This window comes from Vibrio genomosp. F6 (genome assembly GCF_005146325.1).
GTDB lineage: Bacteria > Pseudomonadota > Gammaproteobacteria > Enterobacterales > Vibrionaceae > Vibrio > Vibrio cortegadensis.
In genome coordinates this window covers 1-46,515 of the sequence record NZ_SYUT01000054.1, presented here as the reverse complement: position 1 = coordinate 46,515, position 46,515 = coordinate 1, and the positions used below count along the sequence as shown (strand labels likewise).

Genomic DNA, 46,515 nt, shown 5'->3' with positions numbered 1-46,515 from the left:
ATTACTGTCAGGTCAGGCCAGGCCCCATCAATATAATGGAGGGCTGACACCCAACGAGTCAGAACGATTGTTCTGGTTAAACTCTAAGAGCGTGGCCAATATCAGTTGACCACTACACACAGATTAGTCGCCGAACGTGAGTTTTAATAGGTGAGCAAAACTAGTCATTATTTTGGTAGGTTATGTGATGACTTTTCCATACCCTGTAGTTATTCATGATTTGCTAATGCTCGATTTTCCGAAACTGATTTTTGTCCAGAAATTATTTTCAAACCTTGCAGGTTGATTGTGATCACCAAGCGATTCTGTCGTTGATAACAGAAAAAAATAAGACCATCCAGAGAGGCGAATTAAGCGCCTCTCTTTCTTTTATTCGTTTATCGCGATCTCTCCTAAAGGCACATAACGTGCTTTGTTTTCTGTTCGGTAAAAGCTGATTTTCTTTATCTTCCAGCCGTAACGCAGATACTTGGTATCGGTTAGGTAGTAGCCTTCTCCCATGGCAAAGCGTTCACGGTGTTCAACGCTTTTCTCGGGGTCATTAAGAAAAGCTGTTTCAGGGTGATTCAAACAAGCTTTGCGCAGCTCAGGGAATAGGTTTCGAGAGTGTTTCGACCAAGCGAGAATGATGGTCTTTAATGTTTTAGTATGAAACTCTCCTGCATACGGCTCACTGCTTTCTGCGTCATAGTCGGTGAGTGTGGCAACAATCACACCTTTTGCCCATTGCGGGATTTCTAAGGTCTCTTGAAACGCCTCCTCCGCTTGTTGGTGCTCACGGTATGCCTTTGCTGACGCTTGTTCTTTGGCCTCTTCTTTCGCGGCTTCTTCGGCTTTAGCTTGCTCCTCGACCTGTTTAACCTGCATACGTCCTAGGTCTACGAATGAGTGGTCCAACTCATAAGTGTTAATGAGTTCGATTAACTGCTGGTGGTGTTTGTCATAAAGCCAAGGCTTATCGACATATCCTTTATGCTGGCGGTAATAACGAGCCATGCTTAAACAGTGCTCAGCAAAGCCTTGATCATTACCACCACAGCCTAAATCTAAGCGGCATTCGTGCTGATGTTCATTATCAAAGGTCACGGTAACTTTTGTTTTATCGTAACCGCCTAAAGGGTTGCGTTTGGCAACCTCCAGAGCTTTCTTTTCGAATTTATTAAAGTCATAGAGTGTCTCTTCAGCGAACTCCCGAGACTCAGACCAGTGGACAAGTACCGTGAGTGGTTTGATTTTTTTTGCCTCTGGCATAAATGATGAGTCTGATTTGTTTGTTGATGGCATGAGTGTTTCCTTTTTACGAATAAAATAAAAAAGACCACCTTGATAACAAGGTGGCCTCTAGAATGGTGGGTAAACGTGTTTTTAGGGTCGTTAAGCTGGTGGGTAATGGTGCTTAAGGTGTATTAGATAGAATGCTTCTTTACAGCGTGATAGGGCGGCTCTGAGCCATTTATCCAGCACTTGCCTTGGTAACCATTGATGAGCTGTTGAAATAGCCACATCTCAAAAGCAGACTTGGCTTTTATTGCGACATCAAAGCCATCGTCATCAAATCGTTGCCGTTCTTTCCAAGTTACATCTAAATCACTTAGCTGCGTTTTTAACTCATCTAATTGGGTTTGTTTCGAGGTATCTAATGGTGCTTTAAGTCATACCTCTAGGGTGTGACAATACGGCATCACTCCATAGTCTTTAGCGTGATTCAGTGTGTTACGTAATGCACGTATCCAACCTTCTGCTTTGGTGTCTCGACCATTGAGTTTGACATCTTCTGATTCAGCGGCTGCTGAGCAATCACAACCATATTTCACGAGTAGTTGGTTGAATGTCTTTACACCACAGAACTGCCAGCTACGTGCTCGTTTGTTTGTCTCCGTGTCAAAGAGATTGCTAGAGCCAATGAGCATGTGGAGCATGAGTAGGTCATCTTCACGTAGCCTAAGTCTGTAACGTTCATGCAGGGCTTGTTTGAGTTCGTTTGGGCTTTGGGTGTCTGTGTGGTTGAGGCGTTCTCTGAAGAAGGTACAGGCTTGCTGAGCGACATCTTCTTTTGGTACACGCAGTGCTAGTTGTTCATAGACAATGTCATAGGACATAAGGCGTTTCTCCTGTGAAAAAGTAAGGTTGTAAAATCATGGTGATAGCTAGAAGTGAGGGGTCGGTAGAGAGGTGGTGGTTATCAACTATTCTCAGGTATTAGCGGCTACGCAGCTCGACTTGGTTGTAGACTCCCTTGGCTAAGTTAGCGATAAATTTGGATTCCCATAGTGTATATAGCTTGTCGATATTGGGTGCAGTCATACTCTTTAGGCCGGAGTATCGAGTGAAGACCGTGGCATGAGTGAAATCGAACTCAATGTCTCGCTCAAGTGTCGGGTAAGGGTATCCATTGAAGCTAAAATCTGTGATGCAAAGGATTGAATAGAGGTTGTTAACGCCTTTCGCCAGTGCAATCTCAACAGGGTGGTAGCCTCCATGTTCAGCGGAGTAGTGCTTGTTACTGAAATGGATGGTGTGATGACCCTCTACGAGTCCTGTGTGTTTGTTTAGAACGTTGTTTAATGTATCTAGAAGAGCCAGAGAGATAGGCAAAGCTGTCTTGTTGAATGAAGTTGCGGGTAAGGGATTTCTATGCATAAGCAGCTCCTTTTTCTATCGGTGGGGTTATGCATAGTGATGAAATATATTTGAAAAGATTTGGATTCGAATGGATGGCAGGGGAGAAGGGCGTGATGCTGAATAGTGAGTCATTTAGGCTAAAACAAAAAGTTACATATGAAACCGGAGTGCTGAAAGTTTGGTTTTGCGCATTGTTGATTCTTCAATTCTCCCGTATTCTCCGTGTTTCAAAATGGATAAAGAATTCGCGAGTGTACAACTCGGTGGTTGCTGAAATAGTCGCGATTAAAAAATCAGCGACATAGTTAAAGTCAGCTTAGAAAAACACTTAGAGACTTGCCTTTAAAGATCGGCTCCCATCGGTTTCAAAGTCGGTGGTTTTTTGGCGTTTAGAGTGAAGCTCTTGAAGCCTAGATACCAGAGCAAGAAGATCAGGTTTAACTGAGTCCCTAAACACAATATGACGAACATGTGCCGACTGTTTTCACGATGTCGGTCAATAGTTGAAATGAATTGAGTGAAATATGAATAAGCAACAATTAGCGGCAAAAATCTGGGAATCAGCGAACCAGATGCGTTCAAAGATCGAAGCAAACGAATACAAAGACTACATCTTAGGTTTCATCTTTTATAAGTACCTCAGCGATCAACAGGTGCAGTTTGTCACCAAAGAAGGGATGACGTCTGATGAAGTCAAAGCGCTAACAGAAGAAGACGCTGAAACAGTCAAATACATTCAAGATAACCTTGGCTATTTTATTGCTTACGAAAATCTGTTTTCAACGTGGGTTGATCCAACGTCCGACTTTGATGAATCTAACGTACGTGATGCACTTTCTGCTTTTAGCCGTTTGATTTCGCCTACTTACAAAAAGTTGTTTGAAGGCATCTTTACTACTCTAGAAACAGGGTTAAGCAAACTCGGAGAAAGCGCGGGTAAGCGAACTAAAGCTATTAGCGACTTACTGCACTTAATCAAAAGTATCCCTATGAACGGTCAGCAAGGCTATGACGTTCTGGGTTACATCTACGAGTACCTGATTGAAAAGTTTGCGGCTAATGCGGGTAAAAAAGCTGGAGAGTTTTATACGCCTCATGAGGTCTCGGTTCTCATGTCGCACATCATCGCTCATGAACTAAAAAATAAAGACACCATTGAGATTTATGATCCAACGTCCGGCTCTGGCTCACTCCTTATCAATATTGGTGAGGCCGTTGAAAAATACGCTAAAAACAAAGACAGCATTACCTATTATGCGCAAGAGTTAAAAGCGAATACTTATAACCTTACCCGTATGAATCTGATCATGCGTGGTATTAAAGCCAGCAACATTAAAACCCGCAATGGAGATACTCTAGAAGACGATTGGCCATACTTCGATGAGAATGACCCACAAGGCACTTATGATGCATTATACGTGGACGCTGTTGTCTCTAACCCGCCGTATTCACAACAATGGGACCCTAGCTATAAAGATAGTGATCCTCGCTATTCGCGTTTTGGTCTAGCCCCAAAAACTAAAGCCGATTTTGCCTTCCTATTGCACGATCTCTACCACCTAAAGCCTGATGGTATTATGACCATTGTATTACCTCATGGTGTATTGTTCCGTGGTGGTGAAGAGGGGGAGATCCGCAAGCAGCTTATTGAGCAGAACCACATTGATGCCATTATTGGTTTGCCGGGTAATATCTTCTTTGGTACGGGTATTCCAACTGTGATCTTGGTACTAAAGCAAAAGCGCCAGAATACCGATGTATTGGTTGTTGATGCCTCTAAGCACTTTACTAAAGAAGGCAAAAACAACAAGCTGCAAGCGAGTGATATTAAGCGCACTGTTGATGCTGTGATCAATCGAGAGAGTATCGATAAATTCTCACAAGTCGTGAGCAAAGAAACCTTACGCAATAATGGTTATAACTTAAACATACCACGTTATGTGGACTCTTCAGCTGCGACTGAACGCTGGGACTTACACGCCACCATGTTAGGCGGTATCCCTAACAGTGAGATTGATGAACTCAATTCATATTGGCTTGCTTTCCCACAACTTCGAAGCATCTTGTTTGCGACTAAATCTTCTGCGTACAGTGAGCTGGCTATTGCTAAAGACGCAGTCAATACAAGCATTAGCCGTCATCCACAGGTGGTAGAGTTTATAGCAGGTTACAAAGAAGCTTTTGCTGGGTTTGATGACGACTTAAACACCAAACTCATTAAAGGTTGGGAAAGGGTTAAACGCAATCAACAAGAAGCTTCATTAAGTGTTGAACTCTTTAACCGCCTAAGTCCTATTGCTTTAATCGACAAATATCAAGCCTATCAGTTTCTAAACAACCAATGGCAAATCATTACCGCCGATTTAGAAATGATGCAAACTGAAGGTTTTGACGCAACGAAGCAAGTTGAACCGAATATCGTTATCAAAAAGAAAAATGGTAAAGATACTGAGGTGCAAGATGGCTGGAAAGGTCACATATTTCCTTTTGGTTTAGTGCAAAAAACTCACTTAAGTGATGACCTAGCAGCACTAGCTAAACAAGAGAATCGTTTGGCAGAAATTGCCAGCATACTTGAAGAAATATTAGAGTCGCTAAGTGAAGAAGATAAAGAGTTAGATACCGTTAAAGAAAGCAAAGATGCCTTTGTCAATGCTGAAGTAGCAAAAGCAGCTAAGGCTTTCTTGAAAGAACAGAAAGACAGTAATGTTAAGTTTAATGAAGATAGCCTTGTGCTTGAAGAAAGCTATAAGGCCAAGATTATCCGTGCTAACAAACTTATCAATGAAGAAAAAGCACTGAAAAAAGCAGTGAAAGAAGCGGCAACTAAACTGCACCTTAAAACGAAAACTACCATTGAAGGCTTAAGCGATGAGCAAGTGAAGAACCTGCTGAATCTAAAATGGATCGCTCCATTAAGTTGCGAACTTGCCGCGATGCCAAGTAGCCTGATAGCCAAGCTTACCAAAAAGGTACAAGTCCTTGCGGATAAATACGCTGTAACCTATTCGCAAGTCGCGAGTGACATCAAAACCACCGAAGGTGAATTGGCGGAAATGATGGATGGGCTTACGGGTAATGAATTTGATATGCAGGGCTTAGCCGAACTGACTAGCTTATTGAAGGGCGAATAAGATGAGTGTGGAAAAGAAAGCTCCTGATATTCGTTTTAAAGGGTTTAGTGGGGAGTGGGAGCAACGCAACCTTGGCGAACTCATAGATATCCGTTCTGCCGCACGAGTTCATAAGGAACAATGGACTGAAACAGGGGTTCCATTTTTTAGAACTAGTGATGTCGTATCTATATACAAAGGGCAAGAAAACGCTAAGGCTTTTATTTCTTATGATGTGTATAAAGAGCTCACTGACAAGATTGGTAAGGTCTCCACTGATGACCTACTTGTTACTGGTGGTGGCTCGATTGGTATTCCCTTTTTAGTACCCAATGATGACCCTTTATATTTTAAGGATGCCGATTTACTCTGGTTTAAGAATGACAAAAGATTTGATGGTTGTTTTCTTTATACATTCCTATTTAGTGAAACTTTTAAAAAGTACATCAAGAGTATCTCGCATATAGGTACTATTGCTCATTATACCATTCAGCAGGCCAAAGCGACGCCAATAAAGCAATGTGAAAGGGCAGAACAAACCGCCATTGGCAACACCTTCCAAAAGCTCGACAGCCTAATCAAGCAACACCAACAAAAGCATGACAAGCTCAGTCACTTGAAAAAAGCCATGCTGGAAAAAATGTTTCCCAAGCAAGGTGAAACCGTTCCGGAAATCCGTTTTAAGGGGGGTAGTGGGGAGTGGAAAGAGAAACCCTTTGGAGCATGTTTTGCTAACTTACCAAACAATACTCTTTCTAGAGCCGAGCTAAACTACCAAGTTGGATTGGCAAAAAATATTCACTATGGAGACGTATTAATTAAATTTGGTGAAACTTTAGATGCAGACAGTGAACTGATACCGTTTATTACAAACAATGGTGTTGCTAATAAGCTGAAGCATACCGCTTTGCAGAGTGGTGACATAGTGATTGCTGATGCTGCCGAAGATAATACTGTTGGTAAGTGTACAGAATTACTCAATGTAGGTGAGCTGTTGGTTTTTTCTGGATTGCACACTATTGCAGTTAGGCCAACCCTGACTTTTGCTTCTAAGTATCTTGGTTACTACTTAAACTCAGCTTCATACCATGATCAGCTTTCATCATTGATGCAAGGAACAAAAGTACTATCAATATCAAAGACCGCAATACAGAACACTCTTGTAGTATTTCCAAAGAACGTTGAAGAGCAAACCGCTATTGGCAACTACTTTCAAAAACTTGATAGCTTAATCAATCAACACCAACAACAGATCACTAAACTCTCTAATATCAAGCAGGCTTGTTTGAGCAAAATGTTTGTTTAAGGAATGACCATGACCATTTTTAAAACTGAAGCAAAATTTGAGCAGGCTTTTATTGAGGTTCTCACCCAAAAAGGGTGGGAGCCTGAAATCCTCAAAAACAAAACTGAGGCCGAGTTACTGCAAAACTGGGCAAACATTTTGTTTGAAAACAATCGTCAACAAGATCGCTTAAACGATGTACCGCTGACTACAACTGAAATGCAGCAGATTATTGAGCAGATCAAAGAGTTGAAAACGCCGCTCAAACTCAACGGTTTAATTAATGGTAAAACGGTCGCGATTAAACGAGATAACTCTGATGACTCGCTGCACTATGGCAAAGAAGTCAGTTTGAAAATTTATGACCGCCAAGAGATCGCAGCAGGTCAAAGTCGTTACCAAATTGTGCAGCAACCCAAGTTCGAACGAGGTAGCCCGTTACGTAACGATCGTCGTGGTGATGTACTGTTGCTAATAAACGGTATGCCCGTTATTCATATTGAGTTAAAACGCAGCGGCGTTCCGGTAAGTCAAGCGGTCAACCAAATTGAAAAGTACTCTAAAGAAGGTATTTTTAGCGGCCTGTTTTCGCTTATCCAGGTCTTTGTCGCCATGGAGCCAGAAGAGGCTAAATACTTTGCTAATCCGGGGATGGATGGCAAATTTAACCCCGACTATCAATTTCATTGGGGCAATTATAATAACGAGCCTAAAAATCACTGGAAGGATATTGCATCTGATCTTCTGTCCATCCCGATGGCACATCAGTTGATAGGTTTTTACACCGTTGCTGATGATACCGATGGCATACTTAAAGTCATGCGCAGCTATCAGTATTACGCCGCTAATGCGATATCGGACCGAGTTGCAAAAACCAACTGGAAGCAGTTAGGTGGTATAAACAATAAAGACAGGCTTGGTGGTTATGTATGGCATACCACAGGCTCTGGTAAAACCATGACCAGCTTTAAGTCAGCGCAGTTGATTGCTCAATCAAAAGACGCCGATAAAGTAATTTTCTTAATGGACCGTATCGAGCTTGGTACTCAGTCTCTACTTGAATATCAAGGATTTGCTAGTGATGGAGAAGTGGTACAAGCCACCGAGAATACTCATGTACTGGTGACCAAACTAAAGAGCACCGCTCCTGCTGATACGTTAATTGTTAGTTCTATTCAAAAAATGAGTAATATTTTTGAAGAAGCGGATGATGAGGGAGTAGCAACAAACTCGGCTGACATTGAAAAAATTCGAGCTAAGCGCTTGGTGTTTATTATCGATGAGGCGCACCGCTCAACGATGAGTGGAGGTACAGAAGATAAAGAAGGCATGTTGGTAAGGGTGAAAAAAACATTCCCGAAAGCCCTCTTTTTTGGTTTTACTGGCACGCCTATCCATGAAGAAAACCAAGTTAATAGTAATACGACCACTGATGTATTTGGTAATGAGTTGCACCGCTATAGCATTGCTGATGGTATTCGTGATGGAAACGTATTGGGCTTTGACCCTTACAAAATGCCGACCTTTAAGGATGGCGAACTAAGAAAAGAGATTGCTTTACAGCAAGCTAAGGCCGACTCGGTTACTGATGCGATGGCAGAGCCTGCCAAAAAGAAAAAGTTTAATCACTTTATGAATGATGTACCGATGGCAGGTTATAAAGATGCCACAGGAAAATATCATAAAGGCATTGAAGACTATATCCCTAAAAGCCAATACTTAACGAAGGCTCATCAAGACAAAGTCGTCGCTGACATCATAGATAAATGGGATGTGCTTAGCCAAGGCAATAAATTTCACGCCATTTTAGCCACCAATAGTATCGCTGAAGCAATAGATTATTATCGCCGTTTAAAAGCAGATAAACCTGAGCTAAAAATATCGGCCCTATTTGACCCTAACATTGATAATGATGGTAGTGGTGACCGTGGCCCGACGTTCAAAGGTGATGGTCTAGAAGAGATTATGGCCGATTATAACGCCCGCTATGGCCTAGAGTTTGATTTTGCCCGCCATTCGGCCTTTAAAAAAGATATCGCTGCGCGGCTTGCCCATAAAGAGCAATACAAGAATATCCACAAAGAGCCTTCAAAGCAGCTAGACCTACTAATCGTGGTCGATCAAATGCTGACTGGCTTTGATTCCAAGTGGTTGAATACTTTGTACTTAGATAAAGTGATTAAGTACCAGAATATTATTCAGGCTTTCTCGCGTACTAATCGTTTGTTTGGTCCCGACAAACCTCACGGCATTGTTCGTTATTATCGCTATCCACATACCATGGAGCAGCACATTAATGATGCTGTCAAACTCTACTCCGGCGACAAACCTATTGGGCTTTTTGTTGATAGGCTGGCAAGTAATATTGAGCTTATGAATAGGGTGTCAGCGGATATCTCTGAGCTGTTTGCTAGTTCAGGTATTGAAAATTTTGAAACGCTGCCAGACGATGTAGAGCTCTGTGCTAAGTTTACCGAATTATTTAATACCTTTAACAAGCACCTAGAAGCTGCCAAAGTACAAGGTCTGAATTGGGAGCAGTCTACCTATACTGACTCATTAGAAGGCGAGAGCGGTGTTGAGCGCGAGGTCACTCTGGTTATCGATGAACTCACTTACATGAGTTTAGTTCAGCGTTATAAAGAGCTTGCTGGCAAAGGGGACGGTAATGGTGAAGGTTCAGGTGGTGATGTCCCTTTTGATATCAGTGGTTATCTAACTGAAATAGACACGGGTAAAATCGATGCCGACTACATGAATAGTCGCTTTGATAAATATCTAAAAGAGCTTAATCAGCACCAAGATTCCACAAGTGTCGAAATAACTCTCAATGAGTTACATAAATCATTTGCGTCACTAAACCAAAGTGAACAAAAGTATGCCAAGCTCTTTTTGCACGATTTGCAGCGTGGGGATGCACAGTTAATTGAAGGCCATACTTTTAGAGACTACATCAACGACTATCAAAATCAGAAGGAACAGTTGCGAATAGCCGCTATTGTTGAGGCTCTTGGTTTAGATAGCGATTTACTTCTCCAGTTGATGGGTGGGGATGTTAATGAGCAGAGCATTAACCGTTTTGGTCGCTTTGATACGCTGAAATCAACGGTCGATAGAACTAAGGCAAAAGTCTACTTTGAGCGTCTTGAAGGCGCGACGATCCCCCCTTTCAAACTGAACATGCGCATTGATAAACACCTTCAAGAGTTTATCTTTGGGCAAGCGGAAGGTTTTCTGGAAGATAGTCGAATAGATACTCACGAAGAGAGTCAAAATGTTTCCCCTAAGCCACTTGTTTTTGGTGATATTAAGCTCTATCGAGCAAACCAAGTTCTAGAGCTTAAAAACGCTGTTGAGTTGGGTTCAGTTACCTTTAAAACAGATACCTTGTATGAAGACAATCCCGCTTCGTTATTATCAACAGGCTGCTACAGTGAGCTAAAGCAACTTGGGGTGGTGTCTTCTCATGTTTTAGATACGACGCTTACCGCACTTTTTGAACTCGAACAGGTGACAAAAGATCTTGACCTTCCCCTTTATCAAGAAGGTCAGAGTGGTATTGTTTGGGCTCTCAAAGAGGCAAGAGAGGGGAGCGTAGTTGATGAGTTTATTGCTATTGCTGTTCAATATGCTGGAGATGAAAGCTATAAGCCATTTATCGAAAATGTTATTTACGATGGTGCAAAAAGTGTTCTGTTTGCCAGCTTTGTTGTATTGCCCAAAATGGCATTCAGCAAACTAAAAGCTAAGCATGAAGAACAGAAAGAGCGCAATGCTGAAAAGTCTGCAATTGAAACTTCACCAAACGTCATTGATTTTAAAATGAATAAGAAGCTAGCAGAAAAATGGAAGGGCAGTCAGCACTAACATTGGGAACAACCACTACATAAGTTGAATGCAAAACTAGGGGAGCTCACCTTATATTGGCTCCCCTTTATATTCAAAGTTAACCTCGATCATTCTTAGTTATTAATAAAAATATAAGATTGAGAATGAAGTATTTCTATCCGCTAGTTCTACGTTGGGATGAAACAGTTTAGTTTGATTATCGTAAACCTATATTAGGCTTAACTGACTAGTTTTAGTCCTTTCCTGCTAGCTAATGAGACATTTCCTTCAGCAGCAGCGGTTATATGTTCACTCCACCAGCTCATCATCGGACGTCTACGCTCAAGGTAATCTGTACGATTGTAAGCACTCCTGACTTGGTTTTTGTCTACATGAGCTAGAGCTGATTCAATATCATCAGGAACAAAACCTTGTTCATTGAGTGTTGTACTAGCTAGGGATCTCAAACCGTGGCTTACTAGTCGATTCTCAAACCCCATTCTTTTTAGAGCCATATTAGCTGTCTGGCTATTACAAGGTTTCTTAGGGTCTCTATCTGAAGGGAACAGAAAATCTCGATGACCGCTAATTGGTTTAAGTTTTTCTAACAAGGCAATAGTTTGCTCAGTTAGCGGTACTTTGTGCTCTTTTCTTTTTTTCATTCGCTCTGCGGGGACAATCCAGAGTTTATTTTCTAAATCAATTTCTTCCCATTTAGCACCTGCGGCTTCTGCTGGTCTACTCATAGTGTGTAGCTGCCACTCAATTAGAAAGCGAGTCACTTTTTTAATAGATGCATTCGCGATTGCGTTCATCAGTTCTGGTAGCTCATTGGGCTTCAGAGCTGCCATGTTTTTTTTCTTCGGTTTTTGAAATCCAGAATAGATTTTATCAATAGGGTTAGAGGTGAGCTTACCGACATTAACGGCATATACCATTATCTCGTTTAAGCGTTGACATAAGCGTTTAACTGTTTCAAGGCTCCCCTTAGCCTCTAGAGGTTTTAATTTCTTGATAACCGTTTGAGCATCAATCTTAGAAATAGGGCAGGTGCCCAAACCTGGAAATATATGCAGTTCTAAAGAACGCCAGATATCATCGGCATAGTTTGTCGTGACACTTTCTTTTTTTCTTTCAAACCACTCTTTAGCTAAATTGAGTAATGTATTTTCAAGTTCTTTTTGCATTTCAGCAAGATTTGAATCTCTGGCTTCTTTAGGATCAATGCCATCAGCAACAAGCTCCCTTGCTTCTATTGTCTTTTTACGGGCATTAGCGAGAGATAACTCAGGGAAAGCACCTAAGCCCATGTTGATGCGTTTTTTAGTAATAGGGTGGCGATAGTTGAAGTTCCATAAACGAGAACCATTTGTCCTAACTCGTAGCTGTAAACCGTCGCCGTCAGAAAGAACATAATCCTTCTCTTTAGGCTTTGCGTTGGTAATAGCTTTACTTGTTAGTCTAGTTGCTCTGGTTCCCATTGGCTCAACTCCTCAAATAAATGGTATTCCAGATACTAGCATTTATTGCTTGGAATACCACGTGGAATACCAGAGAGCATGGAAGGTAGAGAACGCTACGGACGCTAATGGATTGTAAGTTATTGATTTTGTTATATTGCAGGCAAGAAAAAAGACGCCCTAGGACGTCTTTAAACTTATAATTGGTGGAGCTGGCGGGAGTTGAACCCGCGTCCAGAAATCATTCATCATTGGTACTACATGCTTAGTCGATCTTTAATTTCACCAAGTACCTGCGAACCGACACGCTAGTAAATGACTATCCTGAATTAAATTTCGAACTTCATCTCTCAGGCGGGAGAATCCGATCTAGCTAGTTTGGGTTTGACTCTCTGTTATTCCCCGTCTTACAAGCGGAAGCTAGGGCAGAAAGGCTCTCAGCAGGTTATTAAGCTGCTAGTGCGTAGTTTTCGTCGTTTGCGACTATTTTTTTGCGGCTTTTTACGTGGCCAACCGCCCCACGGCATGCACCTCAGACTTCAAAATTCCTGTCGAATCCTGAATCAGCCCCAAGTGTTGTTTGCATAGTACCAGAAAAGCATGGCCTGTCTAGCACTGTGCGTTTAAGTGCTTAAAATTAACGCAAACTACTCTTCATAATTCGCGATTTATCTCTCGCCCAATCTTTTTCTTTCATATCAGTACGTTTGTCGTGCAGTTTTTTACCTTTTGCTACGCCAATTTTGATTTTCGCCCATGAGCGAGACCAATACATAGCGGTGGCAACTAAAGTCATGCCTTCACGATTAATACGCCCGATAAGGTTATCGAGTTCTTTTCTAGATAAAAGAAGTTTACGAATACGAGTTGGGTTAGCGACAACGTGTGTTGATGCTTGGATAAGCGGAGTGATAGTCATACCACTGATAAATGCTTCTCCATCCCGAACATAGACGTAACTTTCCACGATATTAGTTTTACCTTCACGTAGAGATTTTACTTCCCAGCCTTGTAGCTCAAGCCCCGCTTCTATCTCATCATCGATGAAATATTCGTGGCGAGCTTTCTTATTTAGCGCAATGGTATTGCTACCCGCTTTTGATTTTGATTTATTCTTTGCCATAATGGCCTCATTATACGGATTGCACCTGAATTGGGGAATCCTTTATTTGCGCGCTAGCTCAATAGAATTAAATTTTTCGACAGCTAAATGTATCGCTGTTACTTACAGGAGTCTATATGCCACAAGTCACTCGCTCAGCGTTAGTGTCGTTTAGTGCTGACCAGATGTATGCTTTGGTTAATGATGTTGCCCGTTATCCCGAATTTTTGCCTGGTTGTTCAGGCTCTCGTGTCTTGGAATCATCAAGTACGACAATGGTCGCATCAGTTGATGTTGCAAAAGCCGGTATTAGTAAAACGTTCACTACTTCTAATCAGTTAACTGATGGTACTTCTATTATGATGGAGTTGGTAGATGGTCCGTTCAGAAAGTTACAAGGTGGTTGGTCTTTTATCCCATTAGATGAACAGGCATGCAAGGTTGAGTTGAAGTTGGAGTTCGAATTTTCAAGCCGGATGATTGAGATGGCTTTTGGGAAGATCTTCAATGATCTGACGAGTAATATGGTCAGTGCATTTACCCAACGCGCGAAACAGGTGTATTAAAGATGAGTATTGAATCGGACATGATCCATGTAGAGGTTGTGTACGCGTTGCCACACGAGCAGCGAGTATTTAACTTGGTGGTTAACCGTAATATGACAGTGGAAGAGATTGTACAGCAGTCTGGCGTGTTGGCTTTGTACCCTGAGATTGACTTAGCCAAAAATAAGCTGGGAGTGTTTAGTCGCAATATTAAGTTAGATGCGACGGTTAGAGACAAAGATCGCATTGAGATTTACCGACCACTGCTTGCTGATCCTAAAGAAATCAGACGCAAGCGAGCGGAACAAGCTAAAGCCGCAGGGACTATTGACCCTGTAACAGGCGGTAAGATGAATGAGATGCGTAAAAGCTAGTTAGGTCTTGTTTGCAATCTCTTTGTTATCATGTCTTCGTTGATTATATCTATGGTAATGATGTCTTCGGCAACGGTGTCTTCGGTAAAAATGGTTTCGTTAACCACATCTGCATTGGCGTTGCTGTGTTTAACTTGAAACCGTTGTCGTTACAGTAATGTGACGTCATTGTGGAAAATTGCCTATGCGCCAGATATAGAAAAGGCTCGTCATTGCGAGCCTTTTTATTGCGCGTTGTGTTTTCCGATGAGGATTAGTTTAAGCCTTCGAAAAAGGTGTCGCTTTCCGGGAAATCACCCGCAATATTCAATAATGTACCATGTTCACCAAAGTTCACGATTAAGTCCTTTTGGATCGGATCGTTATGGCCTTTAGTATGATGGTAGATGTAGTACCAAGTATCAGGGTAGCCATTTTCGATTAGCATAGGGGATCCCATGACATACCGAACTTGGTCTTTAGTCATACCAAACTTGAGTTGGCTAACTGCTTCTTGTTCTACATAGTTACCTTGGTTTATATCAATTCGATAAACCAGCTTTTCTAATACGGAGCAACCCGTCAACATTGTTAGTGCTAGTGGGACTGCTACTAACCACTTCTTAAATCGCATAGTAAAATTCTTAGTCGTTATCCGTAAATCTGGCCTGATAATAAACAAGCTAGAGGCAGAAGTAAAAAACTCCCTGTTATTTGATGCTAATCAGACTGCTATTTTTGAGTTAAGTTGCATTATTGGACAAAAATAGTGCTCTGATTGAACTTTTCAAACAAACTTTCGGCTTAAGCAACCATGAGTAGTTCTTTCGCGTTGGCTAATGTCGAGTCGGTGATTGTGCTGCCTCCAAGCAGTCGTGCTAGCTCTCCAATACGCTGAGTTTCATCCAAAACGTTCATCTGCGTTTCAGTTTTTCCCGCTTTAGTATTTTTCGCGACAAACAACTGTTGATGCCCACACCCTGCGACTTGAGGAAGGTGAGTAACACACATTACCTGAGTGGACTCTCCCAGTTGACGAAGCATTTTCCCTACAACGGCAGCGGTTGGGCCGCTGATACCGACATCGACTTCATCAAAAATAAGGCTTGGTGTTTCTACCTTCTGTGCGGTGATGACCTGTATCGCCAATGAGATACGTGATAATTCACCACCAGAAGCGACTTTCGCAATGGGCTGCATTGGTTGCCCAGGGTTAGTCGAAACCACAAAAGTGACGCAATCTAATCCAAGAGGAGAGGGATGAGAACCTTGAGCTTCAACCTGAATCGCAAACTTAGCGTTTTCCATGCTCAATTCATGCATGCTTTGTGTGATCAGTTTATTTAACTCTTTCGCATAGCGACTACGAGACTTATGCAGTTTCTCGCCATGATTGAGGAATAATTGGAATTTTTGCTGCACTTCTTGAGCGAGTTCGTCGAGTTTCTCGTCTGAACAATCAAGCTCTTCGATCTGTTTCAACAAATCTTGATGATGCTGATAGAGCTCATTGGGTTGAACATGATGTTTACGAGAGATAGACATAATTTTTGAGAAGCGTTCTTCCACAAAGGCCATTCTTCCTGGATCAACATCAATGCTGTCTAGATATGAGCGCAGTTCGTTGTTGGTCTCTTCAATTTGAATGATCGCTTCCTCAAGCATATTAGGAAGTGAGGACAGTTTTTCGTCTAGCTCAGCCAGTTGGATTAACGAACTATTGGCTTTTTGAAGCACGCTGAGGGCATTGTATTCATCGCCTTCATAGATGAGATCAATGGCGAGTTGGCAACTTGAGGCAAGCTCTCCGCTATTGGATAAGCGTTTATGCTCTTGCTCTAACGTTTGGAACTCCTCTTCACCAATGGCGAGTTCCGTTAACTCTTTAATTTGGTATTCGAGAAGCTGCTTTTGAGCTTGGTTCTGTTGGCTATTATCACGTAAAGTTTTTAGGTTGTTGTCGGCTTGTCGCCACGCTTGATAAGCGTTACGGACATTTTTTAGTAGATTAGTATGGCCTGCATATTGATCCAACATGGAGAGTTGGTAATCACTTTTCATTAATTGATGGTGCGCATGTTGACCATGAATGTTGATCAATAGTTGAGCGAGTGATTTTAGTTGAGATAGCGGAACAGGGCTGCCATTAATAAAAGCGCGAGAGCGACCCTCTTTGGTGATGGTTCGGCGTAAAATGCATTCGCTTCCATCAAAAAGATCGTTGTCTTCTAACCAGCGAGTGGCATTGAGATTGTTGTCGAGTAAGAACGCGGCACTGACTTCGGTTTTTTCTTCACCTTGTCTTACCATGCCTGCATCAGCTCGACCGCCTAAACATAACCCGAGTGCATCTATTGCAATAGATTTACCTGCGCCTGTTTCACCAGTGATAGTGGTCATGCCCTTAGAGAGCTCTAGCTGTAGCGACTTAACAATTGCAAAATTATTAACACTTAAATGAGCCAGCATCTTTTATTACCTGTATAACTAAACACTACTGTATAAGAAGACAGTATATACTGTTTCTTTATACAGTAAAGTTATACAGGTAATTTTTATTGCTTATGCGATTTCATTTTGTGAGCAGCATCAATCTAATGGCCGTTTCTTTTTAATCTACTTATGTTTTAGTAACTTGGTAGATTTATATCCGCCCAATGCCTTAAGCGAGCACGGAATTAAAACAGCTTACTAGACCACCCAAGTTTGTTTCGCAGTACATGGTAATAGCTGTAATCTTTCGGGTGAATCAACTTAAGTACGTTGGGGCTTCGGTAAATATGAATTTCATCGCCAGGAGAAACAGGTAGCGATATTTGTCCATCACAACTCACCTCTTGAGTGCCCGGATTATCAGGAGAAACAATGAGCTTAATATTTCGATTTCCATCTACTACAAGCGGTCGACTCGATAAAGTGTGTGGGAACATAGGCACAAGTGAAATGGCATTAAGGCTTGAAGAGAGGATAGGGCCTCCACCTGAAAGCGAATAAGCGGTGGATCCTGTAGGTGTGGAAACGATTAATCCATCTGAACGCTGAGAAAAAGCAAAACTATCATCGATATACACTTCAAATTCGATCATTCGTGCGACTTGACCCGGGTGTAAAACGGCTTCATTTAATGCGGCATTATGACTTTTTATTTGACCATGGCGATGTATTTCAGTCTCTAATAGAAAGCGTTCTTCTTCAGAGTATTCACCACTCAATACGGCTTGCAGTGAGGTTTGGAAGTCTTCTGGGTTGAGATCGGTAAGAAATCCTAAGCTTCCACGGTTGACTCCAATGACGGAAATATCAAAGCGTGAAAGGATCCTTGCCGCTCCAAGCATATTCCCATCACCACCAACAACAATGGCAAGATCGGCTTTTTTTCCTAGGCTGACTAGGCTGGCAAATTGTTCTTGTGGGATATCATCTAAGATCGCAGCAAGACGATCGTCAATAAATACTTGATAACCCTCAGAAGTTAGCCAATTAAATAGCTCTCGATGGGTTTGAATTGCTTTTTGATCACGAGGTTTACCTATGATGGCAATGACCTCAAATGGCTTTTTCATAACGTTTCCAAACTATTAATGCTTGAATCACAAATCTTCGTCCCCATAATAAAGGCAAGTCGAACGTCTATGCGAGTTTTTTATCTCAATTTAGAGGTTTAATATCGCCTTTTGATATGCATAGAAAATTGAATTCTGGAGAGAACATGAGCAACGAAGAGAACAAATTGAAAGAAGAAGAGCTGCAACAGCAAGAAACAGCCGAGCAAGAAGTTGAAGCTGTTGGTACTGAAGCGGATGTGGACTGGAACCCAGAAGAAGAACTTTTTCCAGAAGAAGAGTCTCAAGTCGCTCAACTTGAAGCTGCATTGCTTTCTAGCGAAGCTAAAATTAAAGAGCAACAAGAGTCTGTATTACGTGCTAAGGCTGAAGTTGAAAACATGCGCCGCCGTACTGAGCAAGAGATCGATAAAGCTCGTAAATACGCACTGAACAAATTTGCGGAAGGCTTGCTACCGGTTATTGATAACCTTGAGCGTGCAATTCAAGCAGCAGATGCAGAACATGAAGCGGTGAAGCCAATTCTTGAAGGCATTGAGCTGACTCACAAGACATTCGTAGATACCGTGTCTAAGTTTGGTTTGAAAGAGATTAACCCTGAAGGTGAAGTGTTTAATCCAGAATTCCACCAAGCTATGTCAATTCAAGAAAGTCCAGATCACGAATCAAACACGGTTATGTTTGTGATGCAAAAAGGCTATGAGTTGAACGGACGAGTGGTTCGCCCTGCAATGGTTATGGTTGCAAAATAAAATACCAAATCGAATGCATAAAAAGAGAGGCTTAGGCTTCTCTTTTTTTTATTTTTAATTCAAGGGAAGCTCGATATATAAGGGCTTTCTAATCTTTATTGAGTTCGATGTACTAAAACATTGTTATCTTTGATGATTGGAGTTTTATATTGCAATGCTATGAGTTGGTGATTGTTTGTTCTGATTTGTTTTATGTAGCATTAATGTAAACAAATGCTTTAAATTGTAATTTTGCTGTGTATTATGCGCGGTAGTTTAGCGTTTTAAACGCTTTGCTCACTAAAATATTACAATTATTCAACACAACGAACCGGAGACGAACGATGGATAAATCGCTCTCAAGTAAAATTTTTGTAGGCTTGTTCGCTGGTCTGCTTATTGGTACTGCCATTCAGTATCTATTTAATGGGATAACAATTTTCGATACATATTTACTAGGCCTTGCCGAAGGCGCTGGTGGCATGTTTGTTTCACTGATTAAACTTTTAGTTGTGCCTCTAGTTTATGTCTCTATCGTTTGTGGCATCGTCGATTTAAAAGACATCACTGCATTTGGTCGTCTTGGTGGTAAAACCTTTGCGCTTTACATTATTAACACCATCATTGCGATTACGGCTGCTTTAACCGTTGGTATGATCTTCCAACCGGGTGCTGATGCAAATCTTGCTGGAACGGTCTCTGAAGCGGTTAAGCTGACGACAACCGAAACGCCAGACATTTTCTCTCTAGTTGTTAATATTGTACCAAGCAACCCTGTGCAAGCTTTTGCCAATGGTGACATGCTCCAAATCATCTTCATGGCTATTTTGACTGGTCTTGCTATTCAGGCGCTTGACTCTCGTGGCGGCCCTGCGATCAAAACGTTCAAAATGGCCAATGAGATCATGATGAAGCTTGTAGGCTTGGTGATGAGCTTGGCTCCATTTGGTGTGTTTGCCCTTATGATTCAACTGGGTGCCACTTTAGATGCGAATACTCTTGCTTCTGTTGCCGGTTACGTGGCGCTTGTTGTCGCAATGCTTGTATTCTGGATTTTTGTCTTCTATCCAATGATGGTTGGACTGACAACAGGTATTTCTCCTCGCCAATTCTTGCGTGCAACTCGTGAACAAATACTGTTCTCACTATCTACAGCAAGTTCCAACGCAACTATCCCTGTAACGATGCGTACTTTGACTGAAAAGCTTAATGTATCTAAGTCAGTGGCTGGTTTTGGTGTTCCGCTCGGCGCGACAATGAACATGTCCGGCGTGTCTATCTATATTGCATTGGCGACTATTTTCGTTGCTAACGCATTTGGTCAGCCAATTAACTCTGCAGACATCTTCACTCTAGGATTAACGATTCTACTTCTGTCTATTGGTGCTGGTGGTGTTCCTGGTGGTGGTGTTGTGATGGTGGGCGTGCTTCTTCATCAACTAGGCTTGCCACCGGAAGGTCTTGCAATCATTGCTGCGGTTGACCGTATCAACGATATGTTCTGTACCTCTTCAAATGTGGTTGGTGATACTGCTGTGAATACCATTGTGGCTAAATCAGAGAATGAAATCTCGGTATCAGTTGAGAAAGAAGCAGAGCCAGCTCAAGCTAACTCATAAGACGAGCTAACACATAAGAAACGTTACAACGAATATAATCAGCGGAGCCAATTGGCTCCGCTTTCTTTTGGTGGTTTTTAGTGTTTAGGATAGGCAGTTGCTTATGAGCACCTGTGTCATTTTTAAAGAGTAGAAACCGCCTTTTTGAAAATAACCCTTCGCTTTTTGACTAATACAGATAAAAAAGTGATTTTTTTTGCTTGCGACCCTTGAAAAGGAATTGTCCGCCCCTATCTATTGGGCATACAAGAAGCAAACATGATTATGCTTCATAATTTGTGAATGAGGATTGCGTCCTTGTTTACTCGCTCCAACTTTGGGGCATAGCAAAAACTAAACAGAATTTATTTCGGAGATAGCCTGATGGGTAGAATCATTGGTATTGATTTAGGTACTACTAACTCTTGTGTTGCAGTTTTAGACGGCGACGCACCACGCGTAATTGAAAATGCTGAAGGCGAACGTACTACAGCATCAGTAGTTGCATATACTGAAGGTGAAACGCTAGTAGGCCAGCCAGCTAAACGTCAAGCCGTAACAAACCCTCAAAACACACTATTCGCAATTAAGCGTCTAATCGGTCGTCGTTTTGAAGATGAAGAAGTTCAGCGTGATATCGAAATCATGCCTTTCAACATTGTTAAAGCTGACAATGGTGATGCTTGGGTTGAAGCGCAGGGTCAAAAAATGGCTGCTCCTCAAGTTTCTGCTGAAATTCTTAAGAAAATGAAGAAGACAGCTGAAGATTTCCTAGGCGAAGAAGTAACAGCAGCAGTAATCACTGTTCCTGCATACTTTAACGATGCACAACGTCAAGCAACAAAAGATGCTGGTCGTATCGCTGGTCTAGAAGTTAAGCGTATCATCAACGAACCAACAGCGGCGGCACTTGCTTACGGTCTTGATAAGAAAGACGGCGATCGCACTATCGCAGTATATGACCTTGGTGGTGGTACATTTGATATCTCTATCATTGAAATCGACAAAGTAGACGGCGACCAAACTTTCGAAGTACTAGCAACTAACGGTGATACTCACCTTGGTGGTGAAGATTTCGATAACCGCATGATCAAGTACTTGGTTGAAGAATTCAAAAAAGAGCAAGGTATCGATCTTAAGAACGATCCTCTTGCAATGCAACGTGTTAAAGAAGCAGCAGAAAAAGCGAAAATTGAACTGTCTTCTGCACAGCAAACTGACGTAAACCTTCCTTACGTTACGGCTGATGCTACTGGTCCTAAGCACATGAACGTTAAAGTGACTCGTGCAAAACTAGAATCTCTAGTTGAAGACCTAGTACAACGTTCTCTTGAGCCACTTAAAGTTGCTCTAGCTGACTCTGATTTATCAGTAAGCGACATCACTGACGTAATCTTAGTTGGTGGTCAAACACGTATGCCACTAGTTCAAGCTAAAGTTGCTGAGTTCTTCGGTAAAGAAGCTCGTCGTGACGTAAACCCTGATGAAGCAGTAGCAATGGGTGCTGCAGTTCAAGGTGGTGTACTTGCTGGTGATGTTAAAGACGTTCTTCTACTAGACGTAACTCCTCTATCTTTCGGTATCGAAACGATGGGTGGCGTAATGACTAAGCTAGTTGAGAAAAACACAACTATCCCAACAAAAGCGAACCAAACGTTCTCAACAGCTGAAGATAACCAAAGCGCGGTAACTATCCACGTTCTTCAAGGTGAGCGTAAGCAAGCGACTTACAACAAGTCTCTAGGTCAATTCAACCTAGAAGGTATCCAACCAGCACCACGTGGCATGCCACAAATCGAAGTTACATTCGACCTTGATGCTGATGGTATCCTAAACGTATCTGCTAAAGATAAAGCGACTGGTAAAGAACAGAAGATCACTATCCAAGCTTCTGGCGGTCTATCAGACGAAGAAATCGAAGCAATGGTACAAGAAGCTGAAGCTAACAAAGAAGAAGATAAAAAATTCGAAGAGTTAGTGACTACTCGCAACCAAGCTGACCAAATGATCCACGGCACTCGTAAGCAAATGGAAGAAGCTGGTGAAGCTCTACCTGCAGACGAGAAAGAGAAAATCGAAGCGGCTATTACAGCACTAGAAGGCGTTAAGTCTGGTGATGATAAAGAAGCGATCGATGCTAAAGTTCAAGAACTTATGCAAGCGGCTCAAAAGCTAATGGAAATTGCTCAACAACAAGCTCAAGCTCAACAAGCTGGCGCTGAAGGTGAGCAACCTAAGCAAGAAGAAGATGTAGTTGACGCTGAATTTGAAGAAGTTAAAGAAGACGCTAAGAAGTAATTCTTCTCGCTAATCAACTTCAGATCTAATAGTCTTGCGGGCGTCAGAGGTAACTCTTACGCCCGCAATCTTGTAAGTAACGAATCACTCTAGATAATACTCAGATAAATAGCTCTGTTTGAAATTAGCTCTTTAGGGGTTTTATCTAGATTGATACATAAACCGCCCATGGCACGTTGAGTGCGATGTGGTAGCAATAATTGGTGACCTAGAACATGTCAAAACGTGATTTTTACGAAGTATTAGGCGTGAGCCGCGATGCATCAGAGCGCGATATTAAAAAGGCGTACAAACGTCTAGCAATGAAATTCCACCCTGACCGTAATCAGGATGATAAGAGTGCGCCTGAAAAGTTTAAAGAAGTAAAAGAAGCGTATGAGATCCTAACCGACGCTCAGAAAAAAGCCGCTTACGATCAATATGGTCACGCTGCTTTTGAACAAGGTGGAATGGGCGGCGGCGGCTTCGGTGGCGGCGGTCAAGGCGATTTCGGTGATATTTTCGGCGATGTGTTTGGTGATATCTTCGGCGGCGGTCGTCGTGGTGGTGGTCAGCAGCGTGCACAACGTGGTGCTGATTTACGCTACAACATGGAACTATCATTAGAAGAAGCGGTACGTGGCTGTTCTAAAGAGATCCAAGTACCGACATTAGTCGAGTGTGACACTTGTGATGGTAGTGGTGCGAAGAAAGGTTCTTCGGCACAAACGTGTGGCACTTGTCATGGTCATGGCCAAGTTCAAATGCGCCAAGGTTTCTTTGCAGTTCAGCAAACATGTCCTACGTGTAATGGTAAAGGTCAGATCATTAAAGACCCTTGTAACTCTTGTCATGGTCAAGGTCGCAAACAAAAAACGAAAACGCTTAATGTTAAGATCCCAGCAGGCGTGGACACTGGCGATCGCATCCGTTTATCGGGTGAAGGTGAAGCCGGAGAAATGGGCGCGCCAACCGGTGATTTATATGTTCAAGTACATGTAAAAGAGCACCATATTTTTGAGCGTGACGGCAACAACCTTTACTGTGAAGTGCCAGTAAGCTTTGTTCAAGCGGCTCTTGGTGGTGAAGTTGAAGTTCCAACACTTGATGGTCGTGTTAACCTTAAAGTGCCAGAAGAGACGCAAACAGGCCGTATGTTCCGTATGCGTGGTAAAGGGGTTAAAGGCGTTCGTAGCGGTGGCGTTGGTGACTTAATTGTGAAACTTGCGATTGAGACTCCGGTGAAATTAAGTTCACGTCAAAAAGAGTTACTTCGTGAATTTGAAGACACTTGTGGTGGTGCAGTTGCGAATAAGCACAATCCAAAATCAGAAGGTTTCTTTAATGGCGTTAAGAAGTTCTTCGATGATCTAACCAGCTAATTGGATTAGATGAAATGAGAGGTCTACTGCGGTAGGCCTTTTTTGTATCTATAGGTTGGGGGCTTGGGTGCTGATGTTCCAAGACGTAACTGAAAGTGAATGGACATTTAGCGAGTTGATGACAAAAAGCCCAGCAATCAAATTACTGGGCTTTTGGGTGTTTAATGCGGCAGTAGATTTAGCCGTTTAGCACAAACCGATTACTTGTTTGGAATCGCTTCTAATAGCGCACACATCTGTTCCCAGTAAAGTGTAACGGTATCGATTTTCACTTTCTCGTCAGGCGAGTGTGGGAATTTGATTGTTGGACCAAAAGAGACCATATCCATGTTCGGGTAAGGTTCTTTAAATAGACCACATTCAAGACCCGCGTGGATCACCATGATATTTGGTTTATGACCGTAGATACCTTCGTACATATCACGGAAAATACCCATGATTTCAGAATCAGCATCAGGTTTCCAACCAGGGTAAGCACCTGTAAATTCAACATCAGCACCTGCAAGTTCAGCAACAGAAGCAATCATGCTTTCTACTTGCATACGGCCTGAATCCATTAGTGAGCGGATTAGGCAAAGTACAGATACTTTATCGTCTTCAGTTGTAATTACACCAACATTCAAAGAGGTTTCCACTACACCTTCAATTTCGTCACTCATGCGAATAACGCCGTTTGGACAAGCATTCAACGCAGCAACGAAGCGGCTTTGGTCAGCATTCGCAAATACGCCTTGCTTTGTCTCAATCGCTTCGTTAAACGTAACGATGTCAGTTTCAACTTTACCAAGCTCAGTAGAAAGTAACTCAGTGTAGTAAGTGTAAAGTTCTGCTAGTTTTGCTTCATTCTCAGCAGGAACCGCAACAGTAACGAAGCCTTCACGAGGGATTGCGTTACGTAGGCTGCCGCCTTTGAATTCGATCATTCGTAGATCAAGTTCTTGAGCGTGACCAGCAAGGAAACGAGCAAGCAGTTTATTTGCGTTAGCACGGCCAGTGTGAATATCACAACCAGAGTGACCGCCTTTTAGACCTTTTAGGATTAGCTTACGAGTTACGTAACCAGCAGGTTGAGCTTCGCGAGTGATGTTGAAAGTCATTTCACCATCAATACCGCCAGCACAGCCCATGTAAACTTCGCCTTCTTGCTCTGAATCGGTGTTAAGAAGGATATCACCTTCTAACCAGCCCGCTTCTAAGCCAAATGCGCCAGTCATACCAGCTTCTTCATCGATAGTTAGTAGAACCTCTAGTGGGCCGTGTTTAAGGTCATTAGAAGCTAACACAGCAAGACATGAAGCCATGCCAATACCGTTATCTGCACCTAATGTTGTTCCTTTCGCTGTCACCCACTCACCATCAATGTATGGCTGAATTGGATCGGCAACGAAGTCATGTTCAGTGTCTTCATTCTTCTGTGGCACCATATCGATATGAGCTTGAAGTACGACACCTTTCTTGTTTTCCATTCCAGCAGTCGCAGGCTTTTTGATGAAAACATTACCTGTTGGATCACGACGAACATCTAGCCCTTGGCTCTTAGCCCAATCAACAATGTATAACGCTAAAGGTTCTTCATGTTTAGATGGGTGTGGGATAGAACAAATTTTATCGAAAAATTGCCAGATTAGTGCAGGTGATAAACTGCTGATTTCAGAATGGAATTCAGACACGGATGACTCCTTTATGGATTAATTACCAGATTTATGATTGCAAAGTCGTAGTAATATTAGATTTATTATCTACCGACAGTTGCGTTGGTATGGCCACAGCATACCACTACTCGAATGGGGCTAGTAGTGGCAGAAATCGTGAAATGTCTCTGAGCTCTCAATTTTTATCTAAATGGGAATTTCAGTATATGAGTGTCGTTTTATTACAAGTGTCAAACAGAGGCTCTGTAACTAACATTTCTGTAATTTAATTACGAAAATCATTTGATCTAGATCGTTATTTTCAAATAAGTGTGACTTAAGTCTACTTTTTTGTTGTAATTTTTTTTCTCAATGGTATATTAAACCCAACTTCTGAAGCGAAGAAGAAATGCTCAAAGGATGAGTCCGTTAATCGCCTCCAAGGAACTGAGAATCAAATTTTTGTTTATTGATTTATTAAGGTGATATTTATGAAAGGTTTACCAGCTGCAATGTTTTGGACAAACAACTCTGTTTTTACTAACAACTTTGCATACCCAACAAGCTTTGGTTACTAATTAATACCAACGCATGTGATTGAACATTATGTTCACCCCTATATATTAGAATTTTTCTACAGTCCTTGACTGACAAGATTCAACCGCCACTCCTCTTGAGTGGCGTTTTTTTATCTGAACCATTTTTTGATTAATCTTTGACCTTTAACGGTTGTCATTCCACCAACTCTCTTCTCCCTTAGCCACAACAGTCCATTATTCTGGATAAACTCGTAATTAAAGAACCACTGAACTCAGTAGAAAAATACCGAATAGATTAAATAACATCCATATTGATGGTTTTTAAATTTATGTTTAATTCATTGTTTTTAATGTTATTTGTTGTGGATCGGATACTTTCTGATTGATGGTTTCTATCTTTTATAGAAAGAAATATTTATTAGAGTATGAATTCTATCTGGAATTTGTTATTTGATAACTTTATAATCCCTGCCAATCGATTACGCAACCGTTTACTTTGGTAATTCACTAGCCACTTTTAGCGGATAAGAGGGCTACTGAATTTGATTACACTTTTTAGGAATAACAAAATGCTCGAAAGGCTATTTAAACTCAGCGAACATGGAACGAACGTTCGAACTGAAATCATTGCAGGTATGACGACTTTCCTGACAATGGCATACATCATCTTTGTTAACCCGGCGATTTTGTCTGATGCAGGAATGGATCATGGAGCCGTATTTGTAGCGACCTGTTTAGCGGCGGCGATTGGCTGTTTTATCATGGGATTTGTGGCGAACTACCCAATTGCACAAGCGCCTGGGATGGGACTCAACGCCTTCTTTACCTATTCAGTCGTACTTGGGATGGGATATACATGGCAAGTTGCACTGGCAGCGGTATTTGTTTCAGGTATTTTGTTTGTCCTTTTAAGTATCTTCAAGATTCGTGAATGGATCATCAATTCAATTCCTATGTCTCTTCGAACGGGTATCTCTGCAGGTATTGGACTTTTCTTGGCTTTCATTGCTCTAAAGAATGCAGGCATCGTGGTGGATAACCCAGCGACATTAGTTTCTATGGGTGCGATTACTTCTGTTCCTGCGGTACTGGGTGCGATTGGGTTTTTCCTTACGATTGCATTAGTTCACCGTGGTGTGAAAGGTGGAGTGATGATTGCCATTCTGGCGGTCACGGGTCTTGGTCTTATTTTTGGTGATGTGCAGTACCACGGTATTATGTCAGCGCCACCGAGCATTGCGCCGACTTTCTTGCAGCTAGACTTTTCTGCTGTATTTGAACTGGGCATGATTTCTGTTGTGTTTGCGTTCTTATTTGTCGATTTATTTGATACTGCGGGTACTTTAGTTGGTGTCGCACAAAAAGCGGATCTTATCGGTAAAGATGGCAAAATTCCTCGCCTTAATAAAGCACTGCTTGCGGATTCAACAGCAACATCGGTTGGTGCTCTGCTTGGTACCTCAAATACGACGTCATATATTGAAAGTGTTTCAGGGGTCGCAGCGGGTGGACGAACAGGTTTAACTGCGGTTGTTGTTGGTATTTTCTTCCTACTTGCTTTATTCTTCTCGCCATTAGCTGGAATGATCCCGGCTTACGCAACCGCTGGCGCACTGTTTTATGTCGCGATCTTGATGCTATCTGGTTTAGTTAGTATTGATTGGCGTGATCTGACAGAAGCGGCTCCAGTTGTCGTTACTTGCTTGCTTATGCCACTGACTTTTTCGATTGCTGAAGGTATTTCTCTTGGTTTTATCGCGTATGCGGCGATCAAGTTATTCAGTGGTAAAGGTCGTGATGTATCGATGAGCGTGTGGGTCATGGCTGCAATCTTTATTCTAAAATACGTGTTAACAGCTGCTTAATTCGTAAAACAATAAGTTTATAACTATTAGGTTTTATTATTATGACGACTAAATTCATCATTACTTGGGACAACATGCAAACATATTGTCGCCAGCTTGCTGAGAAGCAAATGCCAGCAGAACAATGGAAAGGGATCCTTGGTGTAAGCCGTGGTGGTTTGGTTCCTGCTGCAATTTTAGCTCGTGAACTTGGTATTCGTTACGTAGATACAGTGTGCATTGCAAGTTACGATCACGATCATCAGCGTGATATGCGTATCTTGAAAGCACCAGAGCATGACGGTGAAGGGTTCTTGATTGTTGATGATTTAGTAGACAGTGGCGATACAGCACGTAAAATCCGTGAAATGTACCCAAAAGCTAAATTTGTGACGGTATGTGCAAAACCTGCGGGCGCTGATCTAGTTGACGAATACATTGTTGATATTGCTCAAGACACATGGATTGAACAACCGTGGGATACCGCGATTACTTACGTAGAGCCAATTAATCGTAAGCAAAAATAAGATCAAAATGTGATTATTTGAAAATGACCCTTTATTGGGTCATTTTTTTTATTATGATTAAGGCAAATCATTGTAAGAAGCGTAGATATGACTGACGAAACAAGTAAAAATCTGTCTGAGACCCTGTTTGTTAAGTACAAACAAGCACAGGAAACCTCTGCCTTAACACGTTACCTACCAAGCTCATTAGAGATCCTCAATGAGCGTAAACAGCAGGACAATTTTTCGTGGTATCGTAACCTACGTAGATTGCAATGGATTTGGCAGGGCATCGATCCAATTGAGCAAGAAGGGGTATTGTCTAGAATTGCTTGCTCGACGCACTCACGAACAGATGAACAGTGGCTCGATACCGTTATGGGTTATCACAGTGGAAATTGGGCTTATGAGTGGACAAAGCTTGGCATGCTGCATCAAAAAAGAGCCAATGATATGCAGAATGAAGAAGCAGCCAATGAGCTTTTTTCTGCCTCTCTGTGTTTCAGCATTGCAGGCTATCCACACCTTAAAAATGATAACCTTGCCTTACAAGCGCAAACCCTTGCGACAGGTGCCTACCAAGAAGCCGCGAAACACACGAAACATGTAATTAAGCAGATAGAGATCCCATATAAGAATAAGAAAATTATCGCTAATTTACATATGTCTTCAACTGACAAACAGCAGCCAGTCGTGATAGTAAGTGCGGGGTTAGACAGCCTTCAGACGGATATGTGGCGTCTGTTTAGAGATTATCTTGCGCCTAAGAATATTGCGATGCTGACTGTAGATATGCCTTCGGTTGGGCATAGTTCTCATTGGAGTTTGACTGAAGACTCTTCATGTTTGCATCAAGCTGTATTGAATGAACTGCCTAATTTACCCTGGGTGGATCACTATAAGGTTGGTCTAATCGGTTTTCGCTTTGGTGGTAATGCTATGGTTCGCCTCTCTTTTATAGAGCAGACTAAGATAAAAGCATGCATTAGCCTTGGTGCTCCGATCCATGATGTGCTCGCCACTCCTGGAAAATTAAAACAGATGCCCAAGATGTATCTTGATGTATTAGCCTCTCGACTTGGAAAGAGTGGAGTGGATATCAATAGCCTTGCAGGGCAAATGATGGCGTGGTCATTAAAAGTTCAAGGCATATTATCGAGCCGACGAACTAAAGTGCCAATTCTTGCCATTGGTTTAGAGGGCGATCCTATTTCGCCATACTCTGATAATCAATTGGTTGCACTTTTTAGTGAGTATGGAAAAGCAAAAAAAATTGATTCTAAAACTATTTCAAAAGGGTATGAGCAATCCCTCGATTTAGCAATAAAGTGGCTTGAAGAGGAATTATTTAGGTGACATTTTTCCTAATTTAGTTAAGCATGATATAGCAATGTAGCGTAAGCTTATGATCCCCATTCATAATTTATTGGAGAGAGTGGGGAGGACATTGTCATAAAGGATATTATGCTTTTCATTGAAATGGAGATTCAATATGTCAGATGAAATCACAAAGTCGACTCACTTTCGTTTACTTCCGGCACTAAAAGCGATTGGCCCATATTTGAGAGAGCCTCAATCGGAAGACGGTCATTACCTATTCGACTGCTTGTCAGTCTGTGTTAACGATAAAAAATCACCAGAAGAGCGAGAATTTTGGTGCTGGTGGTTAGAGCTTGAGCGGAATGATGAGGGCTTCGCCGCGAAATACCATATTGGTAAATACAATCAAGCGGGTGATTGGGTTGGTGAAAAAGTGCCAAAGAAAGCCCATGCCGAAATCAATCGAACCCAAGAAAATTTCCACGCTAAGCTTGTCGAGACACTTGCGACGAAATTTGACTTGGAAGTGACTATTCACGCAGATTCGGCCGAATTTGTCTGATTTTACCCAACTAACTTCTTCTTAGAACAAAAAGGTGCTTATTAGCACCTTTTCTACTTGTGAATTGATGGTTTGATTGTTAAAACAACGGTTCTTATATGTTTTTTAATTCAAAAGAACCCATGAATACGAATCAGAAAAGCGGGAACACAACACACTCCAAGACAGTGGTTGTTAAACTAGGTACTAGTGTTTTAACTGGTGGAACGTTAGCGCTTGACCGAGCTCATATGGTTGAGCTTGTGCGTCAATGTGCGGAGCTTAAAAAGCAAGGGCACTCAATTGTAATGGTATCGTCTGGTGCTATTGCGGCTGGACGTGAACATCTAGGATACCCCGCACTCCCCAACTCAATGGCAAGTAAACAACTACTTGCGGCAGTAGGGCAGAGCCAGCTGATTCAAGCGTGGGAATCACTTTTTGCTATCTACGGCCTGAAAATCGGCCAAATGCTACTGACACGAGCGGACCTTGATGATCGTGAGCGATTTTTAAATGCTCGCGATACCATTAATGCTTTAGTTGATCACGACATCATTCCTATTGTGAATGAGAACGATGCCGTGGCGACGAATGAAATTAAGGTTGGTGACAACGATAATTTGTCTGCTTTGGTTGGGATTTTGTGCGGTGCCGATAAACTGTTGCTGCTGACGGATCAGCGCGGGTTATTTACGGCGGATCCAAGAAGTAACCCTAATGCAGAACTTATCCGTGAAGTGACCACCATTGATGAAACGTTACGCAAAATAGCTGGCGGCAGTGGTAGTACATTAGGTACGGGCGGAATGGCGACTAAGCTTCAAGCCGCTGATATTGCACGCCGAGCAGGAATAGAAGTCATCATTGCCGCTGGCAGTGCTGAAAATGTCATTTTTGATTCATTGAGCGATGAGCCTCAAGGTACTCGATTCTTGCCTTTAGCGGAAGCGTTAGAAAACCGCAAACGTTGGATCTTAGCGGGCCCAGCGGCTTCTGGAGATATCGTTATTGATGATGGTGCGGTAAGCGCTGTGGTTGAAAAGGGCAGTAGCTTGCTTGCTAAAGGCGTGGTGGAGGTGAGCGGACAATTCGCACGTGGTGAAGTCGCACGAGTGACCAACACGAAAGGTCAGCTTATCGCCCGTGGTATTTCGAGTTATTCCAATCAAGATTTAGCAAAAATTGTCGGTAAACACAGTAAAGATATCGGTTTGATTTTGGGTTATGACTATGGCTCAGAAGTTATTCACCGTGACGACCTCGTGGTTATTCAAGATTAACGATTTAAACGAATTTAGGGAGCGTTCAACGTGACTAGCTTACAAAATATGGGCATAGCGGCAAAAGAGGCGGCTTTCCATTTATCAACCGCATCGACGGCACAAAAAAACCAAGCATTAGCAACGATTGCTGATGAACTTGAAATCAATTCAGCGGCCATTTTAGCCGCGAATGCAAAAGATATTGAACTTGGACGCAATGCAGGGCTAACCGATGCTCTGCTTGATCGACTGATGCTGAACGAAGAGCGTTTAACGGGTATCGCTAACGATGTACGTAATGTTATTAGCTTAAACGATCCTGTTGGCAGTGAAATCGACAGTAAAGTATTAGAAAACGGCATGTCATTGTCGCGACGTCGAGTACCACTGGGTGTGGTTGGCGTGATTTACGAAGCTCGCCCAAACGTGACGATTGATATCGCGGCGTTGTGTCTGAAAACCGGTAATGCGAGTATTTTGCGTGGTGGTAAAGAGACCTTTTTCTCAAATATGGAGTTGGTTAAAGTCATTCAATCAGCTTTAGAAAAGGCACAATTACCCGCGGCTTCTGTGCAATACATTGAAAAACCTGATCGTGAATTAGTGTCACAACTGCTTAAATTGGATGACTATGTGGATATGATCATTCCACGCGGCGGCGCTGGTCTGCATAAAATGTGTAAAGAGAACAGCACCATTCCTGTCATCATTGGCGGTTTTGGTATCAGCCATATCTTTGTCGACGAGAGTGCAGATTTAGAAAAATCAGTTGATGTAGTCGAAAACTCGAAAGCACAGCGCCCATCGGCATGCAACTCATTAGATACGCTGCTGGTGCACGAATCCATTGCCGTTGATTTTCTGCCAATGTTAGCGAAACGCTTGAGTGGTAAAGTTGAGTTTGTGGTCGAAGAGAAAGCAAAGTCATTATTAAGCGAGACGGTGAAAACGGATGCCGAACTGCAATTACGTGATGTGATTGATGGTGATTTTGATACTGAATGGCTCAGTTACACTTTGGGCATTAAAGTGGTATCGGGTGTGAAAGAGGCGATCGATCACATGCGAGTTCACAATGCAAGTCACTCTGATGCCATCATGACCAACAGCTTAACGAATGCGGAATTGTTTATTAATTCGGTAGGGTCTGCGGCGGTGTATGTGAATGCTTCAACGCGTTTTACCGATGGCGCTCAATTTGGTTTAGGGGCTGAAGTAGCAGTATCGACTCAAAAACTGCATGCACGTGGTCCTATGGGATTAGAAGAGCTAACCAGTTACAAATGGGTGGGTAAAGCGAATTACTTAGTTCGTCCATAGCTCGTAACATTAGGCTGAGAAGTCTCTATCATGAAACGCTTCACATATAGAGTTTTGGTTAGAATTGGGGAGATCCCATCTCTATCCTAAGTTCTTGAGTGAAGCGTTTGCGTATTTGATATGAAAAACGCAATATACGCACCATTATTCGGCAAATCTCGGCCTAACTATCGACTTCTTCATTCACTCCCTGTCCCAATTCCGTTACACTGATGCCAATTAATTGGAGGTGATATGCATTGTCCTTTTTGTTCAGAAAATGACACTAAAGTGATTGATTCGCGCTTAGTCGCAGACGGTCACCAAGTTCGTCGTAGACGCCAGTGCTTAGCGTGTAGTGAACGTTTCACTACTTTTGAAAGTGCTGAGCTTGTGATGCCTAAAGTGATCAAATCAAATGGCAACCGTGAACCATTTAATGAAGATAAAATGGTGGGCGGAATACAGCGCGCATTAGAAAAGCGCCCCGTCAGTGCTGACTCGATTGAGCTAGCAATCAGTACGATTAAATCTCAGCTGAGAGCAACGGGTGAGCGAGAGGTTCCGAGTGACCTTATCGGTAACTTAGTGATGGAACAGCTTAAAGTCTTAGACAAAGTGGCTTATATTCGTTTTGCGTCTGTTTATCGTAGTTTTGAAGATATCCGAGAGTTTGGTGAAGAAATTGCCAAGCTAGAAGACTAACCGTTATGTCTAATTTCACTCCTCTAGATTATCAATTTATGGTGCGTGCGCTTGAGCTTGCCAAGCGTGGCATTTATACCACGGCTCCGAATCCTAATGTCGGCTGTGTGATTGCGCGTGACGGCGAAATCGTTGGAGAGGGTTTTCACCTAAAAGCGGGTGAGCCTCATGCTGAAGTTCATGCCTTACGAATGGCGGGTGAAAAAGCGGTGGGAGCCACGGCTTATGTCACTTTAGAGCCATGTTCGCATTATGGTCGAACGCCACCTTGTGCTGAAGGCTTGATAAAAGCGAAAGTCGCGAAAGTTATCTGTGCAATGCAAGACCCGAACCCTCAAGTGTCTGGCCGCGGTATTCAAATGCTACGTGATGCTGGTATTGACGTTGAAGTCGGTTTATTAGAAGCCGATGCAAAAGCTTTGAACCCTGCATTTATCAAAAAAATGCAAACGGGGATGCCATTTGTTCAATTAAAAATGGCCGCGAGCTTAGACGGGCAAACCGCATTAAACAATGGTAAAAGCCAGTGGATAACTTCTCCCCAAGCAAGACAAGATGTTCAGACTTTCCGTGCGATGTCTGGTGCTATTCTCTCAACCAGTAAGACGGTGATTGACGATAATGCTTCGTTGAATGTGCGATGGAATGACTTACCTTGCAGTGTTCAGTCTCGCTATGGCCTAAAACCTAGTGCTTTACTAAAACCTAACGATGTACTTAAGCATAGCGATGTACTTAAGCTAAGTGATGAGGTGAACTCTCAAGCTCAGAAGAGTGCGGTTAGGCAGCCTATTCGCGTGATTCTTGATAGGCAGCATCAGTTGACCGAAGATCTTAATCTGTTTCAAACTCAAGGTGAAGTGCTGAGAGTTGGCTCTGAAGGGTCGGATATCAACCTAACGGAGACGGGTCATCAACTGGATTTAGCAGAGTTGATGTCACAGTTAGCGGAGCAGCATAATATCAATCACGTGTGGGTTGAAGCTGGGGCGACTCTGGCCGGACAGTTGCTCGTTAATGGTTTAGTTGATGAGTTGATCGTTTATTTAGCACCTAAACTCATGGGAAGCGATGGCAGAGGCTTAATCGGAGCGCTCGGCTTAGAATGTATGTCGCAAGTGATTGAGCTTGATATTCAAGATGTTCGCCAAGTGGGTCAAGATATTCGCTTAATTGCTAAGCCTGTATTGAAAGAAAACAAATAGATGATATTCATAGGAATCATATGTTTACAGGAATCGTAGAAGCTGTCGGAACATTGGCGGCTATCACCCCAAAAGGGGAAGACATTAGCATTACAGTTAATGCTGATAAGTTAGATATGTCAGACGTTAATTTAGGCGATAGTATCGCGACTAATGGCGTTTGTCTGACGGTTGTAAAATTTGATGCTTGCAGTTATACCGCCGACCTCTCACTTGAAACATTGAAAAAAACAGGTTTTGCTCAATACCAAGCTGGCGATAAGGTTAATCTTGAAAAAGCGATGTTACCGACAACCCGCTTTGGTGGGCACATTGTTTCAGGCCATGTGGATGGTGTTGGTGAAATTGTAGAGCGAAACCATGTCGGACGTTCGATTGAATTTTGGGTCAACATGCCAGCAGATATTGCAAAATACGTTGCTCAGAAAGGCTCTATTACCGTAGATGGAATTAGCTTAACGGTTAATGCTCTACGTAAAAATGCATTCAAATTAACTATCGTACCTCACACCTCCGAAGAGACGACGATTGATGATTTTCAGGTCGGCAGAAAAGTTAATTTAGAAGTAGATGTGCTTGCTCGTTATATGGAACGTCTACTTCAAGGACAACAAGAAGAACAACCGGAATCTCGTTTAACGATGGAATTTTTGCAACAAAATGGATTTGCTTGATTCAATGAAAAAGTAAGGGGAGCTTCTCCTACACTCTTTTAGAATTACCGAAGATTTTCATGATTACAGTAGACTTTCATGATCACCGTAGATGTAAGCCTAGAGTCTTAACACCTAGCGCCTAATAAAATAGGAACAACATAATGCCAATTAGTACGCCTCAAGAAATTATTGAAGATATTCGCCTCGGTAAAATGGTTATCCTGATGGATGACGAAGATCGTGAAAACGAAGGCGATTTAATCATGGCAGCGGAACATATTACCCCTGAAGCGATTAACTTCATGGCAATGTATGGTCGCGGTTTGATCTGTCTAACTATGACAAAAGAGCGTTGTGAGCGTCTTGGATTACCGCCAATGGTTCAAGATAATAATGCTCAATACACAACTAACTTTACTGTTTCTATTGAAGCTGCTGAAGGAGTGACAACGGGTATTTCAGCATCTGATCGTGCGGTTACTGTTCAAGCCGCTGTAGCGAAAGATGCGAAAGCCGCTGATCTTGTTCAGCCGGGTCATATTTTCCCTCTTACGGCTCAAGAAGGTGGCGTGCTAACTCGCGCTGGACATACTGAAGCAGGCTGTGACTTAGGTCGACTCGCAGGCTTGGAGCCAGCTTCTGTTATCGTTGAGATCCTAAATGAAGATGGCACAATGGCTCGTCGTCCAGATTTAGAAGTCTTCGCAGAAAAACACGATATTAAACTCGGCACCATTGCTGATTTAATCGAATACCGAAACAACACAGAAACCACTATTGAGCGTGTTGCTGAGTGTAAGTTGCCAACGGAATTTGGTGATTTTGACCTTGTGACTTTCCGCGACACCATTGATAACCAAGTTCACTACGCGCTGAAAAAAGGCGATGTGAAAACGGGCGCTCCACTTGTGCGTGTTCACCTGCATGATACGTTTACCGATTTACTGCACTCAGACCGCAGCACAGAGCGTAGCTGGACGTTAGATAAAGCGATGCAACGTATTGGCACAGATGGTGGTGTTTTAGTGATTTTGGGTAACGAAGAGACGTCTGACACCTTGATCAATAAAGTGAAAACCTTTGAAGCACAAGATAAAGGTGAAGCTCCGACAATGGCGAAAAAGCAGGGTACATCTCGCCGTGTTGGTGTTGGCTCTCAAATTTTGGCGGATTTAGGAGTAAGCGATATGCGCCTGCTTTCTTCTAGTTCAAAACGTTACCATGCATTAGGCGGGTTTGGCCTTAATGTTGTTGAGTATGTTTGTGAATAATTAGCGTTTATTCAATACAAAATAAGCGAATACAGAAAGCTGTGTTCGCTTTTTTATTTGAATAGGGCTAATTAAGTTAATTGGTATTAGATATCGCTCACAGTTCTGTGCTAGAATCCGTCGATTCTCACTTGATGAACATAGTTAAAGGAAGGCTTATGAAAGTGATCGAGGGTGGCTTCCCAGCGCCAAATGCAAAAATTGCTATCGTTATTTCTCGTTTCAACAGTTTTATTAACGAAAGTTTACTTTCTGGTGCAATCGATACTTTAAAGCGTCATGGACAAGTTAGCGAAGACAATATTACTGTAGTTCGTTGCCCTGGTGCAGTTGAATTACCGTTAGTTGCTCAACGTGTTGCGAAAACAGGAAAATTTGATGCTATCGTATCACTTGGTACTGTAATTCGCGGCGGAACGCCACATTTTGACTATGTTTGCAGTGAATGTAATAAAGGTTTAGCTCAAGTGTCTATGGAGTTCAGTCTTCCTGTAGCATTTGGTGTACTTACTGTTGATACAATCGATCAAGCTATTGAACGCGCAGGAACCAAGGCTGGTAATAAAGGTGCAGAGGCTGCACTAAGCGCACTTGAGATGATTAACGTTCTTTCTGAAATCGATTCCTAATGGGGGCCAGTGTGAAACCAGCCGCACGTCGTAACGCACGTCAATTTGCTCTGCAAGCAATTTATTCTTGGCAAATTACTAAAGAAAATGTCGCAACAGTTGAGGAACAGTTCCTAACTGGTGGCAAGTATGATGAAGAAGAGCATCATGAATTAGAACCGGCTTTGTCGGCTCCAGAAACAGACGTTGCGTATTTCCGTGATCTATTTTCTGGTGTTGTACTTGGTCATATGGAGCTGGACAGCAAATTGCGTCCATACCTATCACGTCCAATGCAAGATTTGGATATGATGGAACTTGCTCTGCTACGTCTTGCTATGTACGAGATGACTCGTCGTGAAGATGTACCATACAAAGTCGTAATCAATGAAGCTATTGAGCTAGCAAAAGTATTTGCAGCGGAAGATAGCCATAAGTTCGTTAATGGTGTGCTTGATAAAGCTGCGCCACACGTGCGTAAAAAGTAATTGATTATCTAAGAATTGAAAAGGTCAGCTATATGCTGGCCTTTTTTGTGAGTATTTTTTCAACAAACGTTCTAGATCCTAAATCAACACATCATGAAATTTAGTGATAAAGCCTTTTCGTGATTAAACCTAACTGTGTTGATATCTGCTCTATAATGATGGGTCTGAACGAGACATCAAGGATGTATGTATGTCTGGTGAATTCAATTTAATCGAAAAGTATTTTTCTAATCGCCAAAGTCAGCGAAAAGATGTGCAGTTATCATTAGGCGATGATTGTGCCTTAGTCAAACCGCCAAGTAATGTTCAAATTGCGATTAGTACAGATACGCTGGTCGCAGGTACACACTTCTTAGCCGATGCAAACCCTGCATGGGTAGCACATAAAGCATTAGCCTCCAACGTGAGTGATTTAGCCGCGATGGGCGCGACACCTGCGTGGGTATCATTTGCGTTGACCATGCCGGACGCTGATGAAGCGTGGCTGGCTCCATTTTGTGATGCGTTCTTTGAGTTAGCTGACTATTTTGGGATTCAATTGATCGGTGGAGATACCACCAAAGGCCCATTAAGTTTAACCTTAACGGTGCAAGGCTTTGTTCCGGAAGATAAAGCGCTGCGCAGAGATGGCGCTAGTGTGGGGGATTGGATTTATGTCACTGGGAACTTAGGTGACAGTAAAGCGGGTTTATCCGTGATTTTAGATGATAGCCTCCGTTGCAAACCTTTTGCACAAGAACTTGAAAAACGTCATTACCTTAGCCAACCTAGAGTACTTGCAGGACAAGCATTGTTAGGTTTAGCGTCATCGGCGATTGATATCTCAGATGGGTTGATATCTGATCTTAGTCATATACTCAAACACTCAAATGTTGGGGCCAGTATTAATGCTAATTTGTTGCCTCTCTCTTCTGAACTTATACAATTTAGTGGTAATGTGGACAGTGCTCAGCAGTATGCTCTGACGAGTGGGGAAGAGTATGAACTCTGCTTTACCGTTCCTGAAGAGAATAAAGGATCACTGGAAACCGCTTTAGCTCATATTGGCGCGAAAGTAACATGTATTGGTCAGATCCGCCCGCAAGGAATGTTAGAACTGCATAGCAACGGGCAACCTCTTGATTGGCACTTAGATGGCTATGATCACTTTAAGGTTAAATAATTATGACTAACCCTCTCTCTTTAATTTCATTAAAAAATCCATGGCATCTGTTGGCGACGGGCTTTGGCAGCGGTTTATCGCCGATCATTCCGGGAACAATGGGGACTCTTGCTTCTATTCCATTCTATTTGCTTCTTGTTCAGTTGCCGCTTCCGATGTATTTAGTGGTGGTGGTTATTTCATGCATTATTGGCGTTAAGATCTGCCAAGTGACGTCAGATGACATGAAAGTTCACGATCATGGTTCAATTGTGTGGGATGAATTTGCGGGCTTTTGGATCACCATGAGCTTAGTGCCTATGCTAGACCTTCCCGTAGATGACTGGAAATGGCTTATCACCGGTTTTGTACTGTTTCGTTTCTTCGATATGGTTAAGCCGTGGCCTATTGGTTGGCTAGATAAGCGCGTCGATGGCGGCTTTGGGATCATGGTAGACGATATCGTCGCTGGTGTAATGGCGGGTGTCGCTTTGTATCTTGTTGGGCATTTTTCTGGCTGGTTATAATGGTAGCTGCCTAATGTTAGACAAATGAACGGTTCTTAAATGGTAATAAAAAGCCCACAGATTTTGCTGTGGGCTTTTTTGTATCTTTCTAATTTTGGTTATTTTCCAAGATATTGTTGAATCGAACGAATGATGCCATCACTGTCTAACCCAAGTTCTTGATGCAGTTCGCCTTGCGTACCTTGAGCAATAAACTTGTCAGGAAGACCAAGAGTAAGAACGGGCATTGGGCGCTTATCTTGCATTAAGAATTCAATCACGCCTGCGCCTGCGCCACCAATGATGGCATTCTCTTCAAGTGTAATGAGCACATCATGATCAGCGACCAGTTGCCGGATTAACTCTTCATCGAGAGGCTTAACAAAACGCATATCCGCAACGGTTGCGTTTAGTGTTTCTGACGCTTCCAAAGCATTTGGCAAGAAAGTACCAAAGTTCAAAATCGCGACTTTATTCCCATCTTTTAGTGCATCGCTTTGCTTGATGATTCGCCCTTTGCCAATTTCAAGTGCGGTGAAGGTTTCAGCTAACTCAGTGCCCATGCCATTACCTCTTGGGTAACGCACAGCACTTGGACCTGTATGCTTATGGCCAGTATAAAGCATCTGACGGCACTCATTTTCATCACTTGGTGCCATGATGACCATATTAGGAATGCAGCGCATGAAGCTTAAATCAAAGGCTCCTTGGTGAGTTTGACCATCTGCACCCACAAGACCTGCTCGGTCAATTGCAAACATCACGGGTAAATCCATGATCGCAACATCGTGAATCAGTTGGTCATAACCACGCTGTAAGAAGGTAGAGTAAATCGCGACGATAGGGTGATCCCCTGCGATAGCCATGCCTGTTGCCAAAGTAACAGCATGTTGTTCTGCGATTGCTACATCATAATATTGGTCTGGGAACTCTTTGGAGAAGCGCACCATGCCTGAACCTTCACGCATTGCTGGCGTAATTGCTCTTAACTTAGGATCTTGCGCGGCCATATCACATAAGAAGTCACCAAATATCTTAGAGAAAGTTGGTTTACTGCTTGTGCTCTTAGGTAGACTGCTGTGGCTAGGGTCAAATTTAGGGACACCATGATAGCCAATAGGATCTTTTTCTGCGGGCTCATAACCTTTGCCTTTCTTGGTCATAATATGCAGAAATTGAGGGCCTTTTAGCCCACGCATGTTGCGCAGCGTTTTAATCAGCTCATTTACGTCGTGACCATCCACAGGGCCAATATAATTAAATCCAAGCTCTTCAAAAAGGGTTCCAGGAACAACCATGCCCTTAAGATGTTCTTCAGTGCGGCGTACTAATTCTTTGATTGGTGGAACACCAGAAAGAACTTTTTTACCGCCTTCACGAATAGACGTGTAAAGGTTTCCTGAAAGTACTTGAGCTAAATGGTTGTTCAGCGCACCGACATTCTCTGAAATCGACATTTCGTTATCGTTTAATACCACGAGCATATCCGAATGAACATCACCTGCGTGATTCATCGCTTCAAATGCCATACCTGCGGTAATCGCACCGTCACCGATAACGCTCACCACTTTGCGGTCTTTGCCTTCCTTCTCAGCACTAATTGCCATACCAAGAGCGGCACTGATCGACGTTGAAGAGTGTCCAACTGAAAGGGTGTCGTACTCGCTCTCTTCACGCCAAGGGAAAGGATGTAACCCATCTTTCTGGCGAATCGTTGATAATTTTTCTCTTCGACCAGTAAGGATCTTGTGCGGGTAAGCTTGGTGGCCAACATCCCAAACAAGTTGATCGAATGGAGTGTTGTAGACATAGTGCAACGCTACCGTGAGCTCGACTGTACCTAAACCAGACGCTAAGTGACCACTTGATTGGCTCACTGAGTTTAGAAGGTATGAGCGTAGTTCATCACATAATTGTGGTAGAGTGGATTTTGGCAAAAGGCGCAGATCATCAGGAGTGTCTGCTAAAGCCAATGTTGGATACTTTGAAATATCAAGAGTCATATAATTGCGCGCTTATAGTCTTAGTTCTTGCGCTCGATGACGTATCGGGCGAACTCTTCGAGTAACTGGGTATTGTATGGGATTGCATCCAAAGCTTGAAGGGCTTCAGTTAACAGAGTTTGAGCTTTTTTCATTGCGCCATCTAATCCGAGCAATGAAGGGTAAGTGCTCTTGTTCAATTCTTGATCTGAACCTTGTGGTTTACCCAATGTTTCAGTATCGCCAATAATATCCAAAATATCATCTTGGACTTGGAAGGCTAAACCAATCGCATCAGCATATTTATCAAGTTGAGGTAAAATTTCCACGCCTTTCTGACCCGCAGCCAACGCGCCTAAACGAATAGCACACTTCATGAGTGCGCCCGTTTTGTTTTTGTGGATATCTTTTAGCTCTTCGAGCGAAACCGAGCGGTTTTCTGCTGCAAGATCAAGAGCCTGACCAATGCACATGCCTGAGGCGCCAGATGCTTGAGCTAAGACTTGAACCATCTTAATACGGTTCGCTTCGCCATCAGCGGATAGCTCACCTTCTGCAAGGATGGTAAAGGCTAACGTTTGTAGAGCATCGCCAGTTAAAATAGCGGTGGCTTCATCAAATTTAATATGACAAGTCGTTTGCCCACGGCGCAGCTCATCGTCATCCATTGCAGGAAGATCATCATGAATTAAAGAGTAAGCATGGATGCACTCTATCGCTGATGCTGGTGTGTCTAGAGTGGCTGATGAGCACCCGAGCATTTCCCCTGTGATGTAAACCAAAAATGGGCGCGCTCGCTTTCCTCCAAGTAATAAACCATAGCGCATTGCTTGCACGAGAGGTTGATCTTGATGAGGTAGGCGATCGAGCCAATAATTTAATTGGGAATTATTTCTTTCCTGATAAGAGGTTAAGGCCTCAACCATAGGGGGTCTCATATATTTTGTTCTAGTCTTGCTGAGGATTAAATTCGCTTAATTCAGCATTGTCGTCATTTTGTAGCAAAATACTGACACGCTGTTCAGCATCGCTTAATTTATTTTGTCCGGCGCGGGCTAATGCGATGCCACGTTCGAATTTCTTTAGCGCATCATCTAAAGCCAGTTCACCATTTTCTAGTTGATCAACTAGGCCGTCGAGCTCTTCGATCGTTGCTTCGAAGGTCATATTTTCAGGTTTCTTAGTCGCCATAATAATTCTGCATTGCAAAAGATGCACGAAAGTTACCTTAGGGCGTGAAGATGGTCAAATTTAACCAAGTAAAATTGTTAGAAAAATGGAGCTCATACGTGCTTGAGTCGAAGATAAAACTTAACATATCAGCTCGTGTGATGAACAAAACCCACGTAGACTCAAATAGCTAAGAATGAGTATTGATCAAATTTAATGAAAAAGTATGAGATTTACTCCAAGGTTTCACTTAAAGATCTTACGATCTTGCCGATAACAATATTATTCTCCATATAGTTGGCACAAAACAGATAGCATGAGGAGTGCTTTGTGGATTTAGCAACGCTGATAGGTCTAATAGGTGGCTTCGCCTTTGTAATCATGGCAATGATTCTTGGTGGCAGTCTATCCATGTTTATTGATGTCACTTCGATTCTGATTGTGGTTGGTGGCTCTACGTTTGTTGTATTAATGAAATTTACCATGGGGCAGTTCTTTGGAGCCGCCAAAATTGCAGGTAAAGCTTTCATGTTTAAGTCAGACGAACCTGAAGATTTGATCGCTAAAGTTGTCGAAATGGCAGATGCAGCTCGTAAAGGGGGCTTCCTTGCTCTTGAAGAAATGGAAATCACGAACAGCTTCATGCAAAAAGGTATCGATCTTCTCGTAGACGGTCACGATGCTGATGTGGTGCGCGCCGCTTTGCAAAAAGATATCGCTTTAACCAATGAACGTCATGAACAAGGCGGTAAAGTATTCATGGCCTATGGTGATGTATCTCCAGCTATGGGGATGATCGGTACCTTAGTTGGTTTGGTGGCAATGCTTTCAAACATGGATGACCCTAAATCCATCGGTCCAGCGATGGCGGTTGCTTTGCTAACGACACTATATGGAGCGGTATTATCCAATATGATCTTTTTCCCTATCGCCGATAAGTTGGCCTTGCGTCGAGAGCAAGAGACACTGAACCGCCGTTTAATTATGGATGGTGTACTTGCGATTCAAGATGGGCAAAACCCTCGTGTGATTGATAGCTACCTGAAAAACTACCTCAACGAAGGTAAGCGACTTCTTGGTGTTGATGGTGAATAGACAGGACTCTTAAGATGGATGATGAAAATGAATGCAAATGTCCACCACCAGGTCTCGCGTTATGGATGGGAACGTTTGCCGATTTAATGTCACTACTGATGTGCTTCTTCGTTCTGTTGCTTTCCTTTTCAGAAATGGATGTATTGAAGTTCAAGCAAATCGCTGGTTCGATGAAGTTTGCCTTTGGTGTTCAGAATAAGCTTGAAGTAAAAGATATTCCGAAGGGGACCAGTATTATTGCTCAAGAGTTTCGTCCGGGCAGACCTGAGCCAACGCCTATTGATGTGATCATGCAACAGACGATTGATATTACCCAGCAAACGTTAGAGTTTCATGAAGGTGAATCGGACCGTGCGGGTGGTAATAAGCGTGATCAAGGTAAGTTGAACGGCGGACAATCGCCTGAAACCTCGACCCAAGATAACCAAAATACGGAATCTGAACAGCAGCAACAGCAAGCGGAATCCATGTCGGAAGAGATGGAAACATTGATGGAGAACATCAAGAAAGCGCTGGAGCGAGAGATTGATCAGGGGGCTATTGAAGTTGAAAACTTAGGTCAGCAGATTGTCATTCGTATTCGAGAGAAAGGCGCATTCCCTAGCGGTTCGGCGTTCTTACAGCCCAAGTTCCGCCCGTTGGTAAGACAAGTTGCCGAGTTGGTTAAAGACATTCCGGGTATTGTTAGAATTTCAGGTCATACAGACGATCAACGCCTCGATTCTGAACTGTATCGTTCAAATTGGGATCTCTCTTCTCAGCGAGCGGTTTCTGTAGCTCAAGAGATGGAGAAAGTTCGCGGATTTTCTCATCAGCGATTACGAGTGAGAGGCATGGCGGATACCGCACCTCTGGGGCCGAATGATACAGAAGCTCAACGTTCAATTAACCGACGAGTTGAAATCAGCATCATGCAAGGCGAACCTATTTTTAGTGATGAAGTTCCTGTCTTATAATTAACTATTATTAATATAGTTAGCACTCATTAATAAAGGCTCCTAATTAGCGATTCGTTAGCTTTAGGAGCCTTTTTTATTTCTGAGATAAACTAAACTCAGTGGTGGTTATTCATCTCCCTCTTTCCTTTAGTTTGAGATCTCATGTATAATCTTGCGCCCTCAGTGGGGCTGTGCATTCGAAGGTTTCTGCCTATCGACAGTTTGAATATAAAATCGAAAGTTTGGATATAAACAAGCTAGCACCTAATCAAGGTTGAATAAATCAATCTGATGCCCACGCAGAGAGACAACCTCATCTTGCAAACCCTAAAATTATTGTGAAGAAAATATGAAATTTATTGTTAAGCCCCATCCGGAAATTTTTGTAAAAAGTGAGTCGGTGCGTAAGCGCTTCATCAAAATTTTAGAATCTAACCTTCGCATTATCATTAAGCGCCGAACTGAATCTGTTGCGGTATACAACCGTCGCGATCATATTGAAGTGAGCGCAAGCTGTGATAAATACTACGAGCAAGTGCTTGAAATCCTGACTCATACATCAGGTATTCACCATACGCTTGAAGTTCTTCAAACTGAATTCACTGATATGCACAATATCTATGAGCAAGTGTTAGAGCGCAGTGGTAGCAAGATTGTTGATAAAACATTCGTGGTTCGTGCTAAACGTCGCGGCCAGCATGATTTTACTTCAATTGAACTTGAGCGTTATGTTGGCGGTGGTTTAAACCAAGCAGTAGAAAGTGCGAAGGTTAAACTGAAGAAGCCAGATGTATCAATCAACATTGAAGTTGAAAACGATAAATTAAACCAAGTGATTGAACGTCACAAAGGATTAGGCGGTTTCCCTCTAGGCACTCAAGAGGATGTACTAAGCTTGATCTCTGGTGGCTTCGATTCTGGTGTATCAAGTTACTTACACATCAAGCGCGGTTCTAAAACGCATTTCTGCTTCTTTAACTTAGGCGGTCCTGCTCATGAGATTGGTGTTAAGCAAGTTGCTCACTATCTTTGGAATAAGTACGGATCTTCTGCAAAAGTGAAGTTTATTGCGGTGGATTTTGAACCTGTCGTGGCTGAAATTTTAGAAAACGTCGATGACGGCCAAATGGGTGTCGTTCTAAAACGTATGTTCATGCGTGCTGGTGGCATGGTGGCAGAACGTTTTGGTATTCAAGCCTTAGTGACTGGTGAAGCGTTAGGCCAAGTTTCAAGCCAAACGTTAACTAACTTACGCCATATCGATAACGTGACCGATACTCTTATTTTGCGCCCACTGATTAACTGGGATAAAGAAGACATTATCGATCTATCTCGAAAAATTGGCACGGAAGATTTTGCCAAAGTAATGCCAGAGTATTGTGGTGTTATCTCTAAGAAGCCGACCATTAAAGCTGAAAAGTCGAAGCTAGAAGCTGAAGAAGCGAACTTTGATTTCTCTATCTTAGATGGTGTGATTGAGAATGCTCGTATCATGGATATTCGTGATATTGAGAAAGAGAGTAAAGAACAAGCGCCAGAAGTTGAACAAGTGACTGCGGTTGAAGACAATGCGGTAGTACTTGATATTCGTAGTGCTGAAGAAGAAGAGGCTAGCCCACTTGAACTGGATAGCGTTGAAGTGAAACATTTACCTTTCTTTAAGCTTGCGACTCAATTTGGTGATTTGGATCAGTCTAAGACATACCTATTGTACTGTGACCGTGGCGTAATGAGCCGCTTACAGGCGCTTTACCTGCAAGAGCAAGGTTTTAGCAATGTAAAAGTTTATCGCCCTTAGAAACCGTTTGAGCGTTAGCTGAATTAAAACCGTTTACGATTCACTGATAAAGTGAGTAGTGAGCGGTTTTTTTATGGCCGCTACTTTATTTTGAGATTGTTTTTTTGTCGTAAGCCTTTCTGATTTTCTAAGATAAGAAGATAAGAAG

Annotated in this window: 39 protein-coding genes and 1 other RNA gene; 27 read left to right on the top strand and 13 right to left on the bottom strand. The window is 42.5% G+C overall.

The window, feature by feature from the left end; all coding sequences use genetic code 11:
• Window positions 1-369: 369 nt before the first annotated feature.
• The 3 genes from FCV43_RS17500 to FCV43_RS17490 all read right to left on the bottom strand — a co-directional run bounded on the left by FCV43_RS17500 (window position 370) and on the right by FCV43_RS17490 (window position 2,640).
• Complete coding sequence (locus tag FCV43_RS17500; protein WP_136995889.1) at window positions 370-1,284, bottom strand: LPD25 domain-containing protein; 915 nt, start codon at window positions 1,282-1,284, stop codon at window positions 370-372.
• A 368-nt stretch (window positions 1,285-1,652) separates the two neighbouring features.
• The gene (locus FCV43_RS20695; protein WP_240697185.1) at window positions 1,653-2,099 is read right to left on the bottom strand and encodes a hypothetical protein; all 447 of its coding nucleotides are present in this window, start codon (window positions 2,097-2,099) and stop codon (window positions 1,653-1,655) included.
• 100 nt (window positions 2,100-2,199) lie between these two features.
• Window positions 2,200-2,640 carry a DUF2787 family protein gene (locus FCV43_RS17490; protein ID WP_136995888.1) on the bottom strand — a complete coding sequence of 147 codons (441 nt, stop codon included), beginning with the start codon at window positions 2,638-2,640 and terminating at the stop codon, window positions 2,200-2,202.
• A 29-nt stretch (window positions 2,641-2,669) separates the two neighbouring features.
• Between FCV43_RS17490 and FCV43_RS17485 the strand changes: the two genes are divergently transcribed.
• From FCV43_RS17485 to FCV43_RS17470, 4 genes are all read left to right on the top strand, one after another.
• The gene (locus tag FCV43_RS17485) at window positions 2,670-2,927 is read left to right on the top strand and encodes a hypothetical protein (protein ID WP_136995887.1); all 258 of its coding nucleotides are present in this window, start codon (window positions 2,670-2,672) and stop codon (window positions 2,925-2,927) included.
• Between the two features lie 219 nt (window positions 2,928-3,146).
• A complete protein-coding gene (locus tag FCV43_RS17480) occupies window positions 3,147-5,756 on the top strand; it encodes a type I restriction-modification system subunit M (RefSeq protein WP_136995886.1) in 2,610 nt (869 codons plus the stop codon).
• A 1-nt stretch (window position 5,757) separates the two neighbouring features.
• Window positions 5,758-7,041 carry a restriction endonuclease subunit S gene (locus FCV43_RS17475; RefSeq protein ID WP_136995885.1) on the top strand — a complete coding sequence of 428 codons (1,284 nt, stop codon included), beginning with the start codon at window positions 5,758-5,760 and terminating at the stop codon, window positions 7,039-7,041.
• A 9-nt stretch (window positions 7,042-7,050) separates the two neighbouring features.
• Complete coding sequence (locus tag FCV43_RS17470) at window positions 7,051-10,887, top strand: type I restriction endonuclease subunit R, EcoR124 family (RefSeq protein ID WP_136995884.1); 3,837 nt, start codon at window positions 7,051-7,053, stop codon at window positions 10,885-10,887.
• Window positions 10,888-11,087: 200 nt separating this feature from the next.
• Here FCV43_RS17470 and FCV43_RS17465 read toward each other — a convergent pair whose 3' ends face one another.
• From FCV43_RS17465 to smpB, 3 genes are all read right to left on the bottom strand, one after another.
• Entirely contained in the window at window positions 11,088-12,329 is a 1,242-nt protein-coding gene (locus tag FCV43_RS17465; protein ID WP_136995883.1) for an integrase domain-containing protein, read from the bottom strand.
• A gap of 183 nt (window positions 12,330-12,512) precedes the next feature.
• Window positions 12,513-12,879: a transfer-messenger RNA gene (gene ssrA, locus FCV43_RS17460) on the bottom strand.
• 66 nt (window positions 12,880-12,945) lie between these two features.
• Window positions 12,946-13,431 (bottom strand): SsrA-binding protein SmpB, encoded by a 486-nt coding sequence (gene smpB / locus FCV43_RS17455; RefSeq protein WP_017053795.1) that lies wholly within the window; start codon window positions 13,429-13,431, stop codon window positions 12,946-12,948.
• 116 nt (window positions 13,432-13,547) lie between these two features.
• Here smpB and FCV43_RS17450 point away from each other — a divergent pair, with 116 nt between their 5' ends.
• Both FCV43_RS17450 and FCV43_RS17445 read left to right on the top strand, forming a co-directional pair.
• The gene (locus FCV43_RS17450; protein ID WP_113796532.1) at window positions 13,548-13,976 is read left to right on the top strand and encodes an SRPBCC family protein; all 429 of its coding nucleotides are present in this window, start codon (window positions 13,548-13,550) and stop codon (window positions 13,974-13,976) included.
• Window positions 13,977-13,978: 2 nt separating this feature from the next.
• Complete coding sequence (locus FCV43_RS17445) at window positions 13,979-14,329, top strand: RnfH family protein (RefSeq protein ID WP_113796530.1); 351 nt, start codon at window positions 13,979-13,981, stop codon at window positions 14,327-14,329.
• Window positions 14,330-14,582: 253 nt separating this feature from the next.
• On the opposite strand, the gene bamE is transcribed toward FCV43_RS17445, so the two are convergent.
• From bamE to nadK, 3 genes are all read right to left on the bottom strand, one after another.
• A complete protein-coding gene (gene bamE, locus FCV43_RS17440; RefSeq protein WP_017053798.1) occupies window positions 14,583-14,942 on the bottom strand; it encodes an outer membrane protein assembly factor BamE in 360 nt (119 codons plus the stop codon).
• Window positions 14,943-15,112: 170 nt separating this feature from the next.
• Window positions 15,113-16,777 (bottom strand): DNA repair protein RecN, encoded by a 1,665-nt coding sequence (gene recN, locus FCV43_RS17435; protein ID WP_136995882.1) that lies wholly within the window; start codon window positions 16,775-16,777, stop codon window positions 15,113-15,115.
• Between the two features lie 209 nt (window positions 16,778-16,986).
• Window positions 16,987-17,871, bottom strand: a complete 885-nt coding sequence (gene nadK / locus FCV43_RS17430; RefSeq protein ID WP_017053800.1) for an NAD(+) kinase — start codon at window positions 17,869-17,871, stop codon at window positions 16,987-16,989.
• A gap of 146 nt (window positions 17,872-18,017) precedes the next feature.
• Here nadK and grpE point away from each other — a divergent pair, with 146 nt between their 5' ends.
• From grpE to dnaJ, 4 genes are all read left to right on the top strand, one after another.
• Window positions 18,018-18,623 (top strand): nucleotide exchange factor GrpE, encoded by a 606-nt coding sequence (grpE, locus tag FCV43_RS17425; RefSeq protein WP_113796526.1) that lies wholly within the window; start codon window positions 18,018-18,020, stop codon window positions 18,621-18,623.
• A gap of 323 nt (window positions 18,624-18,946) precedes the next feature.
• The gene (locus tag FCV43_RS17420) at window positions 18,947-20,221 is read left to right on the top strand and encodes a dicarboxylate/amino acid:cation symporter (protein ID WP_113796524.1); all 1,275 of its coding nucleotides are present in this window, start codon (window positions 18,947-18,949) and stop codon (window positions 20,219-20,221) included.
• 363 nt (window positions 20,222-20,584) lie between these two features.
• Window positions 20,585-22,498 (top strand): molecular chaperone DnaK, encoded by a 1,914-nt coding sequence (gene dnaK, locus FCV43_RS17415; protein WP_017053803.1) that lies wholly within the window; start codon window positions 20,585-20,587, stop codon window positions 22,496-22,498.
• Window positions 22,499-22,713: 215 nt separating this feature from the next.
• A complete protein-coding gene (gene dnaJ, locus FCV43_RS17410) occupies window positions 22,714-23,859 on the top strand; it encodes a molecular chaperone DnaJ (protein WP_113796520.1) in 1,146 nt (381 codons plus the stop codon).
• A 200-nt stretch (window positions 23,860-24,059) separates the two neighbouring features.
• Here the strand turns inward: dnaJ and FCV43_RS17405 are convergent, their stop codons facing one another.
• On the bottom strand, window positions 24,060-25,529 hold the full coding sequence (locus FCV43_RS17405; RefSeq protein ID WP_136995881.1) for an aminoacyl-histidine dipeptidase: 1,470 nt from the start codon (window positions 25,527-25,529) through the stop codon (window positions 24,060-24,062).
• 1,069 nt (window positions 25,530-26,598) lie between these two features.
• Between FCV43_RS17405 and FCV43_RS17400 the strand changes: the two genes are divergently transcribed.
• The 14 genes from FCV43_RS17400 to pgpA all read left to right on the top strand — a co-directional run bounded on the left by FCV43_RS17400 (window position 26,599) and on the right by pgpA (window position 39,405).
• Entirely contained in the window at window positions 26,599-27,894 is a 1,296-nt protein-coding gene (locus FCV43_RS17400; RefSeq protein ID WP_017051703.1) for an NCS2 family permease, read from the top strand.
• Between the two features lie 41 nt (window positions 27,895-27,935).
• The gene (gene gpt, locus FCV43_RS17395) at window positions 27,936-28,400 is read left to right on the top strand and encodes a xanthine phosphoribosyltransferase (protein WP_017051704.1); all 465 of its coding nucleotides are present in this window, start codon (window positions 27,936-27,938) and stop codon (window positions 28,398-28,400) included.
• Window positions 28,401-28,487: 87 nt separating this feature from the next.
• Window positions 28,488-29,735 (top strand): esterase FrsA, encoded by a 1,248-nt coding sequence (frsA, locus tag FCV43_RS17390; protein WP_113796516.1) that lies wholly within the window; start codon window positions 28,488-28,490, stop codon window positions 29,733-29,735.
• 136 nt (window positions 29,736-29,871) lie between these two features.
• Window positions 29,872-30,261, top strand: coding sequence for a sigma factor-binding protein Crl (crl, locus tag FCV43_RS17385; protein WP_017051706.1), 390 nt, complete (start codon window positions 29,872-29,874; stop codon window positions 30,259-30,261).
• 98 nt (window positions 30,262-30,359) lie between these two features.
• The gene (gene proB / locus FCV43_RS17380; RefSeq protein WP_113796514.1) at window positions 30,360-31,523 is read left to right on the top strand and encodes a glutamate 5-kinase; all 1,164 of its coding nucleotides are present in this window, start codon (window positions 30,360-30,362) and stop codon (window positions 31,521-31,523) included.
• A 48-nt stretch (window positions 31,524-31,571) separates the two neighbouring features.
• A complete protein-coding gene (locus FCV43_RS17375) occupies window positions 31,572-32,825 on the top strand; it encodes a glutamate-5-semialdehyde dehydrogenase (protein ID WP_136995890.1) in 1,254 nt (417 codons plus the stop codon).
• Window positions 32,826-33,059: 234 nt separating this feature from the next.
• Window positions 33,060-33,509, top strand: coding sequence for a transcriptional regulator NrdR (nrdR, locus tag FCV43_RS17370; protein WP_136995880.1), 450 nt, complete (start codon window positions 33,060-33,062; stop codon window positions 33,507-33,509).
• A 5-nt stretch (window positions 33,510-33,514) separates the two neighbouring features.
• Window positions 33,515-34,714 carry a bifunctional diaminohydroxyphosphoribosylaminopyrimidine deaminase/5-amino-6-(5-phosphoribosylamino)uracil reductase RibD gene (ribD, locus tag FCV43_RS17365; RefSeq protein ID WP_136995879.1) on the top strand — a complete coding sequence of 400 codons (1,200 nt, stop codon included), beginning with the start codon at window positions 33,515-33,517 and terminating at the stop codon, window positions 34,712-34,714.
• 20 nt (window positions 34,715-34,734) lie between these two features.
• Window positions 34,735-35,388, top strand: coding sequence for a riboflavin synthase (locus FCV43_RS17360; protein ID WP_017051711.1), 654 nt, complete (start codon window positions 34,735-34,737; stop codon window positions 35,386-35,388).
• A gap of 143 nt (window positions 35,389-35,531) precedes the next feature.
• Window positions 35,532-36,641 (top strand): bifunctional 3,4-dihydroxy-2-butanone-4-phosphate synthase/GTP cyclohydrolase II, encoded by a 1,110-nt coding sequence (gene ribBA, locus FCV43_RS17355; protein ID WP_136995878.1) that lies wholly within the window; start codon window positions 35,532-35,534, stop codon window positions 36,639-36,641.
• Window positions 36,642-36,799: 158 nt separating this feature from the next.
• Entirely contained in the window at window positions 36,800-37,270 is a 471-nt protein-coding gene (gene ribH, locus FCV43_RS17350) for a 6,7-dimethyl-8-ribityllumazine synthase (RefSeq protein WP_017051713.1), read from the top strand.
• Window positions 37,270-37,737, top strand: a complete 468-nt coding sequence (gene nusB / locus FCV43_RS17345; protein ID WP_017051714.1) for a transcription antitermination factor NusB — start codon at window positions 37,270-37,272, stop codon at window positions 37,735-37,737. The genes ribH and nusB overlap by 1 nt, the downstream gene beginning before the upstream one ends.
• A 190-nt stretch (window positions 37,738-37,927) precedes the next feature.
• Complete coding sequence (gene thiL, locus FCV43_RS17340; protein ID WP_136995877.1) at window positions 37,928-38,899, top strand: thiamine-phosphate kinase; 972 nt, start codon at window positions 37,928-37,930, stop codon at window positions 38,897-38,899.
• 2 nt (window positions 38,900-38,901) lie between these two features.
• Complete coding sequence (gene pgpA / locus FCV43_RS17335) at window positions 38,902-39,405, top strand: phosphatidylglycerophosphatase A (RefSeq protein ID WP_017051716.1); 504 nt, start codon at window positions 38,902-38,904, stop codon at window positions 39,403-39,405.
• Window positions 39,406-39,503: 98 nt separating this feature from the next.
• On the opposite strand, the gene dxs is transcribed toward pgpA, so the two are convergent.
• Genes dxs through xseB form a run of 3 tightly spaced genes read right to left on the bottom strand, consistent with a single transcriptional unit; the run spans window position 39,504 to window position 42,557 of the window.
• Window positions 39,504-41,387 carry a 1-deoxy-D-xylulose-5-phosphate synthase gene (gene dxs / locus FCV43_RS17330; RefSeq protein WP_136995876.1) on the bottom strand — a complete coding sequence of 628 codons (1,884 nt, stop codon included), beginning with the start codon at window positions 41,385-41,387 and terminating at the stop codon, window positions 39,504-39,506.
• Between the two features lie 20 nt (window positions 41,388-41,407).
• Window positions 41,408-42,292, bottom strand: a complete 885-nt coding sequence (gene ispA, locus FCV43_RS17325) for a (2E,6E)-farnesyl diphosphate synthase (RefSeq protein WP_113796500.1) — start codon at window positions 42,290-42,292, stop codon at window positions 41,408-41,410.
• 22 nt (window positions 42,293-42,314) lie between these two features.
• Entirely contained in the window at window positions 42,315-42,557 is a 243-nt protein-coding gene (gene xseB, locus FCV43_RS17320; RefSeq protein ID WP_113796498.1) for an exodeoxyribonuclease VII small subunit, read from the bottom strand.
• Window positions 42,558-42,866: 309 nt separating this feature from the next.
• Here xseB and pomA point away from each other — a divergent pair, with 309 nt between their 5' ends.
• From pomA to thiI, 3 genes are all read left to right on the top strand, one after another.
• Window positions 42,867-43,631 (top strand): flagellar motor protein PomA, encoded by a 765-nt coding sequence (gene pomA, locus FCV43_RS17315; RefSeq protein ID WP_017051720.1) that lies wholly within the window; start codon window positions 42,867-42,869, stop codon window positions 43,629-43,631.
• A gap of 14 nt (window positions 43,632-43,645) precedes the next feature.
• Window positions 43,646-44,587 carry a flagellar motor protein MotB gene (locus FCV43_RS17310; protein WP_017051721.1) on the top strand — a complete coding sequence of 314 codons (942 nt, stop codon included), beginning with the start codon at window positions 43,646-43,648 and terminating at the stop codon, window positions 44,585-44,587.
• Window positions 44,588-44,918: 331 nt separating this feature from the next.
• Window positions 44,919-46,367, top strand: a complete 1,449-nt coding sequence (thiI, locus tag FCV43_RS17305; RefSeq protein WP_017051722.1) for a tRNA uracil 4-sulfurtransferase ThiI — start codon at window positions 44,919-44,921, stop codon at window positions 46,365-46,367.
• The last annotated feature ends 148 nt before the right edge of the window (window positions 46,368-46,515 follow it).

Bases quoted from the DNA above. Each gene is read 5' to 3' on its own strand.
- FCV43_RS17500 (WP_136995889.1), bottom strand. From the start codon at position 1,284: ATGCCATCAACAAACAAATCAGACTCATCATTTATGCCAGAGGCAAAA.
- FCV43_RS20695 (WP_240697185.1), bottom strand. From the start codon at position 2,099: ATGTCCTATGACATTGTCTATGAACAACTAGCACTGCGTGTACCAAAA.
- FCV43_RS17490 (WP_136995888.1), bottom strand. From the start codon at position 2,640: ATGCATAGAAATCCCTTACCCGCAACTTCATTCAACAAGACAGCTTTG.
- FCV43_RS17485 (WP_136995887.1), top strand. From the start codon at position 2,670: ATGCATAGTGATGAAATATATTTGAAAAGATTTGGATTCGAATGGATG.
- FCV43_RS17480 (WP_136995886.1), top strand. From the start codon at position 3,147: ATGAATAAGCAACAATTAGCGGCAAAAATCTGGGAATCAGCGAACCAG.
- FCV43_RS17475 (WP_136995885.1), top strand. From the start codon at position 5,758: ATGAGTGTGGAAAAGAAAGCTCCTGATATTCGTTTTAAAGGGTTTAGT.
- FCV43_RS17470 (WP_136995884.1), top strand. From the start codon at position 7,051: ATGACCATTTTTAAAACTGAAGCAAAATTTGAGCAGGCTTTTATTGAG.
- FCV43_RS17465 (WP_136995883.1), bottom strand. From the start codon at position 12,329: ATGGGAACCAGAGCAACTAGACTAACAAGTAAAGCTATTACCAACGCA.
- smpB (WP_017053795.1), bottom strand. From the start codon at position 13,431: ATGGCAAAGAATAAATCAAAATCAAAAGCGGGTAGCAATACCATTGCG.
- FCV43_RS17450 (WP_113796532.1), top strand. From the start codon at position 13,548: ATGCCACAAGTCACTCGCTCAGCGTTAGTGTCGTTTAGTGCTGACCAG.
- FCV43_RS17445 (WP_113796530.1), top strand. From the start codon at position 13,979: ATGAGTATTGAATCGGACATGATCCATGTAGAGGTTGTGTACGCGTTG.
- bamE (WP_017053798.1), bottom strand. From the start codon at position 14,942: ATGCGATTTAAGAAGTGGTTAGTAGCAGTCCCACTAGCACTAACAATG.
- recN (WP_136995882.1), bottom strand. From the start codon at position 16,777: ATGCTGGCTCATTTAAGTGTTAATAATTTTGCAATTGTTAAGTCGCTA.
- nadK (WP_017053800.1), bottom strand. From the start codon at position 17,871: ATGAAAAAGCCATTTGAGGTCATTGCCATCATAGGTAAACCTCGTGAT.
- grpE (WP_113796526.1), top strand. From the start codon at position 18,018: ATGAGCAACGAAGAGAACAAATTGAAAGAAGAAGAGCTGCAACAGCAA.
- FCV43_RS17420 (WP_113796524.1), top strand. From the start codon at position 18,947: ATGGATAAATCGCTCTCAAGTAAAATTTTTGTAGGCTTGTTCGCTGGT.
- dnaK (WP_017053803.1), top strand. From the start codon at position 20,585: ATGGGTAGAATCATTGGTATTGATTTAGGTACTACTAACTCTTGTGTT.
- dnaJ (WP_113796520.1), top strand. From the start codon at position 22,714: ATGTCAAAACGTGATTTTTACGAAGTATTAGGCGTGAGCCGCGATGCA.
- FCV43_RS17400 (WP_017051703.1), top strand. From the start codon at position 26,599: ATGCTCGAAAGGCTATTTAAACTCAGCGAACATGGAACGAACGTTCGA.
- gpt (WP_017051704.1), top strand. From the start codon at position 27,936: ATGACGACTAAATTCATCATTACTTGGGACAACATGCAAACATATTGT.
- frsA (WP_113796516.1), top strand. From the start codon at position 28,488: ATGACTGACGAAACAAGTAAAAATCTGTCTGAGACCCTGTTTGTTAAG.
- crl (WP_017051706.1), top strand. From the start codon at position 29,872: ATGTCAGATGAAATCACAAAGTCGACTCACTTTCGTTTACTTCCGGCA.
- proB (WP_113796514.1), top strand. From the start codon at position 30,360: ATGTTTTTTAATTCAAAAGAACCCATGAATACGAATCAGAAAAGCGGG.
- FCV43_RS17375 (WP_136995890.1), top strand. From the start codon at position 31,572: ATGGGCATAGCGGCAAAAGAGGCGGCTTTCCATTTATCAACCGCATCG.
- nrdR (WP_136995880.1), top strand. From the start codon at position 33,060: ATGCATTGTCCTTTTTGTTCAGAAAATGACACTAAAGTGATTGATTCG.
- ribD (WP_136995879.1), top strand. From the start codon at position 33,515: ATGTCTAATTTCACTCCTCTAGATTATCAATTTATGGTGCGTGCGCTT.
- FCV43_RS17360 (WP_017051711.1), top strand. From the start codon at position 34,735: ATGTTTACAGGAATCGTAGAAGCTGTCGGAACATTGGCGGCTATCACC.
- ribBA (WP_136995878.1), top strand. From the start codon at position 35,532: ATGCCAATTAGTACGCCTCAAGAAATTATTGAAGATATTCGCCTCGGT.
- ribH (WP_017051713.1), top strand. From the start codon at position 36,800: ATGAAAGTGATCGAGGGTGGCTTCCCAGCGCCAAATGCAAAAATTGCT.
- nusB (WP_017051714.1), top strand. From the start codon at position 37,270: ATGGGGGCCAGTGTGAAACCAGCCGCACGTCGTAACGCACGTCAATTT.
- thiL (WP_136995877.1), top strand. From the start codon at position 37,928: ATGTCTGGTGAATTCAATTTAATCGAAAAGTATTTTTCTAATCGCCAA.
- pgpA (WP_017051716.1), top strand. From the start codon at position 38,902: ATGACTAACCCTCTCTCTTTAATTTCATTAAAAAATCCATGGCATCTG.
- dxs (WP_136995876.1), bottom strand. From the start codon at position 41,387: ATGACTCTTGATATTTCAAAGTATCCAACATTGGCTTTAGCAGACACT.
- ispA (WP_113796500.1), bottom strand. From the start codon at position 42,292: ATGGTTGAGGCCTTAACCTCTTATCAGGAAAGAAATAATTCCCAATTA.
- xseB (WP_113796498.1), bottom strand. From the start codon at position 42,557: ATGGCGACTAAGAAACCTGAAAATATGACCTTCGAAGCAACGATCGAA.
- FCV43_RS17310 (WP_017051721.1), top strand. From the start codon at position 43,646: ATGGATGATGAAAATGAATGCAAATGTCCACCACCAGGTCTCGCGTTA.
- thiI (WP_017051722.1), top strand. From the start codon at position 44,919: ATGAAATTTATTGTTAAGCCCCATCCGGAAATTTTTGTAAAAAGTGAG.